This is a genomic window from Streptomyces luteolifulvus, from assembly GCF_008806595.1.
In the GTDB taxonomy this organism is placed as follows: domain Bacteria; phylum Actinomycetota; class Actinomycetes; order Streptomycetales; family Streptomycetaceae; genus Streptomyces; species Streptomyces luteolifulvus.
On the sequence record NZ_VZRB01000042.1, the window covers coordinates 1 to 56357 of the forward strand.

The following is a 56357-nucleotide window of genomic DNA, read 5'->3' on the forward strand; positions in this document are numbered from 1 at the left end:
CAACGGCAACTGGCACCTCACCCTCGCCACCGCATAAGCAAGAAGGGCTGTCCGGCCTACGGCCGGACAGCCCACGACAAGATCTTCAGCAGCCTTCTAGGCGCGGTCATAGGGTGCCGGACGTGGCCTCGGGCCGGCCCAGGGCCGCGTCCAGCGTCCGGTGCGGGGGCAGCAGCCTGGACAGGCCGGTGGCCCGCATGATGCGCAGGGTGAGCGGGTGGGTGCAGACCACGTGCAGCTGTCCGTCCTGGTCGAGCACCCGGCTGCGGGCGCGGAACAGCAGGCGCAGACCGGAGCAGTCGAAGAACTCGACGTGCCTGAGGTCGATGACGATGCGGCAGTCGGGGCGGGCCGTCACCCCGTCCAGAACGGGGACGATCTCGGCGGACGCGGCGATGTCGATCTCGCCGCGGAACTCCAGGACGGTGTGTCCCCGGTCCTGACGGACCCGCAGATGCCGGGTGAGCGGTGCAGGTTCCTGCTGCACGACGACATCGCCTCCAACCGAACTTCAGGGCTTGCGGAGAGCGCAAGTCCCGCCCCCGCCCTGCAAGTTACCCTCGACGGAGTGAATTTGAGCATGTTCGATTGACATATGTCTTCGAATTGCGGCCTGCAGGTTCACGACAGGCCGGTCCGGACCTTCTGACGGAGCGTCATGGAACGTCAGTCGACCGTCAGGACCAGCTTCCCGGTCGTCCGGCCGGTGTCGCCGAGCCTGTGTGCCTCGGCGGCATCGGCCAGCGGAAACGTCCCGGCGATCGTGGCGCGCAGCTTGCCCGCCTCGACCAGCTCCGCGATCGCCCGCATGCCGCTGTGCGAGGCGTCCACGAGCATCCGGACCGCACGCACACCGAGCCGGTCGGCCTCCTCGTGGAACTCGTCCGAACCGACCGGCAGGATCGACACGGTCACCCCGCCCGGCCGCAGCACACGCAGCGAGCGGACGGAAGTGTCCCCTCCGATCGTGTCCAGCACCACATCGACGTCCTTCACGGCCTCGGCGACGTCGGTCTCCCGGTAGTCGATCGCCTCGTCCACGCCGATCTCGCGCAGGAAGTCGTGCTTGCCCGCACTCGCCGTGCCGACCACATACGCTCCCCGCGCCTTCGCGATCTGCACGGCCACATGCCCGACCCCGCCCGCCGCGGCGTGGATCAGCACCCGCTGTCCGCGCCGCAGCTCCGCGTTCTCGACCAGTGCCTGCCACGCCGTCAGGGACACCAGCGGCAGCGCGCCCGCCTGCGTGTGGTCGATCCCGGCCGGCTTGCGTGTGAAGGCGCGGGCCGGGCCGGTGACGTACTCGGCGTGCGAGCCGTGGCCGAACGGGTACGGCAGCATGCCGAAGACCTCGTCCCCGGGCGTGAACCGCGCGACGCCGATCCCCACGGCCTCGACCACGCCGGAGACGTCCCAGCCCAGGACGAACGGCGGCTCGCCGAGGAACCCGCCCGTCTGCCGGTGCTTCCAGTCGGTCGGGTTGACGCCGGCCGCGCGCACCCGGACCAGCACCTCGTTCGGCCGCGGTGCCGGGCGCTCGATCCGCACTTCCCTGAGGACCCCGGGACCGCCGAGGACGTCCTGACTGATGGCTCGCATCGTGTTCACATCGCTCATGGTGCTCCAGCATTCCGGGGACGGCCCGCCGAGAAAAGTCCGCGTCCCTGCGGCAGCACCTGCATGGCGCGATCGGGGTGTCGCCGCAGGCGTACCGGCGAACGTTCCGGGCCACTGTCACGTCGTAGGAGCGCAACAGCGGCCGAGGAACAGGGGCGGGGATGCGCAGAGGGCTCGTGACGGCGACGGTGCTGGTGGCGACGGCGGCCATGGGGTGCGGGGCCGGGGAGGAGGATGTGATCGTCGACCACGGACCTGCGCCCACGCCCTACAGCGGGCCGCTGTACGTGCCCATGAAGGCGATGGACGGGGACAGTCAGGAAGCCGTGCTCAGCGAGTCGGGTGCCGCGGGGCGGGCGCTGGAGTGCGACGGGGAGATCCACTCGGGCGGCTTCGGCGCGGAGTGGGGCAGGGGAGAGGGCGGCTCCACCCCGGAGGAGGGCCTGAAGCTGTACTTCGCCATCGAGCAGCCGGACGGCCCCACCACCGGCTACCGCAGGGAACGCCGGGAGGACGACCGCGTCCTGTACTCCTTCGACGTGGACGGCAGGACCAAGGTCGCGATCGTCGTCGCCAAGGACCAGAAGAACCGGCCGGGTTGGGGGCCGGAGACCGGCGCGTCCTGCGACCCGGCCGAACGCCCGGCCGCTTTCACCGACTCCAAGGAGTACGAGATCTGGACCGGCCGGGACGGCAAGCGGGTGGCGACCACCACGCTGAGCAGCCACGCCGGTGCGGAGCACTGCGACTGGCAGAATGTGCACTTCCTGGGGATGGGCCGGGGCGCGCACCACAGGCAGTACGTCCGTGATCCCCAGGGGGTGCTCGAAAGTGAGCTGCTCACCGCCCCGTACGACGGGGATGTCCGTATGCCGGGCGGCGCGCACGACACCGGATACCGCTTCAAGGGCTGGCGGTTGTGGCTGACGGACGACCGGAAGACGGCCTACGTCCGCACCCCTGACGGCGTGGAGGCCTGGCCCCTGCTCAGGCAGAGCCTGGGCTGCAAGTGACGCCGGGTCACCGGCTGGCGTGCAGCGCGACCAGCAACTGCCAGACCTGGTCGGCGATCTCCTCGGCGGTGGCCTCCAGGAGCCCGTGCAACCAGTCGGCCAGAACTCCGGCGAAGGTCGCGGCGACCGCCGACGCGACGAGCGGGGCGTCCGCCGCTCCGGCCAGTTCCCGCTCCCGCAGGCTGTAGGCCCGCAGGTCACGGTGGAGCACCCGGCCGAGCGGGCCGCCGCCGCCCGGGCTCAGCAGCGCGCGGTACAGCCCCGCGTGCGGGGTCAGCGACCGGAAGAACTCCGGCAGCGCGGGCGGTGCGTGCAGCGGGTCGGGCCGGCCGCGCCAGGCGTGCAGCGCCTCCACGGCCTCGCGCACGACGTCCGCGCAGGCGTCGACCGCCAGTGCCTCAAGGTCGGCGTAGTGCACGTAGAAGGTGGCCCGGCCGACGCCGGCGCGGCGCACCAGTGCGGCGACACCGACCTCCTCCAGCGGCCGCTCGGCGCACTCGTCCAGGAGGGCCTGGCGCAGCTTCGCCCGGGTGCGCGCGGCCCGCGGGTCCTGGGTCCCGTCGCGGTTCACCGGGCGACGAGGACGGCGGCGAGGGCGAGCGCGCCGGGCAGGGCCTGTGCGAACACGATGCGGCGGTTCGCGGTGACGGCGCCGAAGACGCCCGCGACCACGACGCAGGACAGGAAGAACACCTGGGCGCGGAAGCCGGTGGGGTCGGCGGCGATCAGGCCCCAGACCAGGCCGGCCGCCAGAAACCCGTTGTAGAGGCCCTGGTTGGCGGCCAGCGGGGCGGTCGCCCGCGCCATTTCCCGGTCGAAGCCGTGCAGGGCCCGTCCGGGCTTCTTCTGCCACAGGAACATCTCCATCACCAGGAAGTAGGCGTGCAGCGACGCCACCGTCCCCACCAGCACATTCGCGACCGTTTCCATATCCGGCTCTCCCTCCATGTTGTAGACAGGTGTCCACTATAGCTGGACAGATGTCCATGAGATAGTCCATGGCCAGAGCATCACCGACTGTTCCCTTGATCCGTCCGGAGCGTGAACTCCCTGTGTGGGACTTGGGGCAGGATGCTGAACTGTTGGGCGACCCGGCGCCGCCCCCGCGCGCGCTGCGGCAGTCTCGGCGGCGACGTTGCAGGCAATTAAAGGTATTTATCGATGTGTGGGTTCCTGTCGGAGAGTGACGGAATCCTCACGTCCGGCAGGAGGGCGAGGTTGATCCATTGGGGTGGAAACCCGATAAGCTCCCTTCCGGCGCCGCGAGTTGACGCGACCGCGATCGGTCGTCGTCTCGCGGTGCGTACTCATGAGTGCGGTCCCTTGCACACCCCCATTGTTCGATCGTGTTGCTTCGAAGGATGCAGATGGAACTCGCCACTCCGCCCCCGGCGGCGCGGGCCCCTGTCGCCTGGTACAGCTGGTGGCTGATGCCACTGGCCTTAGGAGGCGGAACGGTTGCCGCGACGTTCATGAGCTCCGAACAGATAGCCGCGGCCGTCGCCGGCACCGCGGCGACGGCCGCCAGCGCCGTCTGTGTACGTTTCCTGATCCGCGCACAGAAGCAGCTGCGCCGGTCCGAGGGCGACTTCCGCACCTCGCAGGCCGAGCACTCGCTGCAGTGGCAGCAGCATGTTGCCGGTCTGGAACGGAAGTTCGTCGCCGAGCGGGCGGCCCTGGAGGCACAGCTCACCGACCAGTCCAGCGTCTACGAGGCCCGGCTGGCCGAGCAGAGCGCCGCCTACGACGCCCAACTGGCCGACCAGTCCCGCGCGTACGAGGAGCGGCTGGCCGACCAGTCCACCTCGTACGAGGCGCAGCTCACCGACCGGGCGGAGGTCTGGCAGGAGCAGCTGACGCATTCCCTGGCCGCGGTCTCCCGGCTCGCCGACGAGCAGCTGCCCGAGGCGCTGCGGCGGCTGCGCGACGGTGACGCCATCGACGACCTCCTGCCGAGCGTCGACCGGGCCTCGAAGGTGACCACCGAACTTCAGGCCGAACTGCGCAAGATCCTCAGGACGTCCCTGATCGGCGTGGAGGAGGAGTTCAACCGCTCGACCTCCGCCGAGCAGGCCGTCATCAGCATGGGCAACCGCATCCATGTGCTCACCAGCAAGCTGCGTGGCCGCCTGCACGAGATGCAGGGCGAGCACGGCCGGCTGCCGGCCGTCGCCCGGGGCCTGATGGAGCTCGACCAGGAGATCGGCCCCGCCGACTGTCTCGCCGCCAGCATCGGCGTGCTCGGCGGCTCGGACCGGCCGGGCCGGCAGTGGCAGGAGCCCCAGCGGCTGCTGAGCGTGATGCGCGGCGGCATCGGCCGGATCAAGGACTTCCACCGGATCGACGTACGCCATCTGCCCGAACTCGGCGTCGACGGCGGTCTGGTGGACCACCTCACGCTGATCTTCGCCCACCTCCTGGACAACGCGGCCCGCTACTCGCCGCCCACCGAGCCGGTGGTCGTCTCCGGCAAGGAGGTGCCGAACGGGGTCGGCATCGAGATCCAGGACTCGGGCAAGGGCCTGAGCGAGGAGAAGAAGCGCGAGGCGGAGCAGGCGCTCGCCGGAACCGGGGCCGGACCGGGCCTCGGCGGTATCTCGGAGGACGCCACCATCGGCCTCAGGGTCGTCGGCATCCTCGCCCGCCGCTACGGCATCCGCGTCACCTTCGCGGACTCGCCCTGGCTCGGCACCTCGGTGGTCGTCGTGGTCCCGCACAAGTACTTCAGTCCGGTCCCCGCGGCCGAACCGGTCGCCGCCGCGCCGGCGGTCCAGGCCGCGGCCGCCGCCCCGGCCGGCGTCGTCGAGGCGGTGGACGTGGCCGGGACGGCCGAAGCCGTGGACACCACGCCGGGCGGACTGCCCCGGCGTCGCAGCAAGCGGTCCGAGGCCGTGCAGCCCAAGCCGGCCGAGCACACCGAGCGGTCCGAGGAGCCGGCCGTGGTGGCCGTCCCGCCGGACGCGTCCTTCGCCGGCCTGGCCGCCTTCGCCACCGCAGGACGCGAGTCCGACGGCGGCGGAACGGGTGACGGCAGCGACCCGACCGCCGGACGCGAGTCCACCGAGCACCGCACTGAAGAGAGCGACTAGTCCACATGACGCAACAGGGAACCGACGTGAGCTGGGCGCTCCGCGATCTGGTGGAGAGCATCCCGGAGATCCGCTTCGCCCTCGTGGCCTCCAGTGACGGCAAGGCCATCACCTCCTTCGGCGCCGAAGACCCCGACGACGTGGACCGTTTCGCGGCCGTCGTGGCCGGTCTGCAGGCGCTGGCCCAGCCGGTCGCCGAGCAGTTCCCCAAGTACGCGGGGCAGCTGCGGCTGGCGATGATCGAGGTCGACGGCGGCCACCTCTTCGTCGTACGGGCGGGTGTGGAGACGTATCTCGGCGTGCTGGCCCGCGAGGGCCTCGACCAGGGACTGCTGGGGCACCAGATGAGGGACCTGGCCCGGCGGATGGGTGAGCTCCTCGGCACCACTCCGCGCCTGGAGGAGCACTCTGGATGAGTGCTCCCCGCCGGCCCACGGACCCGTCCGGTCTCGAGCGCTACTACGTCCTCACCGGAGGACGTAGCGGACCGGGCGGTCCGGCGTCGAGTCTCGACGTGGCGACCCTCATCGTCTCCCGCACCACCCCCGCCCCGGGGATGCAGCACGAGCACGAGGAGATCCTCCGGCGCTGCCGCGATCCGCTGTCGGTGGCCGAACTCGGCGCCCACCTCGGATTGCCCTTCAACATTCTCGCGGTGCTGCTTGCAGATCTGCTCGAGGCGGGCCGCGTCGAAGCCCGTGACCCCATCCCGGCGCACGGCGCCGGCCGCGGGCCCGACCTCGCGCTCCTTGAGGAGGTACTCAGTGGACTTCAAAGGCTTTGACCATCCCGGCCGGCCGGCCGCCGGGGGCACCCGCTCGGTGAAGGTGATGATCGCCGGCGGCTTCGGCACGGGAAAGACCACCATGGTCCGCTCGGTCAGCGACATCAAGCCGCTGACCACCGAGGAGACCCTCACCCAGGCCAGCGCCGACGTCGACCACCTCATCGGCGTCGCGGACAAGACGGAGACCACCGTCAGCCTGGACTTCGGCAAGATCGGCATCAACGACGAGCTGGTGCTCTACCTGTTCGGCACCCCGGGCCAGGAGCGGTTCTGGTTCCTGTGGAACGGCCTGTTCAAGGGCGCGCTCGGCGCGATCGTCCTGGTGGACACCCGTCGCCTCGCCTCCAGCTTCCGGGCGATCGAGGAGATGGAGCGGCAGGACGTCCCCTTCGTCATCGCCCTCAATGTCTTCCCCGACTCCAAGCACCACCCGGTCGAAGAGATCCGGGACGCTCTGGACATCCCCCCGCACACCCCGATCGTGGCCTGCGACGCCCGCGACCGGGCCTCCAGCCGTGACGTACTCATCGCCCTGATCCGTCACTTGAAGGAACGCTCCGCCATCGCACTGGAGCCCCGATGAACGACCAGACCCCACATGGTCCCGACGCCCCCCGCGGCTGCCCCGTCGACCACGGTTCGGCCGAACTGGCCCGACTGTACGGTCCCGAGGCGGCGACCGACCCGCTCGGCATCTACGAGCGGCTGCGCAAGGAGCACGGCTCCGTCGCGCCGGTGCTGCTGGAGGGCGGGATACCCGCCTGGCTGGTCCTGGGCTACCGGGACAGCCGGCGGGTGCTCGACAACCCCCGCCAGTTCACCCGGGACGCGCGGATCTGGCGGGACTGGCGGGAGGGCCGGATCGCGGAGACCTCTCCGCTGATCCCGATGCTCGGCTGGCGCCCCGACTGCGTGTCCCAGGACGGCGAGCCGCACCGCAGGCTGCGCGGCGCCGTCAGCGATGTGCTGCAGGCTGCTGTCGGCCGCGGTATCCGGCGCCACGCCACGCACTTCGCCAACAAGCAGATCGACGCTTTCGCGGACACCGGCCGCGCCGATCTGGTGGCGGACTACGCCGACTATGTGCCGATGCTCGTGATGTCCCGCATTCTGGGGCTTGCCGAGGCGGAGGGGCGCCGGCTGGTCGAGTCCTGCGCCCAGGTACTCAAGGGCGGCGAGGACGCCGTACTGCACGACGGCAGGATCAGGGAGATCTTCGGTGAACTCGCCGAGCGCAGGCGGTCCGAACCCGGCTCCGACCTCGCCACCGGCCTGCTGGAGCATCACGCGGCTCTCGACCACGACGAGGTCGTCCACCACCTGCGCGTGGTGCTGATCGCCGCGCACGTGACGACCAACCTGCTGGCCCGGGTGCTGCAGCTGGTGCTGACCGACGCCTCCCGGCTCTCCGGGCTGATCAGCGGTCAGCTGACCATCTCGGCGGTGGTGGAGGAGGTCATGTGGAACTCTCCGCCGCTGGCCGTCCTGCCGGGGCGCTTCGCCGCCAGCGATGTCGAACTGGGCGGGCACCGCATCGAGGAGGGCGACCTGCTCGTTCTCGGTCTCGCCCCGGGCAACCTCGACCCCGAGGTCCGGCCCGACCCGGGTGTCTCGGTGCACGGCAACCAGGCGCACCTGGCGTTCGGCGCGGGCCCGCACGAGTGCCCCGGGCAGAGCATCGGGCAGTCCATGATCGAGGTTGCGGTGGACGTCCTGCTGCACCGGCTGCCGGGCCTGCGGCTGGCCGTGCCGGCGGATGAGCTCACCACGACCGCCTCCACCTGGGATTCCCGGCTGGACAGGCTGCCGGTCGAATTCCCGGTGTGAGCACGCTGCTGCCCGGTCGGAAACCCGACCGGGCAGCTCCGCAGCCTTACCCGGCCGGCGGGTCGTCCACGGAGCCTCGTCCGGCCGGCTCTGCGGCGGCCGCCGGCCTTCCTTCGCCTCTACTGGGCTTCCGGACTGGATTGAGGCGTCAGCCGTCGAGCCAGTCGCCTGCGACGCCCGTGGGGCGGTATCCCATGGCGTTCCAGAGGAAATGCGGGTGGGCGCAGCCGAACAGGTAGGCGAGCAGTGTGGTGTCTTCCCTCCCGGTTTCCGGGTCGTGCAGGGTGTAGAAGTACTCACATCCGACTGCGCCGGCGTCTTCCTGGACCTGACGGGCGCGCGCCGGGGACGGCGCGGCGCCGGATGCCTCCACGGCGGCTATGTAGGTGCGGCGCAAGATCTCCCATGCGGTATCGGTGTTGCCCGACCAGGGGCCGTGCAGTGCTTCGAAGGCATGGAGCTCGGCGTCGAAGAGAGGCCATGTCTCGGGGTACTGGGCTCGGCAGCGTGCGGACAGCTCGGCGGTCCGGGTGCTCAGTTCTGGTGCGGTGGGCCGCGGGGTGATGGTGAGGGTGGTGCCGTGGGTGAGGATGCCGGCGCATGCGTTGGGCTGCAGGTCGCACAGCGGGCACTCCTGGGCCGGGGGGAGGTCCTGGGTGATGCCGTCGAACCACAGGGCGTGGCGGCCCGTGAGCCCCAACCAGGCGACCGTGCTGGTCATCAGCCAGGTGTTCCACATCGGGGGATGCGCTTCGGGCATGCAGCCGTACTTGACGAGGGCGATGGCGCAGGCGGCGTAGAGGGCCTTGGTGTGGGTGGGCATCTCGGCAAGCCAGAAGTTGCTGATCTCGCCGGTGAGGGAGTCGGCCCGTACGTCGGCCATGTCGTCGATGACGCGGCACAGCAGCAGGGAGGCGAGGTGTTCTTCCTGCCAGAGTTCGGTGTCGGGTGAGACGTGCCAGAACAGGCAGTCCAGCATCTGCAGGAGAGCGTAGGTGCTCTGGCTGAGTGGGTTGGTCTGGGGGAGCATGACGCTGCCCGCCTGGTGCTGTTGGAGCCAGTACTCGTCGGCGGATCGCTTATGGGCTGCGTAGAGTCCGCAGACCAGGGCCCGTGCGCTGTTGGTGCTGAAACTCTCGGCCAGGCGGCCTTCGACGAGCTCGGTGAGGCGCGTGGTGTCGATGGTGTCGATCACGCGTTTGTACTCGTGGAAGACGAGGATGTCGTCTTCGAAGCCCTGGCGGTGGCCAAGGTCTCGTTCAAGGTCGTTCATCTGCCGGACCAAGGACCATCCACCGGTGAGGACGCTGTCGAGTTCCCGGCGGTACGGCCAGGTCTTGACGGTGAGGGGACGGCCGGCGCTCTGCCGCCAACGGTAGTCATCCAGGGTGCGTGCGGGGGGCGTGGGCAGCCGACGGCACAGAGGGCAGGCGCAGACGGTTGGTTGCTCCTCTGTCTGCTCCTCCTCGCGCGGCGGGGTGAGTGCCCGGCTCCTCCAGGCCCCTTCCAGCATCGTGCAGGTCAGTCGGCAGACCTCAATATCGGTGCTGACTTGGGGGAAGGCCGCTTCGATCATGCGCAGGCCGGCGTCGAGGTGCCTCAACCTGGCGTAGCCCTCCTCGTCGGGCGGGAGGAACGCGCGCGACGCCAGTTCGAGGGCTCCCTCCACGTGCAGCGTGGTGCTGGATTGGGGGGATATGAGTGCGTCGAGCCGCTGTTGAGCGGCGTTCTGGCCGTTCTGGTACTGCTCCGTGCTCCCCTTGATGCGTTTCCCCATGAGGCGGGCCAGGGCGTTGCCCGCTTCCGCGGGCTGGAGCTGGGCGCTTGGCTGCGCCGGGATCAAGCTGTCGGCGGACGCCTTCGGAACTGCACCTACGGCTCGAGTTTTCACACCGGTCTCCCTGTCAAGCTGTGGTCCTGGCAACGGAATCGATCGACCGTGTTTGTCGGCCGGCCCGCCCCTGTCGAAGCACTTCTGCTGCAGGACGAGCACCTGCATCGCCGCCTCATCCGTGTTGATCAGGAAGCACTCGCGGCCCATGAGAGGGCAGGTCGAACCTGACGTCCTGAGGCATGCGCTTCCTTTCGGGAGACGGACCGCAGAGTCCCCCCGGCCCTGCGAACGGGCGGTCGTCACGACCGCCCGCGCACTCGAACTGGGCTTCGCAGAACGAAAGTTGAACCGGGAAGCGGTACGAGACTGCCCAGAGCGTAAATGATCTACACCGTGGTCCGGCCGTGATCTGGGTTACTGCTCAAGCCTCATGAGCTGCGTATACTCGCGCGCCCCCACGTACGTGAGCGCGACCTTCGTCCCCGCGATCTCCTGTGCCGGCCCGTCGAACGGATCGCGGTCCAGGACCACCAGATCCGCCAGTGCTCCCTCCCGTACCCGGCCGGTGTCGTCGAGATGGTTCACATGGGCCGAGCCCGCCGTGTAGGCGCAGATCGCCTCGGCGAGTCCGATTCTTACGGCGGGCAGGAACACCGGCGTGTCGCCGTCCGGTGTCATACGGTCGACCGCCACATGGATGCCCTGGAGCTGATCGGGGCTGCTGACCGGCCAGTCGCTGCCCGCGGCGAGCGTGGCCCCGGAGCGCAGCAGCGCCCCGAACGGGTACTGCCACGCCGCCCGTTCGGCGCCCAGGAAGGGGATCGTCAGCTCGTCCATCTGCGGTTCGTGCGCGGCCCACAGCGGCTGGATGTTCGCGATGGCACCCAACTGCGCGAAGCGTGGCACGTCGTCGGGGTGCACGACCTGAAGATGCGCCAGATGCGGCCGGGTGTCGCTGGGCCCGTTCGCGGTGCGCGCGGCCTCGACGGCGTCCAGGGCGTCGCGTACGGCACGGTCGCCCAGCGCGTGGAAATCGCACTGGAAGCCGAACGCGTCCAACTCGGCCACGTATCGGGGAAGATGGTCCGCGTCGATGAAGCTGGTGCCGCGGTTGGCGGTGGCGCAGCCGCACCCGTCGAGGTGGGGGTCGAGGAGCGCGGCCGTGCCCGTCTCCGCCACTCCCCGGGCCGCCCGGGAGACGGAGACCGCGGTGTGGCGGGCGACCTACGCCCGGCTGCCCGCCGGCACCCACCCGCACATCGCAGCGACGGCCCGCCATCTGGTCGCCGACATGCGGCACAGCTCCTACCCGGCGGCCCTGGAGCTGCTGCTGAGCGCCGCGGCGGCACGGCTGGCGGAGATCCGGGCACAGGACTGACCGCCGACTGAAACGGCGCGGCCGGGATATCCGACAGACACAGGGCGCGGTGCACGAACGCCCGCGCACCGGACCATCGGAGGAGACATGGCACTGGTGAAAGCGGGGGTCGTCGTGCTCGACTGCGCCGAACCCGAGAGGCTCGCGGTGTTCTACAAGGAGCTGCTGGAGGCCGAGGAGACGGACGCGACCGCCAACCGCGTGGAGATCAGGGGCGCCGACGGGACGCGGCTGGCGTTCCGCCGTGATGTGAACGCCACGCCGCCCAGCTGGCCGCGTCCCGAGAACGCCCTCCAGGCCCATCTGGACTTCGTGGTGGAGGATCTGGACGAGGCGGAGCGCAGGGTGGTCGGGCTCGGCGGGCGTCCACTGGCGACGAAGGACGCCCCCGGCCCCTTCGAGGAGCGCTGCTACTCCGACCCGGCGGGCCACTCCTTCACCCTGCGCCTCGTCCCGTCGACCGCACCCAAGCAGGGCTGAGTCAGTCCCGGCCGCCCTTCTCCGAGCTCGGCCAGACACCCGTGGAGCGCTCGATGGCCTTCGCGCCCGTACGGTCCGCCGCGCTGCGCATCACGGCGAAGATGGCGCCCTGGACCGCTGCGGCCAGCAGGATCTCGGCCCAGCCGCGGTCCTTGTCCAGCGCGTCGGGAGCGTCGTCCTCGTGTCGGATCGCCTTCCACGTCTTGCGGAAGGCGAGTCCCGCCAGGGCTCCGCTCGTCCAGCCGAGGACGAACCCGAGCGGCTTGTAAGCGAGGGGGAGTTTCTTCTTCTTGGCCACGTGAGTCTCCTTGTGCTGTGTGCGTCACCGGGGTCAGGGCCTGCCCTGCGGCCGTACCTCCTCCTCGGCGCGGACCGGCCCCGGCGGCGTCCCGTCGCCGAACGGGCGGCCGCCCAGCAGCTGACGGTGATGCGGTGTCAGCCAGCCGGACGGGTCCGGCCCGAGGGGCACGATGCCGGTCGGGTTGATGCCGGTGTGCACCTGGTAGTAGTGCCGCTTGATGTGGTCGAAGTCGACGGTGTCACCGAAGCCGGGCGTCTGGAAGAGATCGCGGGCATACGCCCACAGCACCTCGTTCTCCGTCAGTTTCCAGCGGTTGCACTTGAAGTGGCCGTGGTAGACGGCGTCGAAGCGGACCAGCGTGGTGAACAGCCGGATGTCCGCCTCGGTGATCGTGTCCCCGACGAGGTAGCGCTGCCGGGCCAGCCGCGGTGTCAGCAGATCGAGCCGCTGGAAGACGCCCGCGCACGCGGCCTCGTACTCCTCCTGGTCCGTGGCGAAGCCCGCCCGGTACACGCCGTTGTTGACGTCCTCGTAGACGTCCTCCATCACCTCGTCGATCTCGTCGCGCAGCGCCCGCGGATACAGGTCGGGCGCCCCCTGACGGTGCAGGGCCGTCCATTCGGTGGCCAGGTCGAGGGTGATCTGCTGGAAGTCGTTGGTGACCAGCTTCCCGCTGGGGACGTCCACGATCGCGGGCACGCTCACCCCGCCCGGGTAGTCGGTCTCCCGCCGGTCGTAGGCCTCGCTGAGGAAACGGATGCCGAGGACCGGGTCGCGGCCGTCCGCATCGAGGGTGAAGCGCCAGCTGCGGTCGTCCTGGATCGGGTCGGCGACGGCGAGGGACAGGGCGTTTTCCAGCCCGAGGAGCCGCCGGGACACCAGCGCCCGGCTCGCCCACGGGCAGGCACGGCTGACCACCAGACGGTAGCGGCCGGCCTCCACCGGCCATCCGTCCCGGCCGTCCGCGGTGATCCGGTCCGTGAAGTGGCTCTTGGACCGCGTGAACGTTTTCCTGCCGTACCCGCGGTTGCCGACGTCGCCGCCGCTCATGGTTCCTCCCTGTGCTCATGGGTACCGAAGCCCTGGGCTCATGGGCCCCTGAAGACCGCGTTCCCCGAAATCCGCGGACGGCACGGTGTGAGAAACGGGGACCGGGGCAGTCGGCGTAAGTGAGTGGCACAGGTACGGATCGGACGGCAGACCGGAAGACCCGCGTCACGGTGCTGGTGGCGCTTCTGGCCAACCTGGTGATCGCGGTCGCCAAGGTGATCGGGGGCCTGATCGCGGGATCGCCCGCGCTGCTGTCGGAGGCGGCGCACTCCGTGGCCGACAGCCTGAACGAAATCTTCCTTCTCGCGGCCCTGCGCCGAAGCCGCCGCCCCGCCGACGAGCGGCATCCCTTCGGCTACGGCAAGGAACGGTTCTTCTGGTCGTTCCTCGCCGCCGTCGGGATCTTCGTGATGGGCGGCTGCTTCTCCTTCTTCCAGGGCTTCGAGGCCCTCAGGAACGGCGCCGAGGAGAAGTTCAGCGGCTATGCGGCGGGTCTGATCGTGCTCGCCGTCGCCTTGGTGGCCGAGGGGGTCTCGCTGCTGCGGGCCATGCACCAGGTGCACCGGCAGGGCGGCACGGGAAATGTGCATGACCCGGCCCTGCGCACCGTAGTCGCCGAGGACGGCACGGCGGTCCTCGGCGTGAGCCTCGCCATGGTCGGCATGGCGCTGCACATGGCGACCGGGCAGGTGGTCTGGGAGGCCTCCGCCTCGCTGGCCATCGGCGGGCTGCTCGTGTTCGTGGCCTGCCGGCTGGGCCGCGACGCCCGCGACCAGCTGATCGGGGAGGCCATGGACCCGCGGACCACCGCGAGGATCCGCTCCCTGCTGGCGGCACAGCCCGAGATCGACAGCGTGGAGGCGCTGTACACGATGCGGACGGGGCTCGACTCGAGCCTGGTCGCCGCCAGGGTCGACCTGGTGCCCGGCCTGGACAGCGAGGAGGTCGAGGAGGTCGCCGTCCGCATCAAGAGGTCCGTCGCCCGTACGGTGCCCGAGGCGGGCGAGATCTTCCTCGATGTGACCGACCGCCCCGCGATGGAGGCGCGAGGGAGCCCCGCCGCGACGGGGGAGCGCGGCGGGGCCTGAGGCACGCGTTCCCGGCGGTCACCGGTTCATGCCTCACCGGACCAAGATTTTTCCGGCCGGGTCAGCTGCCTTCGGCGGGCTCCAGGACGAAGAGGGGGATCTCCCGCTCCGTCTTCTTCTGGTACTCGGCGTACGGCGGGTACGCCCGCACGGCCCGCTCCCACCACTCGGCCTTCTCCGCACCGGTGACCTCACGGGCCGTCATGTCCTGCTTGGAGGGTCCGTCCTGCAGCTCCACCTGGGGATGTGCCTTGACGTTGTGGTACCACACCGGGTTGCTGGGCGCCCCGCCCAGCGACGCGACCGCCGCATAGCGCCCCTCGTGCTCCACCCGCATCAGCGGAGTCTTGCGGATCTTGCCGCTCCTGACTCCGCGGGTGGTCAGCACGATGACGGGCAGACCGTAGCCCGGCAGGGTCGTTCCCTTCGTGCCGCCGGAGCTCTCGTACAACTCGACGTGCTCACGCACCCACTGTGTCGGACTGGGTTCGTACTGGCCCTCAAGAGGCATGGCTTCCGTCCCGTCGTCGGTCACGGCTGATTTGCACCGGGGTCAACACCGTTGCGCCCAGGATTCATCCGTACCGCGCAGGGATGGTCACGCGGGCCCCGTCAGCATCTGTACGGCCAGCGCCGTGATCACCCCGCTCGACGCCAACGCCGTCCACAGCCGCCCCCGATGACCCGTCAGGGCCCGGCCCAGCAGGGCGCCGCCCCCGGCGAGCAGCAGCTGCCAGCTCGCGGACGCGGCAAAGGCCGCCAGGACGAACACCCCCTGTTCCAGGGGCCGTACGGTGTCCTCGGCGCGCGTGCCGAGCACCAGGGCCGCGAAGTAGACGACCGTGGTGGGGTTGAGCAGGGTGATCCCGAGCAGGGACACAAAGGCCCGTGCGGGGCCCGGGGGAGGCGGGTCGGCCCGGGTGGTGAGCCGGTGGCCGCGGTACTGGCGTACGGCGGTGACGGCGCCCCGGGCCGCCAGCGCGAGCAGCACCAGGGCGGAGGCCCAGCGCAGCGGCACCAGCGCGGGCCGCAGTGCTTGGGCGAGGACGGAGCCGCCGAGCGTGGCCACGAGGGCGTAGAGCCCGTCGGCGGTCGCCACGCCGAGTGCCGCGCAGATGCCGGTGCGCAGGGAGGTCCGGGCGGTGAGGGAGACGAGGTAGGCCGCGACCGCGCCGACGGGCACGGCGATGCCGTAGCCCGCGAGCAGCCCCGCGACGAGCGCGGCGGTCACGACCGCGCGGACATCGGCCCCCGCGATCGGCCGGACCGCTGCTGACCTCGCACCCGACGAACGGCGGTGGCGGTCGGAGTCAGCAGGATCAGGGTGGTAGCCATGGCCTGATCCTGCGGCCGGCGGCCGGGCGACGACAACCGGTTTTCCGCGGCTCCGAGCAGGCGGTACGGCCGTCGCTCTCCGGCCAGATTCCCCGGTTCGCCGATCTGGCCGAACATGACGTCGCCGTATAGGTGCCCGGGGCATCTAATGAGGACCGGCACGACGCACTCATCGTTCTCCTGCGAGGTCTTCCATGACGGAAACGGAACCCGTCGCCTTCCCCCAGGACCGGACCTGCCCCTACCACCCGCCCCCCGCCTACGACCCGCTGCGGGCCGCCCGCCCGCTGACCCGGATCACGCTCTACGACGGCCGTCCGGCCTGGCTGGTCAGCGGACACGCCGTCGCCCGCGAGCTCCTGGCCGACCAGCGCCTGTCCACCGACCGCACCCGCGCCGGCTTCCCGACGCCCACCGAACGCTTCGCCGCGGTGAGCAACCGGACGGTCGCGCTGCTCGGCGTCGACGACCCCCGGCACCGTGTCCAGCGCCGGATGATGATCCCCGCCTTCACCCTCAAACGTGCCACCGAGCTGCGTCCCGAGATCCTGCGGATCGTGAACGAGCAGATCGACGCGATGATCGCGCACGGCCCGCCCGCGGACCTGGTGACCGCCTTCGCGCTGCCCGTGCCCTCGATGGTGATCTGCGCGTTGCTCGGCGTTCCCTACGCCGACCACGACTTCTTCGAGGGGCAGACACGGCGGCTGCTGCGCGGCCCGACGGCCGCCGACACACGGGACGCACGCGACCGACTGGACGCCTACTTCGAGGAGTTGATCGACCGCAAGCAGAAACAGCCGGAACCCGGTGGCGGCCTGCTGGACGAACTCGTCCACCAGCAGCTGCGCGAGGGCGAACTCGGCCGTGAGGAGCTGATCGCCCTGGCGACCATCCTGCTGGTCGCGGGGCACGAGACGACCGCCAACATGATCTCCCTCGGCACCTACACCCTGCTCCAGCACCCCGGGCGGCTGGCCGAGTTGCGCCGCGATCCCGCCTTGCTGCCCGCCGCGGTGGAGGAGCTGATGCGGCTGCTGTCGATCGCGGACGGGCTGCTGCGGATGGCCACCGAGGACATCGAAGTGGCCGGGGCGACGATCCGGGCCGGCGACGGAGTGGTCTTCGCGACCTCGGTGATCAACCGGGACGAGGACGCCTACCCCGAACCGGACACCCTGGACTGGCACCGGTCGGCCCGCCACCATGTGGCGTTCGGCTTCGGCATCCACCAGTGCCTCGGCCAGAACCTGGCCCGGGCCGAGCTGGAGATCGCCCTGAGCACCCTCTTCGACCGGCTGCCCACGCTCCGCCTCGCCGCCCCGGCCGACGAGATCCCGTTCAAGCCCGGCGACACGATCCAGGGGATGCTGGAACTCCCCGTGACCTGGTGAGAGGCCCGGCCGTGCGCATCGACATCGACAAGGACACCTGCATCGGCGCGGGCCAGTGCGCGCTGGCCGCCCCCGGCGTCTTCACCCAGGACGACGACGGCTTCAGCACGCTCCTGCCGGGCCGGGAGGACGGAGCCGGCGACCCGTTGGTGGGGGAGGCGGCCAGGTCCTGCCCGGTCGGCGCGATCACGGTGTCGGCTCCCGCGCGCTGATCAGCAGCTCGGCGGCGTCGCGTGCCTCGGTGGCCGGGTGTGTGTTCCCGTGACGTCTGCTCGGCGGGTTGGTGCGCGAGGGGGCCGCCCCGGGCGTCTTCGCCCAGGACGACGACAGCTTCAGTGCCCCTGCGCGCTGATCAGCAGCTCCGCCGCTTTCCTCGCCTCGGCCGCGGGGTGCGTGCTTCCGGTGATGCCCGCCGTGACCATCGCGCCCTCGGCCAGCAGGAACAGCTGCCCGGTGAGCGGGCCCGGCAGCCCGGCGTCGGACACGAGGGAGGCGAGGTAGCTGCGGAACGCCTCCTTGTGCGCCCGGACCTGGGTCGCCACCCCCTCGGAGGTGGCGCCCAGTTCGCCGTAGGAGTTGATCCAGGCACAGCCGCGGAAGCCGTCCTCGGCGAACCACTCCGCCAGCCAGTCGAAGACGGCCGGAATCCGCTGCCGGGGATCCTCGTGGCGTTCCACGGACGCGGTGAGCCGCTCGCGCCAGCGCACGTCGCGCCGCTCCAGATACGCCACGACGAGCTGCTCCTTCGCCGGAAAGAGCTGGTAGAGCCGCTTGAGCGAGACGCCGGACGCGCCGCGGATGTCGTCCATGCCGACGGACCGGATGCCCCGCCCGTAGAACAGCTCCTCCGCTGCGTCCAGTGCCTTCTCCCGGGCGACTGCGCTGTCCATGGACGACCCCTCCTTGACCCGAGAACCAACGTTCTCCTACGGTAGCAGCCAACAGGGAGAACGCTCGTTCTCCGTGTTGTTCCGCCGCTGTTCGTCCGGATCAGGAGGAGACGATGACCGACCGACCACCCCTGCCCCCCTTCACCCGCGAGAGCGCCCGGCAGAAGGTGCAGGCCGCCGAGGACGCCTGGAACACCCGCGATCCGCACAGGGTGTCGCTCGCCTACTCCGAGGACTCGGTCTGGCGCAACCGCGACACCTTCGTCACCGGCCGCGCCGCGATCGTCGAACTGCTCACCGCGAAGTGGGAGCGCGAACAGGAGTACGCGCTGCGCAAGGACCTGTGGGCCTTCGACGGCAACCGCATCGCGGTCCGCTTCCAGTACGAGTCCCGTGACGCCGACGGCCAGTGGTGGCGGTCGTACGGCAACGAACTGTGGGAGTTCGACGAGCACGGGCTGATGACCCGGCGCGAGGCGAGCATCAACGACGTACCCATCGAGGACAGCCAGCGCCGTATCCGCGGCCCGCGGGCCGAAGCCGAACGGGGGCGGTCCTTCCCGGTGGAATAGGGTTTGGGGGTGACCGAACCGGACGGGAAACCCTTCCTCTACGTCGTCGTCTGCGCGGCCGGAATCGCCGTGGACGTCAGCAAGTTGATCACCGCCGCCCAGGAGCGGGCCTGGGAGGTCGGCGTCATCGCCACACCGGTCGCCATGGGCGGGTTCTTCGACACCGCCGCGGTCGAGACACAGACCGGCCGGCCGATCCGGTCCGCCTGGCGCTCGCCCGGCGATCCGCGACCCTTCCCGCCGCCCGACGCCGTGGTGGTCGCGCCGGCCACCTTCAACACCGTCAACAAGTGGGCCGCGGGCCTCGCCGACACCCTCGCCGTGGCCACCCTGTGCGAGACGTACGGCCTCGGCGTCCCCGTCGTCGTCCTGCCGTGCGTGTCCGACGCGCTGGCCGCCCATCCCGCGTACCAGGACAGCCTCGTCCGACTGCGCGGCATGGGCGTCCGGTTCGGGGAGCCGTACTCCGGCGAGCCGGAGCCGGGCCGGGAGCGGCCCGAGTTCGGATGGGAACGGGCGCTGGACCTGCTGGAGCGGTGAGCCGCGCGGCTCACCGCTCCTTGCGGACGTAGCCGTCGCTGTCCGGCGTCGAGACCTGCAGGTCCCGGCGCACGATGCTCAGCCGGTCGCCGAAGCCCGCACGGGCCTTGCGCAGGCCCTCGTCCGTGTACTCGACGACGACCACCCGGTCGTCGAACGCCTTCGCGTACGCCCCGCACTCGTCGTAGGCGCCGCACTCCTCCACCACCGCGAAGTCGAGCCCCGCCCGCTTCCTGAGGCCGGCCAGCTCCAGGGTGTTCTTCTGGGCGATCGCGAGATGCCGGGCGTGCGCGTGCTGTGCGAGCAGGGTGATGAAGGCCGTCGCGTCGTTCGCGGTCAGCAGGTTCCGGGAGCGGGTGTAGCTGTCGTAGTTGTCCGGCTCGACCGCGTCGAAACCCTTCGCGGCGCAGCCGTCGATCCAGCGGTTGATCCGTGCCGCCACCCGTTCGCGCTTGGCCGGCGTGCCGATGTCGAGCAGCGGCTCGTCCCAGTCCTCGTCGACGACCACCGAGCCGTGCCGGTCGCGCAGCAGCAGGTCGGCGGGCCAGGAGGCGCGTGCGTCGGGCTGGGCCTGGAAGGCGTTGACGTAACAGATGCTGTAGAGGCCGGGCGCCGGATCGGCCGTACGGTCGCGGCTGACGATCCGCACTCCGGACGGCGGGGGATAGGCACCGCCGATCTGGTAGTCGAAACCGGCGTGGCGCGGCGGCAGACGCACACCGGCACGGGACGAGGCACCGGGGGAGGGCTCCGACCGTGTGTCCCGCGCCGCCGGGCCGCACGAGACGAGCCCCATCGCGACGGTGGCGGCGAGGACGGCCGTCCCGAGACCTCCGACGCGCATGACACCCTTGGCGGGCATGTCCGCTCCATCAATCGCGGGTACGACCCCGCCTCGGACCGTGTGCGACGGTCCTGGCGACTGGGGCCGGACTTGGACCTCGTCCGCTACCGGCTGGGCGCACCTCTGTGTGCCGCACTGCGGCACGCAGATGATCAAAACTCCGGTGCCCGTCCCCCGTCAAGTGCGCTCGGGAGCCCGAGTGCGTACGACACCGTACGCTCCCCTTCGTAGCCATCCCGAAGGCAGGAGCAGCAACGATGCAGTACGTGAAGCTCGGTTCGACGGGCCTGGACGTGTCGCGGATCTGTCTGGGTTGCATGACCTACGGCCTGCCCGACCGCGGCGTGCACGAGTGGACCCTCGACGAGGAGGCCTCGCGTCCGCTGATCCGGCAGGCGCTGGAGTCCGGGATCAACTTCTTCGACACGGCGAACGTCTACTCCGACGGCACCAGTGAGGAGATCGTCGGCAGGGCACTGCGCGACTTCGCCCACCGCGACGAGATCGTGCTCGCGACCAAGGTGCACGGACGGACGCGGCCCGGGCCCAACGGCGGCGGACTGTCGCGCAAGGCGATCATGTCCGAGATCGACCACAGCCTCCGCCGCCTCGGCACCGACTACGTCGACCTCTACCAGATCCACCGCTACGACCCCCACACGCCGGTCGAGGAGACGATGGAGGCCCTGCACGACCTCGTCAAGGCGGGCAAGGTGCGCTACATCGGGGCCAGTTCGATGTACGCCTGGCAGTTCTCCAAGGCCCAGTACATCGCCGAGCGGCACGGCTGGACCCGGTTCGTCTCCATGCAGAACCACTACAACCTCCTCTATCGCGAGGAGGAGCGCGAGATGCTGCCCCTGTGCGCGGACCAGGGCGTCGGCGTGCTGCCCTGGAGCCCGCTCGCCCGCGGCCGCCTCGCCCGGGACTGGGGAACGGTCACCGGGCGCAGCGCGAACGACGACTTCGGCAGCCGCCTCTACCAGGAGGGCGACCGGACCATCGTCGAGGCCGTCACCCGCATCGCGGAGGACCGCGGTGTCCCGCGTGCCCAGGTCGCCCTCGCCTGGCTGCTGCACCAGGACACGGTGGCCGCGCCGATCGTGGGCGCGGGCACGCCGCAGCACGTCGCGGACGCCGTGGCCGCGGTCGAACTGGAGCTCAGCGACAAGGAGATCGAGGAGATGGAACAGCCCTACGCCCCGCACCCCGTCGTCGGCCACCGCTGACCGGCCGGCCCGGTGCGGCCCGTGTGGCGCGGACTCTGCGCGCGGACTCTGCGCGCGGACTCTGCGCGCGGACTCTGTGCCGCACGGGCATACGGGAGGGGCGGCCCAAAGGCTGGGGCGTGAGTGACGTCGGGCGACCGGCCGTATGCGTGGTGTGGTGCCTCTTCAACTGTTTCGCCCCGCTGGTCAGAACCACATGAATAGGGCTCCCGAATACCGGGTCGATACGGCGGCATTCACCTCGCGAGCCCCTATTGACACCTCGTCGAATATCCTCGGCCCGCGCGCACTGCGGAAAACCGTGCGATCACTTGTTCCGCCTCGCTGACCTGTGCAAAGGTGTGCCCTGTCGGCGCACGGACATGGTTTCCCCGCGCTTCGAAAGAGCCGTCGAGCGACGGGCTCGCATACCCCTGGTATGGACTTTGTGCAGTGTGCCCTCGGGAGGAATGGCGCCGTGAACGACGCAGGCCTGTCGAATTCCCCGGCTGCCGGTCGCCCGTTCGACGCCACGGACGAGCAGCTGAGCGCCCAGCTCATGAAGCGGACGGGGACGGCACCTGCGGTGCATCCGGTCGGTGAACTCCTCGACCGTCACTGGGGAGCGGCCTTCGCCTACGCCCGGCTGTGCACCGACGGCCCCCGCCCCGCGGGCATCCTCACCACCGCGGCCTTCACCCGGCTCTTCGGCGAGTCGCTGCGGCACAACGGCCCGACGGCCGCGTGGCGGCCCCAACTGCTCGTCACCGTGCGGCGCATCGCCGCGGAATGGGACGGCGACCACCGGCGGGAACTGCTCCACCCGGACCTGCGCTCCCACAGCGGCGAGCGATGGGCGGCCCGTCTGCTGCCGCCGCCCGACCGGCGGCTGCTGTCCGGGGCGTTCCAGCGGCTGCCCCAGTCGGCGCGCTGCCTGCTGTGGCACAGCGAGGTCGAGGCCGAACCGCTCGCGGTACACGCCGTGCTGCTGGGCCTGGAGGTGGAGGACGCACGCGTCGAACTGGGGCGGGCCCGCGAGCGGCTGCGCGAGGAGTGTCTGCAGGTCCACCGAGAACTCGCCCCCGAGCAGGAGTGCGGGCGCTATCTGCGGATGCTGGACGTGACCTACCGGCGCGGCGGCGTCGCCATCGACCCGGACCTGCGCGCCCACCTCGACCGCTGCAGGCACTGCCGGGACACCGCCGACCAGCTGAACCAGTTCAACGGGTTCCTCGGCATCGCACTGGCCGAGGCGGTGCTCGGCTGGGGCGCGCGGGACTACGTGGAAGCCAGGGCGGCACGCCCCGACGCCGACGCAGTCGAGGCCGAGCAGGCACGGCCGGCCTTCGTGGGCGAGGCGTTCCCGACCGTGCCGGCCGGCCCGCGCCCCGGCTCCCGCCGGTCGGCGCAGAAGGCCGCCCGGCGCGCCGCCGCCCGCCGCCGCAACGTCGCCGCGGCCGCGCTCACCGTGAGCGGACTGATCGTGCTCCCGCTGGTCCTGTGGTCCGCGCTCGGCACCGAGAGCGGCACCGAGCAGCCCGGGGGCGGCCGGCCCTCCGACGCCCCCGGCTCCGGCGCGGGCCCCTCCACCGACGACCCGTCCTGGGCCGGCACCGACGACGCCAAGGAGGGCGACGTAGAGGGGCGCCTGCGCAACGTCGCCTCCGGGCTGTGCGTCGCCACCGTCGGCGACAAGGCCGTCAAGGGTGCGGGCACGCGGCTCGCCAAGTGCTCCTCGGCGCCGGGCCAGCAGTGGGTGTACGAGACGGACGGACTGCTGCGCAGCGTCGCGGACCCCGGTCTGTGCCTGGACTCCCACCTCGGCTACTCGGTGCGCCTCGCCCCGTGCACGGGCCCGTCCCAGGACTCCAGGTACGTCCGTTACGACTTCACGCTTCAGGGCGCCCTGGTGCCGCGCTGGGACCAGGACCTGACCCTGGCCCCCGCCGCCACCGACGGAGCCGGCGCGCTGGTCCTGAAGAACCGTGCCGCGGATCCGGCTCAGCGCTGGACGTTCGACATCTCGAAGGCCGACCCCCAGATGGCGGCCGTCAATTGGCACGCCACCTCGCCGACCCCCGTGGCCACGACCGCTCCCCAGGTCTCACAGGACCCGACGCCGACGCCCACCGCGACCCCGTCGACCCGGAAGTCCTCACCGACACCGACGAGTTCGTACCCGACGGACGACACCTGCTCCCCTTACGGCTACTTCTGCTCGGGGAACGGCCGGTCGGACTGGCCCTACGGCTCCGGCGGCCGGGGCGGCGGCCACCGCTGACCCGGTACCCCTGTGCCCTGGGGCCCGTGCCCTGGGGTCAGGCGCCGGTGCCGGCGGCGAACACCGTCAGGAACGACGAGGCGTTGCCCGCCACCGGCACCTGTCCGCCGGTCCACTTCACCTTGAGCGCGTCCCGCTCGTTGGGGGGCGTCACCAGCAGCGCTGCAGGGGTGGCGGCACGAGCACCGCTGACCTCAGGGTTGGAGTACGACAGCCCCGCCCACGCGCTGGTGCCGGGTGCCAGCGTGACGGTCGTGGGCGTTCCCTCGGACCGCTTCGGGTCCGGCCCCAACTGCTCGCCGGACGCGTCGAGGAAGGCAGCGCCCGGATAGCCGCGCACGGTGCACGTCCGGGCGGACGCGTTGGTCAGCACGATCGGGAAGTTCCACTGCCCGGCCCCCGGGTTGTTGCGGCCGACCGAGGCGCGCAGGTCGGAGGTGTGGCAGTGGGTGGGGCGCTCAGTGGCCGGTGCGGGCGTTGCCGGGCGCGTCGGTGTCGGCGGAGTGCTCGCAAAGTCGCCGCCGCTGCTGACGCCGCCGGCGCCGCTGCCGCTTTCGCTGCCGCAGCCGGTCAGCAGGCCGAGCACCGCTGCCGCGCCCGCGAGCAGGACCGCGGGGTGACGTCGGGCGTGAAGGTGGGGGTGACGTCGGGCGGGAAGGTGCTGGGACGTTTTCGCCATGGGGGACTGATGCCCCGTCGCGCGCGTCGGTTACCGGCGCCTGCGTGCCGTGGGGTCTGCCCCGGGCCCCTGGGGTCCGGCCCGGGCTCACTCCTCTTCGAGGAGACCGATCTCCGCCCAGATGGTCTTGCCGTCGGCGGTGTGCCGGCTGCCCCAGCGCTGGGTGAGCTGGGCGACCAGCAGCAGTCCGCGCCCGCCCTCGTCCCAGGTCTTGGCGCGGCGCAGATGCGGAGCCGTGTGGCTGGTGTCGGACACCTCGCAGATCAGGGTGGTCGCGTCATGGATGAGCCGCAGCCGGATGGGGTGCGCGCCGTACCGGATGGCGTTCGTGACCAGCTCGCTGACCACCAGCTCGGCGGTGAACGACGCCTCGCTCAGCCCCCAGGTGGCGAGCTGTTCGACGACCTGCTTGCGGATCGGGGCGACGAGTGCCGGGTCGGCCGGGATGTGCCAGGTCGCCACCTGTGACGGAGGCAGTCCCCGGGTACGGGCCAGCAGCAGCGCCACGTCGTCGGCCACCCCGCCCTGCGGGAGCAGGGCGTGCAGCACACGGTCGCAGGTCTCCTCCAACGAGTGGGAGGCGGCACCGAGGGCGTCGCAGAGCAGCGCGTGGCTGGCGTCGACGTCCCGGTCCCGGCTCTCGATCAGCCCGTCGGTGTACAGGGAGAGCAGGGTGCCCTCGGGCAGTTCGAGCTCGGCGGACTCGAAGGGCAGCCCGCCCAGGCCCAGCGGCGGCCCGCCGGGCAGATCGACCTGCTCCGGCCGCCCTCCCGGCCGGAGCATCACGGGCGGGGGATGCCCGGCCCGGGCCAGCGTGCACCGCCTGGACACCGGGTCGTACACGGCGTACAGACAAGTGGCGCCGACCTCGCCGGGCCTGCCCTCGTTGCCGGTCTCCACGGACAGCCGTACGACCAGGTCGTCGAGGTGGGTGAGCAGTTCGTCGGGGGCGAGGTCGATGTCGGCGAGGGTGCGCACGGCGGTGCGCAGCCGGCCCATGGTCGCCGAGGCCTGGACGCCGTGGCCGACGACGTCCCCGACGACCATCGCGACCCGCATCCCGGACAGGGGGATCACATCGAACCAGTCGCCGCCCACTCCGGCCTGCGCCGCCGGAAGATAGCGCGAGGCCGCCTCCACCGCGGCCGTGCGCGGCAGCGACCTGGGCAGCAGACTGCGCTGCAGGGCGAGGGCCGTCTCCCGCTCCCGGGAGTAGCGGCGGGCGTTGTCGATGCAGACGGCCGCCCGGGCCGTGACCTCCTCGGCCAGCAGCACGTCGTCCGGAGTGAAGGGGTCGGGGCGCCGGTACCGGGTGAGGACGGCCACCCCGAGGGTCAGTCCGCGGGCCTGGATCGGCACGGACATCGTGGAGTGGATGCCGTACTCCCCGACCCGTTCGGTGCGCGCCTTGTCCCAGGACAGCCAGTCGGCGAGGTCGTCGGTGGCCAATGACGCCACGATCGTGTGGCCCGCCAGCAGCGAGTCGGCCTGGGGCGACGAGGCGGGATAGACGTCCACGTGACCGGGCTCGACCACGGCCTCGTGGTGGCCGGGGGTGACGGACCGGTGGGCGGCCCGGCGGAGGCCGACCGGGGAGGTCAGGGGTCCGGTACGGGGCTCCCCGCCCGGTTCCGGAGGGTCCAGCAGATCGACGCTGACGAAGTCGGCGAGGGCGGGGACGCAGACGTCCGCGAGCTCCTGTGCCGTGGTGCCGACGTCGAGGGTGGTGCCGATGCGGACGCTCGCCTCGTTGACGATCTGGAGCCGCTCGCGCGCCCGGTACTGATCGGTGAAGTCATGGGCGGTGACGCACACGCCCCGCACCCGCCCCGCCGAGTCGGTGATCGGCGCCATACGGGCCAGCCAGGCGGCGGTACGGCCGTCGTCGCCGATCGGCAGATACGTCCGTACGTCATGGCCCCGGCCCGTGGTGAGCACTCTCCGCAGATGCCGTTCGATGTCCGTGCTCTGCGGCCGGCCGCTCAGCTCGGGCACCCGCAGCCCCCGCACTCGCTCCTCCGGCAGCCCGAGCAGCTCGGCCATGGCCTCGTTCATCCGGCGCAGCCGAAGCCGCTCGTCGTAGATGGCGAGGGCACAGGGGGACTGGACGAGCTGGGCCCTCTCCAGCGGGTCGTCGGGGGAGTGGGGGCCGTCGCCCTCCAGCGGAGTGACCAGGAACCAGTGGCCGGGGTTGCCGTCCTCGGGCGGTTTGCGGTGGGCGAGCAGCCATACGGACACCGTGCCACCGTCGGCGTGACGCAGGGTGAGGATGCCGTCCCAGCGGGGCCCCTCGGGAACGCCGTCCCCGTCCCATCCCTCGCCGGCCAGCAGGTGCGCGGCGGGACGGCCCACGACATCGGCGGCCGACCAGCCCAGCAGCCGCTCGGCCCCGGCGTTCCACTCGGCGAGAGTGCCGTCGTCCTCGATGACAGCCCGTGCCGTTGCGGCATCGTCGAACGGGTACACCGGGCTCATCGTCGCCACTCCCATGCGCGCACGCACCGTGAACAGGTGCGTCACTCCGGTGCCAGCCTAGTGCGTGGCACTGTGGCGCGGACGGTGAACCCCCGGGGCGCGGGGCCCGGCGCCGGACCCGGGGCCAAGGGGGAAATCGCCCTGCGCAGTGCCCACTTGGTGAGGCCCGAAGGCCGTGCGCACGACCAGGTGATCCGACTCCTCGGTACCGTCGAAGATCGCACTTGACCTGGGGATATTTACGAGTAAGTACCCGCGCGGTACCGTGAGGAACATGCCAGCTCTCAACGTGGAGTTCAGCGACCGCGAGCTAGAGGACCTGCGGCAGATCGCCAAGGAGCGCGGTACCTCGATGAAGGCCCTCGTACGTGAGGCGGCCGCGGCCGACATAGCCCGGCACCGGGCCCTTCAGGAGGGCGCTGAGGCGTTCCGCCGCTTCTTCTCGTCCCACGCCGACGAGTTCGCTGCCGCCTTCCCCGACGACGAACCGCCGGCCAAGGGCGAGGGGCGGGCCGCCTGACCGATGGCACCCGTCATCCATATCGACGTGCCCTGGCTGCTCCAGCGTCATGAGGAAGTCCTGCCGGACCAGCCCACGATCAACGACTTCTCGGCGCTGGTGGCCGCCGTCGCCCGGCACCGTGTCGACCCGCCCCGGCTCGGCGTGGACTCCGACCCGGCCTGGCGGGCCGCGGCCCTGCTGCACACGCTCACGCTGCTCAAGCCCCTGCCCTCCGCGAACGCCCGCTTCGCGTGCGCGACCGCCGTGGCCTACATGTTCGTCAGCGGCGCCGGTATCGACCCGCCCTACGGTGCGCTCGTCGACCTGGCCCGCGACCTGATCTCCGGCAAGTCGGACATCTACGGGGCCGCCGACCGGCTGCGTTCCTGGCAGATCTGAGATCCGCCGGGGCGGCTGCCGCCCCGCCCCCGGGGCCGCCGACCGAGGGCGGGATGATCGGGGTCGGCGGCCCGTTGCGCGCGGGAGAGCCGCCGTCCCGCGCGTGGCCTCCGAGAAGGGCCGGTTCCAGTGGACTACTGCCTGCCGCGCGCCGGGAGCGTGCGTGGCGCTCCGGCGCGTGCGTGTGTTTCACACGGGGCGCATGGAAAGTCGAAAGTCCATACGGGTGGCGTGAGTTGTCGCCGCACCTGACTTTCTTTCAATGGGGCTGATGTTGCTCAAGTGCCTTGTTGGCCGTCAGTCCCCTGTGCAAGGGTGAACTCACCCGTGCGGGGGGTAACAGCCGGGTCGCATTCGTCCCGTGGGGAACCGGGCCGAAGGGGCGTTGGTGAAATTCGTGCTCCCTGCGTATCCCATGCGTGTGGGAAAGGAATCCGTTCAGTGCCCACCCCCCACCCCCCTCACCCTCCTTACTCTCCGCAGGGAGGGGTTCCCGGAGAATCCGACGAGAACCTCGCCGCCCGGCTGAGAGGCCGCGCTGAGGGCGAGGCCGCTCATTCCGTCGCTCTGCTGATGGCCCGCCACTGGCAGCCGGTCCACGCCTACGCGGTCGTCTCCCTCACCGCCCCGGCGAGCCTTGCCTCCATGGTCACCGCGGCCGCCTTCCACCAGGTCCTCGCCCGCCTGGCGCTCGGGGAACCGGCCCTCGCGCTGCGTCCCCGTCTCCTGGTGGCCGTGCGGGACACGATCGCGGAGTGGTCCGCCCGGGAGCGAACAGCCGAGGTTCTGCCGGGTATGGAGAAACCGGCGCGCGGCCGCGGTGTGCGCTCGGCCGTGTCTCCGACGCCCGAAAATCGCAGGCTGGCCGAACGGTCATTTCAGTCGCTTCCCGGACTTGCCCGGTGTCTGCTCTGGCACACCGAGGTCGAGGTGGAACCGCTCGCCGTCCCCGCCGCCCTTGTGGGCATGCAGACCGACACCGCCTCGGTCACACTCGAACAAGCGCGTGAGAAATTCCGCGAAGGTTGTGTACATGCCCACCGGGAACTCGCACCGACCAAGGATTGCCGCTTCTACAACCGTCTCCTCGACATCCCCATTCGCCGGGGCGGGGCCCTGTTGCCCGATGTGCAACAGCATCTCGACAAGTGCCCCTACTGCCGATATGCCGCCGAACAACTGAGCCATTTCGAGGGCGGACTCGGCGAGCTGATCGCCGAGGCGGTGCTCGGCGAGAGCGCCGGCCCCTATCTCGACGCACGCCGAAACCGTCCCCAGGAGGGGCTGCGTACGCGCCACTCCGCACGCCACGGCCACGGCCGGGGACGCCGTCGCCTCGCGCCGAGGGGGCCCCTGCCCGGCCGTACGATCCCGCCGGCCCTGCGGTCCTCGCGGGCGCTGCTCACCGGGGCCGGCCTGGCCTCCGCCGGGCTGCTCGCGACCGTGCTCGTCGCCGGCCTGCTGTCACCCGGCGACGGCGCCGACCCGGCCGTCTCCACCAGCACGACCGGTGGCAGCGGCTCCCCGCTCCCGCCTGCCGTGTCCTCCGCACCGCCGGGCACCGCCCAACTCCCCACCGCGCCCGGGCGGACCAGGCTCCGCAACGCCGCCGCCGACCTGTGCCTCGACATCCGCGGCACGGTCGAGTCCGGCGCCGGAACCGAGCTCGCGGCCTGTTCGTCGGCCGCGACCCAGCAGTGGGCGTACGAGTCCGGCGGACTGCTGCGCAGCGCGGCCGACCCCGATCTGTGCCTGGACTCGTACCGCGACGCCGGCGTGGTGGTCCTCGGCGGATGCGCCTCCCCGAAGTCGAAGCGGGCGGACCAGGTGCGCTACGACCTCACCGTGCAGGCCGAGTTGCTGCCCCGCTGGCAGGACCAGCTCGCGCTCACCTCCACCAACCGTTCCCCAGGTGCTGACATCGTCGTCAAGGTCCGCGACGGCTCACGAGACCAGCGCTGGCTGACCGACTCCGTGCCGGCCAGCCCGAGCGCCCTGTCGGACGAGGAGACGGACACACCGCCCGCCCGCACGATCGACCTCACCGAACGGGCCGGGCGGACCTAGACGAAAGACCGGCATCATCACCCGGAGGATTCCTCGACGAGGTCGGTCGCGCTGACGGTGGCCGGGGTGGCGTGGCCGGACAGGGCGAGGGTGAGGTCGAGTTCGGCGAGCAGGCAGCGGATCACATGCTCGACGCCCGCTTGCCCGTCGAGGCCGAGGCCGTACACGTAGGGGCGTCCGACGAGCACCGCCCGCGCCCCCAGCGCGAGCGCCTTGAAGACGTCGTCCCCGGTGCGTACGCCGCTGTCGAACAGGACCGTCAGCCGGTCACCGACGGCCTCGGCCACCCGGGGGAGCGCGTCGGCCGCCGCGACCGCACCGGCCACCTGGCGGCCGCCATGGTTGGACACCACCACCCCGTCCATCCCGGCGTCGGCGGCGAGGCGGGCGTCGTCCGGGTGCAGGACGCCCTTCACCACGATCGGGCCGTCCCAGTTCTCCCGCAGGAACGCCAGGTCCGGCCAGGTCTTGGCGGGGTCGGCGAACATGCCGACGAAGTGCATCACGGCCGCGTCGGGATCCTCGTGCACGGGCTTGGCCAGGCCCGCCCGGAAGGCAGGATCGGAGAAGTAGTTGGCGGTCCCCACACCGTGCAGGAACGGCAGATACGCCTGGTCGAGGTCGCGCGGCCGCCAGGACAGCAGCGGTGTGTCCAGCGTGACGACCAAAACGGTGAACCCGGCCGCCCTCGCCCGGCCCAGGAAACTCCGGGCCACTTCGGGGTCCTTGGGCCAGTACAGCTGGAACCAGCGCTCGGCGTCCCCCATCGCCTCGGCGACCTGCTCCATGGGCGTACTGGACGCGGACGACAGGATGTACGGCACGCCCTGCGCCGCCGCGGCCCGTGCGGCGGCCGGCTCGGCGTCCGGATGCATGAGGGACAGCACGCCGACCGGCGCCAGCGCCAGCGGGGCGGGCAGGGCGCGGCCCAGCACCTCGACCGACAGATCGCGTGCGTGGACGTCCCGCAGCATGCGCGGCACGATCCGCCGGCGCTCCAGGGCGGCCCGGTTGGCGCGGGCCGTACCGCCGTCGCCCGCGCTGCCCGCCACATAGCCGACCGGGCCGGGTCCGAGCCGCTGCGCGGTCAGCTCTTCCAGCCGGGTCAGGTCGGTGGGCAGCCGGGGGACCGTGCCCGTCATCCCGTTCAGATAGATCTCGTACTGGAAGTCCGCCCAGTGCTTGCCCATGGGTGTGTCCGCCTCTCGTCGCTGAGAACGCGCTGCAGCCCGACCATACTGGCGAGTACGCGCGGGTCTCGGCAGCCCCGGGGACGGAGACCCGGGAATCAGGTTCTGGCGACCGACTCGTGGAGTGTCCGGGCCAGTTCACGCGGCTGGGAGAACATCGGCCAGTGGCCGGTGTCCATCGTGACCAGCTCCCACCGCTCGCCCTTGAGGAGCTGGGCCGCCGCCCCCGAGGGCTCGTCGCCGTCCAGAAGGCACTTGATGTACGTCGCCGGAAGCTCGCCGAGCCTGCGCGCCACGATCGCCGGTTCGGTCAGCGAGGCGCCGGGGTGCGGGGTGGACCCGTCGACGATCCGGGCGATCTGTTCGTCCGTCAGCCCCTGGCCGGCGTAGCCGTCCGCGGACAGCGGCGGCCAGAAGCCGTCGTTCTCGTCCATCGACCGTCTGACCTGGTCGCTCGGCCAGCCCGCGAGGAACGACTCACCGTCCACCGGTACGCCGGCGTCCACGAACACCACGCGGGTGAGCCGGTCGCCGATCCGCTCGGCGGCCTGTCCGACCGGGATGCCGGAGTAACTGTGGCCGACCAGGACGACGTCCCGCAGATCCAGCCGCTCGACCTCGTCGACGATGTCCTGCACATGCGTCTGCTGCCCGGCGGGCACCCCCTGCTTCTCGGCCAGGCCGGACAACGTGAGCGGATGGACGTCGTGCCCGGCCGTGCGCAGCTCGGCCGCCACCTCGTCCCATGCCCAAGCTCCCAGCCACGCCCCTGCCACGAGTACGAATCGAGTCATGCCCGCAACGTAGCGGAGGGGACTGACAGTCCGGGGTCGTCGTCATTCCTGCCCAGGGTTCTCCTCGTCCGACGGCGCCTGCTCCGTCTCGGTGTCGGGTCCCTGCGCCCGTACGCGCTGGACGTGTTCCAGTGAGTCCCGCAGTTCGGTGAGCCAGTCGTCGGTATGCCGCTGGACCAGGCGGACACACCAGGCGAGGGCGTCGCTGCGGCTGCGGGCGACCCCGCCCGCGATGAGGGTGTCGAGGACCTGGCGCTCGGGCTGGCGCAGCCGGGTCATGACGGGCGCGGCCACATGGGTGAACAGCGCGCGCTGCCCGCCGCACTCCACGCCCCAGGAGACCTTCCGGCCGAACCGGTGCTCGGCCTCGCGGGCCACCGCGATCCGGGCCTCCCGGGTGCGTTCCCGGAACTCCTGGACCCGGCCCTGCACCGCGGCCTCCCGCTCGGCGGCCGTGGCGTCCTCGGCCAGCCGGGGTTCGGGGATGCGGCCGATCACGGTGATCTCCTCGCGGTCGACCGTGACCTCGGTCAGGGACTCGAAGAGGTCGTCGGGCAGTCGGCCGGCGAACCAGCCGCGCAGCTTCTCTCGTTGCTCTGTAGTAATCATGTAATCACGATTACTCGGCTCGAACATGAACACAAGGGGTCGCAGAGGAGTCCGCTCATGGCAGAAGCGGAATGTTTCAGGACTATTAACGAGGAGGGGCGAATCAGCCATTTGGCCGGTTGGACCGATCAAGAACCGCCAGGTTTCGGGGTTGGAGCGTTCGGAGTCCGTAACTTCACGCCACTGATTCAATACGCAAGGTTACTGAAACCCACGGGGTCGATGTGTGTTTCGGCGGCGGACTCGGCAGACTCGCGGTCGCCGCTCCCGGGCACAACCCGGCCGGACGCGGCACACCTCGATCAGCGGAAGGATGCACACAATGCGGAACACCGCGCGCTGGGCAGCGACCCTCGGCCTCACGGCCGCCACCATCTGCGGACCCCTCACCGGGGCCACCCTCGCCGCCCCCGCCGCCGCACCGGCTTCGCTCTACGCCCCGTCGGCCCTGGTGCTCACCACGGGCCACGGCGAGAGCGCGGCCCTCACCACCCCCGAACGGGCGGTCACCCTGAGCTGCGCGCCCACGGCCTCCGGCACCCACCCTGCCCCGGCCCAGGCCTGCGCCGAACTGCGGCTTGCCGACGGGGACTTCAATGCCCTGGACGTCAGGGACGACGTGATGTGCACCAAGGAGTACAACCCCGTGGTCGTCACCGTGGACGGTGTCTGGCGGGGCCAGCGTGTCTCCTATGAGCGCACCTTCGCCAACGAGTGCGTGAAGACCTCCTTCGGAGTGAGCGTCTTCGCGTTCTGAGGAGCCGGGATCGCGTGGCCCCCGTGAACATGATGAGGCCGCAGATGGGGAGTGCGAGCCCATGTCACGGGTCCGTGCGATCTCGCACCGGGGGCCGGCGGGCGGAGTGGGGCCGCCCGCCGGTACCCCGGTTCACTGTTCAGCTCCTGGCCGTCGCACTCGTCGTCGCGATGCGCAGGGGCACCGGATCGCGAAGGCCGGGCTCCTCGTTGCGGCGGTTGATCTCCGCCCACCAGGAGGGACCGTCCTCGATATGGCGCAGCAGAACGCCCTCGCGGATCGCCCAGGGGCAGATCGTGACCGTTTCGAGGCCGGTCAGTTTCATCGCGGTGTGTCCGACCACCGCGCCGGCCAGGCTCTGCGCGGCACGTGGTGCGGAGATGCCGGGCAGCAGGGCCCGCTCGGTGGCGGGGAGGGCGGCCAGCCGGACGATCGCCTCACCCAGGTCCGAGCGGTGCAACCGCCGCTCCGTGAACGGGCCGTGCCGTCCGGGCGGGGCACCGCACAGCCGCCCCAGCTGCTGGAAGGTGCGTGAGGTGGCCACCGCCGTAAGGGGCCCCTCCCAGCGGATCCGCGCCGCCACATCGCGCAGCTGGTGGCGGACCTTGCGGCGCAGTGCTCGTATCACATCGGGCGGCGGCGGGTCCTGGCCCTCGAAGAACTCGTGGGTGAGCCGGCTCGCACCGAGCGGCAGTGAGGCCACGAAGTCCGGTAACCGGCCGCGTCCGAAGGCCACTTCGAGCGAGCCGCCACCGATGTCCAGCAGGGCGAGCGGTCCCGAGCGCCAGCCCATCCAGCGCCGGGCCCCGAGAAACGTGAGCTCGGCCTCGACCTCGCCCGGCACGGTGCACAGCATGACCCCGGTCCGGGTCCGGACGGTGCGCAGCACCTCCTGACGGTTCGGGGCGCTGCGCACGACGGCGGTCGCGAAGGCCAAGGGGCCGGCCGCTCCCCACCGGGCCGCGGTCCTGCTCGCCTCGTCGACCGCGTCCACGAGCCGTTCCACGGCCTGCTCGGGTACCGGTTCCCCGGGCCGCACCTCAGCCGACAGCCTCAGACGCCACTTGGCGGTGTGCACCGGCAGGGGCACACCGCCTTTCGCGTCCGCCACCACGAGTCTGACCGTGTTCGACCCCACGTCCACCACGCTGATTCGCATGGACCGGTGAGTACCCGCTCGCGGGACGTCCCAACAGGGACTCACTCCGGGTGCCACGGCGTGAGCCGCGGCCACCAGCCCGGCACCGCACGCCGGTAACGCTCGTACTCGGCGCCGAACCTGCGGGTCAGGACGGGCTCCTCGTACCACTTCGCGAACCCCGCCATGAGCAACCAGGCGCACCCGCCGTACACGAACAGGACCGGCCGGGCGAGCAGCAGGCCCTGGCCCGCGATCGCGGCCACCACCGCCAGATACATCGGGTTGCGCACATGCCGGTACAGGCCGCCCACCACAAGGTGTTCGGGGGGCGCCACCGGCGCCGGGGTGCCCAGACCCTCCACCACGAACCGTACGTAGGCGGTCAGCAGGACCGCCGCGCCGGCCGCCAGAGGCACCAGCCCCAGCAGCCGCAAGGGCAGCCACCAGTCACCGCCCCGCCACCCGGTCAGCCACCACGGCAGCATTACGACCACGGTGCCGGGAGCGAGCACGAGGAACAGCAGCGTGCCGAGGGCCGCCGACGACTTGCGCACACCGCCACCATGCAGGACCGTGCGACCCGGCACAAGAGTTGAACATGTTCAGAAAGGGTGTCGGCATGACGGGGCGTGATCGCCGAGCGATGGAATCGAGGGGAAAGCCGTGCCGACCCACTCGTCCGGCCTTGCCTCAGGACGGTATGCGGTGTTCGTCGCCTGTCTGCTCGCGCTCGCGGGATGCAACCCGCATATGTACGACGAAGTGCCCGCGCTGCATGACGCGAAGCCGGCAGAGGTATCGGGGTCATGGCTCGGCCACGACCGGACGCACGTCGTCCTCCGGCCTGACGGGAGGGCCGACATCCGTCTCCTGGACGGGCAGGAGTGGGACTTCGACGACAGGTGGCGCCTGTCGGGGACGGGAACCTGGAAGCTGACCGACCGGCGGACCGGGTGGAACGACGGTCAGCATGTCCGGCTGACCCTCATCTCACGCACCGGGGTGGCGGCTCGTGCGCCGGAGCCCGGCGAGCGTCTCGGCCCGCCTGCGGACGGATCTCAGGCACCCGACACCTACACATGGACGTTCGAGTTGGAGCGCGACGACAAGGAAACGCTCAGGCTCTACTTCATCTTCGGCGACCCGGACTCGCGCAGCACTTACACCTTGGAGAGAGAAGTGCCCTAGCAATGCGGGGATCGATGTGCTCCGTTGCTCGTTCGGGTGCACACCTTGTGCAGGTTTCGTCAGCCGTGCCCAGGATTGACCTTGCGATCCGTTCCCTGATGAAAGCGAAAGACCATGCCGACGTATGTCACGTTGCTGAATTGGACCGATCAAGGGATCCGGCAGTACAAGGACACCGCACAGCGTGCGGAGGCCTTCGCCGCAGCGGCGCAGAACCTCGGGGTGACGCTCTCGAACCTCTACTGGACCGTCGGTTCGTACGACCTCGTGGCCGTTGTCGAGGCGCCCGACGACGAAACCGCCACCGCGGCGCTCCTGCAACTCGGCGGGGCGGGCAACGTCCGGAGCACGACCTTGCGAGCCTTCGGCCGGGAGGAGATCGATCGCATCATCGCCAAGGCCGCCGGCTGATGGCTCCAGGCATGGGTGCGGATGTCAGGCAGGCCGAGCACGATCGCCGACGTCGTCGCCCGGCTCGCCCCGTACCGCGGGACTGATCCACCATGTCCGCCGACCTCACCGGTACCTGTCTGACCCTGGACGACGGCCGCCCCGCCGTCCGGTTCAGCCGTATCCACGACCATCCGATCGACCGTGTCTGGCGGTTCGTCACCGACCCCGGGGAACTGGTCCACTGGTTCCCGTCCCGCGCCGACGTCGACCTGCGCCCCGGCGGCTCGATCCGGTTCAGCGGCGACCCCGACATGCCGGAGTCGACCGGCCGGGTCCTCGCGGTGGACGCGCCCCGGCACCTGTCCTTCGCCTGGGGCGGCGACGAACTGCACTTCGATCTCGAAGCGGTCGACGAGCAGCGCACCCGCTTCACCCTCACCAACGTTCTCGAGGCCGAGAACACCGCCGCCCGCACCGCCGCCGGCTGGGAGGTGTGCCTCGCCGCACTCGACGCGTTGGCACGCGGCGAGCGCTTCGAGGGCCCGCACGCCGGAGCCGGGGCTCCCTGGCAGGAGTTCTACGACGGTTACGTCGCCGCCAGTGTCCCCTCCGGCGCGCCCGTCCCGGGCCTCGACGACGCCTGAGGTGTCACGCCAACTGGCGCCGCACCAGCTCGTGCAGCCGCCCGCCCGTGTCCGCGAGCAGCCGCGCGGGCGGGCCCTGCTGGGCGATCCTGCCGTTCTCCATCACGATGACGCGGTCGGCGTCCAGCACCGTCGAAAGGCGGTGCGCGATGACGATGCGCGTGGCGCTGAGCTTGCGGGTGCTCTCGATGACCGTGCGCTGGGTGTCGTTGTCCAGCGCGCTGGTCGCCTCGTCGAAGAAGAGGATGCGCGGGCGGCGGATCAACGCCTGGGCGATCATGAGACGTTGGCGCTGCCCGCCGGAGACCGCGCCGCTGCCCGACACGATCGTGTGCAGCCCCATCGGCATCCGCCGGATGTCCTCGGCGAGCCCCGCCATCTCCGCCGCCGCCATCGCCTCCTCCGGCGTGCAGGGTTCGGTGCCGCGGATGACGTCCAGGAGGGAGCCGGTGAACGGCTGCGCGTGCTGGAGCACCACCCCGCACTGCCGCCGCACCGCCGAATGGTCGAGGGCGGCCAGGTCCTGACCGTCGTACAGGACGCTGCCCGAGACCGGCCGGTCGAAGCCGATCAGCAGTCTGAGCAGGGTCGACTTCCCGCAGCCGCTGGGGCCGACGATCGCCACGAACTCGCCGGGCCCCACCTCGAACGAGACGTCGTCGAGGACCAGCGGACCGTCGTCCGCGTACCGGAACGACAGCCGGCGCGCCTCGACCGCCCCGGACAGCGGACCGGGCCGGGTGCTCCCGGTGCGCACCTCGGGCGTCGCCGCCAGCACCGGCTCGATCTCCTCGAACAGCGGCAGCGCGGCCACCGCCGACACGAAGGCGCCGGTCAGCTGGGTGACCGAGGTCAGGAGCATCGTGACCGAGGTGTTGAAGGTGAGGAACGCGGCCGCCGACATCGTCCCGCGCGCCGGGCCCGCGAGCAGCATGAACATCAGCAGGGTGCACACCGGGAGGTACACCGCGCCCAGGACCGTCGTCAGATTCTTGACGCGGCCCACCTTCTGCTGGAGCTCACGGCTGCGCGCGAACTGTGACGCCCACGCCGCGTAGGCGTAGTTCTCGGCCGCCGCCACTCGCAGCTTCGGCAGCCCGCGCAGCGTCTGGAACGCCTGGTTGTTCAGCTTGTTGCCGAGCACCACCAGACGTCGCTGCCCGCGCACCTGCCACAGCCCGAGGCCCAGGAACAGCGCGGCGATCACGACGAGCAGGCCGGTCGCCGCGAGCGCCATCGGCACGCTGTACCACAGCAGCAGCCCGAGGTTCATCGCTCCCACGGTCACCGACTGGGCGACCACCGGCCCGACTCCCGCCAGCAGCCGGCGGATCGAGCTGATGCCCATCGCCGCGCTCGCCAGCTCGCCCGTGGACCGCTGGGTGAAGAACGTCGTCGGCAGCCTCAACAGCCTGTCCCAGACGGTCGGCTGGAGCGTGGCCTCGATCCGGCCCTCCAGCCGCAGGATCGTCAGATTCTGCAGCAGCATGAACGCCGCCGCCACCACACTGCTGATCATCACGGCCAGACCGACCTGCGTGATCAGCCCCTGCTCGGCCTTCGGCACATACTCGCCGAGCACCTTGCCCGTGGCGATCGGCACCAGCGCGCCGATCGCCACCGTGACCAGACCGCTGATCAGAAGGTTCGTCAGATCACCGGCCATGCCCCGGGTGCTGAACCTCAGCAGCCCGAGCGGACCGAGCCGCCGCTCGGGAAGCGGGCGGTAGAACATCACCGCGCGCGGCTCGAACTCCTCCGCGTTGGCCTTCTCGACCGGCGTCTCACGTCCGGTCGCCGGGTGCACCGCCACATATCCGCCGCGCCGCCACAGCAGTGCCACCGGAGCCCCGGACAGGGCCCGGTGACCGACCAGGGGACCGATGTTCTCCCGCCACCAGCGGCCGTCCAGCCGTACGGTCCTGGTGCGGACGCGGGAGGCGAGGGCGACCCGCTCGACGGGGTCCAGGCGGTCGCTGCCGGCGCTGCTGTGCCCGGGCTCGGCGAGCGTGATCCCGGCTGCCCGGGCGACCAGCCTGCAGGCCGCGTAGGAGGCGTCCGCGTCGGCGGCCGTCGTGGGCCTGGCCGACTGCGTGCCGATGGACGCGAGCAGCGTCCGGTCGGCCTGGGCACGCACCGCCTCACCGGCCTTGATTCCGGCGGCCGTCCGGGTCTCGTGGGTGCGCTCGACCTGCTCGATCCAGCGGTCCAGCGTGGTCAGCAGCCGGTACTGCTGGTCGACCATGCTCTGCCAGACGGCCGGGTCCATCAGCAGGTCGGCCGCCGCCTCCGCGCCGTACAGCGAGCCGTACTGCACGCTGCCCGGCGGCACCTGCATCCAGAACACATCGTCGTCGGTGAGCGCGGCGGCGGCCTGCTCGGTGGCCATCGGGGCCTGGAAGAGGATCGACAGACTGCGGCCGACGCCGAGCGCGAGCGCGTACTCCAGGGGGCTCGTCGTGGGGGGTACGTACTGGGGGTTGCCGTACTCGTCGTACGACCAGCTCTGCGTGCCGGCGGGCTGGTACAGCTCGCGCAGCCCGATGCGGTGCACCACGCAGTCCCTGAGAGGGCGGGCGACAAGGGTGTGCTGGGGGCCCGCGACCGGACCGAGCAGCAGCGAGCCCGCCTCCAGCCGGCCGAGGTGGTGCCAGTGGCCCTGCTGCCCGGCGTCGACCGCGAACAGGTCCATGGCGCCCGCCGCGACCAGCCACAGTACCTGCGGGCCCTCCAGGTCGAGCCGGTTGAATCCGGAACAGTCGACGGGCGTGCCCGTCGACCCCAGCGCACCGAGCACGAGATCGCCTTCGCCGACGGTCGTCATCCGGCCGCTCACCGCTCCCTGACCAGCGCTGCGTACGCGCCCCCGTGGGCCATCAGTTCCTCGTGCCGGCCGCGCTCCACGATCGTGCCGTGCTGGAGTACGACGATCTCGTCGCTGTCGCGGACGGTGCTGAGCCGGTGCGCGATCACCACACAGGCGCAGCCGCGCCTGCGCAGATTGTCCATGACGGTCAGTTCGGTCTCGGCGTCCAGTGCGCTCGTCACCTCGTCCAGCACCAGGATGCTGGGCCCGCGCACCAACGCCCGGGCGATCTCCAGGCGTTGGCGCTGCCCACCGGAGAAGTTGCGGCCGTCCTGCTCCACCCGGCTGTGGATGCCGCCGGGGCGGCGCATGACCACGTCGTACAGCGCCGCGTCCCGCAGCGCGTCGACCACCGCGTCGTCCGGGATCGACGGATCCCACAGCGCCACGTTGTCGCGGACCGAGCCCTCGAAGAGGAACACGTCCTGGTCGACGAAGGAGACGGAGGCCGCGAGCGCGCCGCGCGGGATGTCCTCCAGCCGCCGGCCGTCGATGCGGATCACCCCGTCCCACGGGGCGTAGAGGCCCGAAATCAGCCGGGAGACCGTGGACTTGCCGCTGCCGGAGCCGCCGACCAGGGCGACCTGCTGCCCGGGCCCGACGGTCAGGCCGAAGCCCGTCAGCAGCGGCTTGTCGAGCGGGTTGTAGCCGAAGGTGATGTTCTCCAGCTCGACATGGCCGTGCAGCCGATGTGCGGAGGCGCCCGCGCCTGGCCGGCCGTGGAGCGGGTCGGCCCGGAAGTTCTCCACGTCCTTCAGCCGGGCCACGTCGGCGGCGAAGTCCTGGATACGGCCCGCCACGCCGTTGAGCCGGGTGATCGGGGCGGTGAAGCGGGTGACCAGCGCCTGGAAGGCGACCAGCAGGCCGACCGAGATGCCGCCCTCCACCGCCCGCAGCCCGCCGATCCAGAGGATGAGCGCGCTGTTGAGCGTCGCGAGCGTCGGCGCGACCACACCCAGCCAGGCGCCGGGCACGCCGAGCCGCTGCTGCTCCTCCAGCGTCGTGGCGTGCTGTCCGGCCCACTTGCGGAAGTAGCCGTCCTCACCGCCGGTCGCCTTCATCGTCTCGATCAACTGCAGCCCGGTGTATGCGGTGTTGGCCAGCCGGGCGCTGTCGGCGCGTAGCTTCGCCGTACGGGTCGCGCGCAGCCGTACGACGATCCGCAGGGCGATCACATTCAGCAGGGCCACGCCGATGCCGAGGCAGGTGAGCTGGGGGTCGTAGGTGAACAGCAGTGCCGCGTAGAGCACCACGACCACGGCGTCCACCCCGGCCGCCGCCAGGTCGCGGGCCAGTGTCTCGGCCACGGCGTCGTTCGACTGGAGGCGCTGGACCAGATCGGCCGGGCTGCGCTGGGAGAAGAACGTGACCGGCAGCCGCAGCAGATGGCGCAGGAAGCGCGCGCTGGACAGCGTGGAGGAGATGAGGCGGCCGTGCAGCAGGTTCGCCTGCTGCAGCCAGGTCAGCACGAGGGTGAGCAGGACGCACGCCCCCATCGACGCGAACAGGACACCGAGCAGGGAGGTCCGACCCCTGATCAGGAACATGTCGATATAGGTACGGCTCAGCGCGGGCACGGCCGCGCCGACCGCCACCAGCAGCAGACTGGCCAGCACCGCCGCGGGCATGGTGCCCGCGGTCCCGCGCAGCCGGGCCGGCATGGCACCGAGAATGCCCGGCCTGCGGCCGCCCTTCTCGAAGTCCTCGCCCGGCTCCATCACCAGCACGACGCCGGTGAAGCTGCCGTCGAAGTCCTCCATCGGCACAAAACGCCGGCCCTTGCCGGGGTCGTTGACATACACGCCGCGGCGGCCGAAGCGGCGGCCCATGCCGTCGTAGACGACGTAGTGGTTGAACTCCCAGAACAGCACGGCGGGCGTGCGGACCCCGGCGAGGGCCGCCGTGTCCATCTGCATGCCCTTGGCCGTCAGACCGTAACTGCGGGCTGCCTTCAGCAGATTGCCGGCGCGCGAGCCGTCCCGGGAGACACCGCAGGCGATACGCAGCTCCTCCAGCGGGACATGCCGGCCGTAGTGGCCGAGCACCATCGCGAGGGAGGCGGCGCCGCACTCGACGGCCTCCATCTGGAGCACGGTCGGTGTGCGGACGGTCTTCACCCGGCCCGTGGGCACCGGGCGCTTCGCCGGGGCGGCGCGGCGCCTGCCCCGGGTGTCCTGTGCGGCACTCACGGCAGCAGCCAATCGACGGGACGCCGGCCGGGCAGCCGGATCGAGCCCGTGGCCATGGTCATGGAGGTGAGGGTGAACGGCGGGCCGTCCGCGGACGACCACGCGTAGCCGCTCTTCGTGCCCGGCGACCTGTCCAGCTTCACCAGGACCGCCACCGGCCGGCCGTCCCGGGTGAACTGCTCGCCGAGCTGGCTGTCGCCGAGGAAGGCGGCGATCTGCCGCGCGGACTGCGCGGAGCGGTCCACCGAGGTCACATGGCCGTGCAGCACGCCGTACTCCTCGGCGGGCACCGACTGGACGGTCAGGTCCACGGCGGCGTCCGCCGGCACGGACGCCGCCTTCTCGGCGGGGACGTACACCGTCGCGTAGAGCGGGTCGGAGGCGTGGGCGACCTTCTCCACGGCGGCGACGTCCGCGCCGGTCCGGATGATCTGGCCGATGGTCGCCGCGAGCGCGGTGACCCGGCCGGCGGCGACCGTGCGGACCACGGTCTCGCCCTCGGCCGTACGGACCTTGAGCACGGGCGAGTTCGCGGGCAGCCGCCGGCCCTCCTCGGTGAGGACCTCGGTCACCTGGCCCGCCACGGGGCTCTGCAGGACGTAACTGCCCCTCCCGTGCGTGAGGATGGCGGGCGCGCCGATGGTGGAGGCGACGGAGCCGGTGACGGCCCAGACGGACCCGGCCGCCATGACGGCCACCGTTGCGCAGAGGACCAGCCAGCCCCGGGGCCGGGCGAAGCGCACCGGAAGGTCGAGCTCTTCGGGCGACTGGAGCTTGGCGAGGGCCTGTTGGCGGAACTGCACGGAACTTCCCTCACCTGTGGGGGAGATCTTCTACGGCGGCCAGGAGCCCCGGAGCCGAAATGCCCCGGGACTTCTGGCACACGGTGCGATCAGAGACCGGAGACCAGGCCCGCGACCGGGGCGGTGTTCAGGCCGGTGACACCCTCGACGGTGCCGACGGCCGTGTTGGCCAGGCCGGAAACCGGGGCCACGCCGTCCACCAGGCCGGTGACGGTGCCGACGGAGTTCAGGTGCAGACCGCCGGAGACGTTGTCGAGCTCGGCGTCGGAGATCTCGACGGTCTCAACCTGGGGGGTGGAGTTCATGACGGAACATCCCTTCACATGGATATCTCATAAGGGGGAGCGGCCCCCTCTGGGGACAGACGACGGCCGCGGCCGCAGGCGCCGGGCGCCACTTCCACAAGCCCTTCGCGGCCCCCGCGGTGCGATGGATCAAAGCACGCCGTGAGCGCGCCCTTCCAATCAACCAGCCCTCTCACCAGGGAACTTGAACCCCAGGAGTACCGATCCGTGCAGGCATGCGCACGCCTCGGCGTCGAGTTCTTCACATGCGGCACCGCATCGGCCCGTACCACCCCTTGCCGTGGCGACGGCGAATCCGGCACTCCGCACCAATGGAGTGACGGGCACCCGAGGCATGTGCAGATCCGTCGTCGCCGGTGACTTGGTTGAGCATTGAATGTGCAGATTCACTGAAGCCGGGATTCCGCTCCGTATTCGCCACGGACCGCAGCCGCCCGGTTGCCGACCGTGTCAGCCGAGCAGTGCGTACACGGTGCTCGCCCGCGCCGCGACATGACCTGACACCTCGTCGGTCATCGTGATGTCCGCGAACGCCATGCGCCGCCCGAGTTTGGTGATCACCGACTGGATCAGGACATCCGAATGGGTCACCGCGCGCTGGAAGGTCGTGGACTGCTGCACGGTCGTCATCGGCCCGTAGCCGCCCCGGGCGGCCGACACGGCGATCACGGTGGCGGTGTCGGCGGCGGCCATCAGAGCCTGCCCCGACAGTGCGCCGCCCTCCCGGGCCAGCGCCGCTGACCAGGGAAGTCGCAGCGTCGCGCGGTCGTCCTCCAGGGCCTCGACCGTCAGGCCCAGGGCGAGCACCCAGGGGGCGAAGTTGTCGGAGAGGATCTTGTCGGCTTCGGCGGTGGTCATCGTCATATGGGGGATTCTTCCCGGCGCCGGCCCGCCGGACCCGGCAATGGCCGATTCGGTGTTTCGCCAAGCGAGTTGGCCATCGGAATTGAACGCCCCACGTGACTCCTGCGTACCCATGGCCATCCAGGCGCCCCGAACAGCTGCCGAACGGCGGCCCAGACTCCGGTCCCCCCAGGAGGATGAGAAGTTTGAGTCACAAGCGAATTCCGAAGCGCAAGGCCGCGATTGCGGCGGGCAGTGTGGCGGCGCTCGGAGCGGCCGCTCTGTTGCTCCCGAACGCCAACGCCTCCCAGGACGGCGCGTCGGACGCTGCCGCCGCCCCCAAGACCATGAAGGCGGGGGACGCCTCGGACCTCGCCGCGCAGCTCCAGCAACTGCTCGGCGACGCCTTCGCGGGCTCCTACTACGACGCCGACAGCCAGCAGCTCGTCGTCAATGTCATACCGGGCGACAAGAACAATGTGATCGTCCAGGCGAAGAAGGCGGGCGCGAAGGTCCGCGAGGTCGAGAACAGCCTCGCCGAACTCGCCTCGGGTGCGCAGACCCTGAAGGCGAAGGCGACCATCCCCGGCACGGCCTGGGCGGTCGACCCGAAGACGAACAAGATCCTGGTCACCGCCGACAGCACGGTCACCGGCGCCAAGTGGGACCGGCTCGAGTCGACCGTCGACACTCTCGGTTCCGGCATGGCGACCATCAAGAAGTCCGCCGGTACCTTCAAGACCTTCGTCTCGGGCGGTGACGCCATCTTCGCCGGCGGCGCGCGCTGCTCCCTCGGCTTCAATGTCACCGCGGGCGACGGCTCTCCCGCGTTCCTCACCGCCGGCCACTGCGGTGTGGCCGCCGAGCAGTGGTCGGACGCGCAGGACGGCCAGCCGATCGCCACCGTCGACCAGGCCACCTTCCCCGGCGAGGGCGACTTCGCGCTCGTCAAGTACGACGACCCGGCCACCCAGGCGCCGAGCGAGGTCAACGTCGGCAACGGCCAGACCGTCCAGATCGCCCAGGCCGCGGAGGCCACGGTCGGCGCGCAGGTCTTCCGGATGGGCAGCACCACCGGCCTGAACGACGGTCAGGTCCTCGGGCTCGACGCCACGGTGAACTACCCGGAGGGCACCGTCACCGGTCTCATCCAGACCGACGTGTGCGCCGAGCCCGGCGACAGCGGCGGCTCGCTGTTCACCCAGGACGGCAGCGCCATCGGTCTGACCTCGGGCGGCAGCGGCGACTGCACGTCCGGCGGCGAGACCTTCTTCCAGCCGGTCACCACCGCCCTGGAGGCGGTCGGCGCCACACTCGGCGATGGCGGCGCGGGCGACCAGGCCGGCGGTGGCGCTGGCGACCAGGCCGGTGGCGGTGCAGGCGACCAGGCGGGCGGCGAGCAGGGCGGCGGCCAGGGAGTCGGCGGCGAGCAGGCGGGCGGCGAGCAGGCCGGCGGTCAGGAAGTAGGCGGCGGCCAGGAAGCAGGCGGCGGCCAGGAAGTCGGCGGCGACGCAGTCGGCGGTGAACAGGCCGGCGAGGAAGCCGGAGCGGGCGACGGCGGGCAGGCGCAGACGCACTGACCCGACGGTACGACTGGTTCGGCCTTGGTCCGAACCCCGGTCAGGTCCGGCCCTCCGGCGGGAGGTCCGGACCTCGGCGTGTCGGGGGCGGTGGCCGGCGTCAGTCGTCCGGCTGAGCCCGCAGCAGCAGAAGTGCCACGTCGTCGAGGCGCTCCCGCGTGGCCACGCTGTGCCGGACGAGATGGTCGGCCAGCTCGTCCAGCGGCAGCTGCCCGGCCTCGCTGAGCAACTCCCCGAGGTCGGCGAGGGCGTCCTCGATGTCGGTCCCCGGCGCCTCGATCAGCCCGTCGGTGTAGAGGGCGAGCACAGAGCCGGGGGCGAGGTCGACGTCCGTCGTCGGATACGGCGCCGAACCGTCGATGCCGAGCAGCGGCCCGCCGGCCAGGTCGAGCACCCGGACCTTGCCGTCCGGGCGTCTCAGCAACGGCGGCGGATGACCCGCCCGGGCCATCACGGCCTTCCCGCGCGCCGGATCGAGCCGCAGATACAGACAGCTGGCGAACCGGTCCGAACCGAGGTCGATGAGCAGCCGGTTGGTGCTGCGCATGACGTCCCCGGGCGCCTGGCCGACGGTCGTGTACGCGCGGACGGCGGTACGGATCTGCCCCATCAGCCCCGCCGCGGTCACGTTGTGGCCCTGCACGTCCCCGATCACCGCGGCGGCCGCCACGCCGTGGGTGGGCACCAGGTCGTAGAAGTCACCGCCGATGTCCATCCCCTGTGTCGCCGGGAGATAGCGGGCGGCCGCGTCGATGCCGGACAGCCGGGGCAGCGAATGCGGCAGCAGGGCCTCCTGCAGACCGTGCGCCACCTGGTGCTTTGCGTCGTAGAGCAGTGCCCGCTCCAGCGCCTGGGCGATCAGCCCGCCGAGGCTGGTCAGCACCGCCCGTTCGTCCGCGGGGAAGGCATGCGGCTCGGCGTAGGCGAGCACACAGGTGCCCACCGGACGGCCCGAGGCGATCAGCGGGAGATAGGCCCAGGCGGCGAAGCCGTCCGGGGTCGTCTGCTGGAGCGGATACAGACGCTCCAACTGCTGCCGGGATTCGAAGAACGCGGGCACCCCGGTCGTCAGGACCTGTGCGCCCGGGGTCTGTTCGGCCAGCGGCTGTCCGTCGAACTGCTCCACGGTGTGCGCGTCCGGATAGCCGCGGTGCCCCAGCACATGCAGCCGGCCCGCCCGTGACCCGAGGACGACGAGCGCCTGGCTGCCGACGGCCGGGACGATCTCGTCCGCGACCAGCTGCACCACGTCCTGCACGGTCACCGCCTCGGTGAGCGCGCCGGCCAGCCCCAGCACCTGGGTGATGGTGACCAGCCGGGGACGGAAGTCGCCAGGCTGTGGCTCCGCCCGGTTCATCTCCGCCACGGCCCGGGCCCTGCTGATGCGCACACTGAGCCCGGTGGTGCTCGGATACAGACGGAACGACAGCCACTCGCCGGGCGGGCGCAGCGCCACGAACGACGTGGTGTGCTGGCTGATCAGCGCGGCCCGGTAGCGGTCCTCGTAGGCGGGGTCGTTGAGCCAGGGGACCGACGCCCACAACTGGGTGCCGAGCAGCTTGCTGACCGGGACGCCGATCAGCTCGGCCGCCGCCGCGTTGGCGAAGCTGATCCGGCCGTGCAGATCGAGCGAGCACAGCCCGTACGGCAGCCGCGCCACCATCCGAGCCGCCTCCACCGTGCCGAGCGTGCCGGCCGCGCCGCCCAGCGGCGACCCGCCGACGAGATCGGGCTCGGGCGGCAGCGGACGGCTCTCCTCCAGCGTCCGCTCCAGCCGCTTCGCGAGCCGGCCGCAGGCCGCGGTGAGATGGTCGCGCTCACGGTCCGACAGCTCCGGGGGATGGGAACCCGGCCAGGTCACGAAGATCGCGCCGTACGCCGTGGTCTCGGTCGCGACCGGCAGCGCGGCCAGCGCGAAGGGATACGGCAGCACGACCGCGATCCGCGGATAGCGGGCCGCCATGTCCTCCTCGCCGCCGACCCAGATCAGCCGCCGCTCGCGCACCGCCTCGGCCACCGGGATCGGCGCGCTCAGCCCCACCCGCTCCCAGGGCGCCGCGAAAGCACGGGGCAGACCGGCCATCACGGCCATCTCCAGCACGGGCTCGCCGGCCGCCAGCAGGTACACCGCCCCCGAGTGCGCGTGGACCTCGTCCATCATCGAGGCCAGCGCCAGGGACAGCAGCGGCCGGCCGACCCGCGTCCGGGCGGCTGCCGGGGCCTGGGCGGACGTCTGTCCGCCGGACGTATGCCCGTCGGACACGCCGACCACCTCCTCGTACGGCCGCGCGACGGGTTCCAAGCATCAAATCTCCCTCTTGGCGGCTCCTCGCGCACGGCGAGAGCGGCGGAGCGTACGGAACCGGCTCGGGAGGGGTACCGGAGGGGGGCCACCATGAGGTGCTCCGGGTACCCGCGCGCCCCCCGGCTCATGCCTCCGACAGCCGAGGCGCGCGGCGGCGTGAAGGCATGTTCGGCGCGTTTCGGTCCCGGGCCCCGCCCGCACCCCGCGGAACGGTCACAGGGGCTGCGCGGGTGCCCCATAAGCGCTGTAATGGCGGACGTGGTCAGTGAGGGCGCAGCGGGTCGCGGAACGAGGACGCTGCGTGCCGAAGTCGCCCTCGCGGCGCTCAGGGACGGTCCGGACACGCCCGATCGGCTGCGCCGGGTGCTGGAACAGGCGCTCGTCTTCGCCGGGGCGACGCTCGCCGCCGTGTACACGCCGGGCGGGGAAGCGGACGTGCTGTGCCTCGTCGAGTCGGCCGGGGTGCCGAGGACGGTGTACGGGCTGCGCGACAGCTATCCGAGCGCCGGCCGCTCCCCGCTGGCCGACGCGCAGCGCGCCGGGCGGCCGATGTGGCTCGGCCCCGAGGACCTCGCGGCCTGCGCGGAGTCCCGGCGCACGCCCTCCCGGGACTTCTTCCTGGCCCTGCTGCCCGCCCAGGGGGACGGCGGCCGGGCCTGTCTGGTCGCCGTGAGCGAGGGCGCCCACGGCTTCGACGACGACGAGCGCAAGTGCCTGGAACTGATTGCCGACGCGGTCGTCGCCCCCGCCCCGGCCCCGCGGGCGGAGGGCGAGGAGCCTGCCTCCGACGCCTTCAGCCTCGCCATGGACACCGGCCGCGTCGAGGTCGGGGACGACATCCTGGAGCTGTTCGGCCTCACCCGGGCCGGGTTCGACGGCAAGGTCGAGACCCTGCTGGGCCTGACCGTCCCCGAGGACCTGCCGGCGCTGATGTCCGTGGTCGAGGCCGACCACATGTCCATCGGCGACCGTGAGCTGGAGTTCCGTGTCCTTCAGCCGTCCGGCCCACCGAAGTGGCTCCGGCTGCGCGGACGCCTGCTGCCCGGCGGCGAGGGCCACCCGGCGCGGCTCGTGGGCAGCGTCGCCGACGCCTCCACGCTGCGCTCCGACGTCACCGACGTGGCCCGTGTCCAGCGCCTGGCCGCCGCCCTGGCCACCGCGGGCACCGTCCGGGACGTCAGCCAGGCCGTCGTCTCGGCCCTGCGGCAGCCGCTGCAGGCCGACCGGATCGCGCTCGCCGAGCTGGAGAACGAGCGGCTCGTGGTCACCGTCCTCGACCCGCCCGAGCCGGAGGCCTGGCCCGAGCTGTGGCGCCTGGAGTGGCGCAGCGAGTGGCCCGACGCGCCGGTGCGCGCGATGCCCACCCTGGCCGCCGCCCTGCGGGAGGGGCGCGCGGCGATCTGGCCCGCCGGTACGCCCCTGGAACCGGCCCTCGCCGAGGTGGGCCCCGGCGGCCTCGCCGTGCTGCCGCTGCCCGCCGCGGGCCGCATGGCGGGCGCCTGTCTGATCGGCTGGGACGCCCCGCACGACTTCCACCCCGACGAACGCGCCCTGCTGACCGCCTCCGCAGGCCTCGCCGGGCAGGCCCTGATGCGCGCCCACGCGTTCGACGCGGAGCACGAGCTCGTCGGAATGCTCCAGCGCCAGCTGCTGCCCCGCCGACTGCCGAAGCTGCCCGGCGCGGTCGCCGTCGCCCGCTATCTGCCGAGCTCGGCCGGGCTGGAGCTGGGCGGCGACTGGTACGACGTGATCCCGCTGCCAGACAACCACGTCGCCCTGGTCATCGGTGATGTGCAGGGCCACAGCGCCGGCGCCGCCACCCTCATGGGCCAGATGCGCACGGCACTGCGTGCCTACGCCGTCGAGGGACACCCGCCGGACGTGGTGGTCTCGCACGCCAACCGTCTCCTGCTGGACATGGAGAGCGACCTCTTCGCCACCTGCTGCTACGTCGACATCGATCTGGAGGAGGGCTCCGCCTGGTACGTACGGGCCGGGCACCTGCCGCCGGTGCTGCGTCACCCGGACGGCGTCACGGACATCCCCGAGACCGACGGCGGTCCGCCGCTCGGCGTGTCGATGCAGGCCGACTTCCCGATGAGCTCCCTCCGGTTCCAGCCCGGCACGGTCCTCGCGCTGACCACGGACGGCCTGGTCGAGTCCGCCGACGCCGACATCGACGAGGGCATGGACCGCTTCGCCGACGAACTGGCCGGCTCCGACCCCGCCCACCTCGGGCTCGTCGCCGACGCCCTGCTCGGCAACGCCCGCCGCAGCGACGACGTCGCCCTGCTGCTCATGCGCTACGACGGCATGGCCGCACGTCCGCTGCGCGAGAGCTGGACGGTGTGGCGGGTCCCCGAGGCGGTCCGGCACGCCCGCCGCTTCACCCGGCGCACCCTGCGCACCTGGGGCGTGCCGGCCGACGATATGGACGCCGTCCTGCTCGTCGTCTCCGAACTCGTCACCAACGCCCTCGTGCACACCGACGGCCGTGTCCGCCTCGACCTCACCCTCATCAACAACCGGATGCGCGTCTCCGTCGCCGACTCCTCGCCCCGCACCCCCGTCAAGCCGACCAACCTGGGATGGGAGGCCACCGGCGGCCGCGGCATCCTCCTCGTCGAGGCCATGTCGGTGGCGTGGGGCACGCTGCCCGTCAGCGGCGGCAAGCAGGTGTGGTGCGAGATCGCGCTGGATGCATGAGGGACGGTGGGTCACGAACTGCGGTCCTGTTACAGGTGAGTTCGGCGGTGAAGCGCGCTCTCCCCGTGGCGGCGCCGGGCGCGCGTTTACCCGGGACACATACGGGGACCCGGTGCACAGCACGTGAAAGAAGGAAGATGAAGCGCCGTGACCTCGCAGAGCAGTGTGAAAACCGTCGCCCGCCTGCCCGAGACGGGCTGGTCGAGGGCCCGTCGCCTGCGGGGCGAGTGCGCCCTGCGGACCTGTCTCCCGGCCGTCGAGGACGAGCGGGTCCCTCTTACGACTGAATCGGGTCCCGAGCGGAACATCGTCCGAGGTGAGGACTGACCAGCCACGGGGCCGCCGCCCCACCGGTCGTGAGGACATCCCCCGAGGACAACGAGGACAACGCAGAACGCGTGAAACCCGCCGTTCACCAGATGACGGGCTAAGGTTGCGCAGATGAAGGCTCTCGTGCTGTCAGGTGGCGCAGGTACACGGTTGAGGCCGATCACGCACACCTCGGCCAAGCAACTCGTACCCGTGGCCAACAAGCCCGTTCTTTTCTACGGCCTGGAATCCATCGCCGCGGCCGGCATCACCGAAGTCGGTGTGATCGTGGGCGACACCGCCGCCGAGATCGAGGAGGCGGTGGGCGACGGATCGGCGTTCGGCCTGAAGGTCACCTACATCCCCCAGGAACGGCCCCTCGGCCTCGCCCACGCCGTGCTCATCGCACGGGACTGGCTCGGCGACGACGACTTCGTGATGTACCTGGGCGACAACTTCATCGTCGGCGGCATCTCCGGCCTCGTCGACGAGTTCCGCAGAAACCGGCCCGACGCCCAGATCCTGCTGACCCGGGTGCAGGACCCCCGCTCCTTCGGTGTCGCCGAACTCGACGAGGGCGGGCAGGTCGTCTCCCTGGAGGAGAAACCGGAACATCCCAAGAGCGACCTCGCCCTGGTCGGCGTGTATCTGTTCACGCCCGTGATCCACGAGGCGGTGCGGGCCATCAGGCCTTCCTGGCGCGGCGAGTTGGAGATCACCCACGCCATCCAGCAGCTGATCGACATCGGTGCCGACGTCCGCTCCACAGTCATCAAGGGCTACTGGAAGGACACCGGGAACGTCGTCGACATGCTGGAGGTGAACCGGACCGTCCTGGAGACGCTGGAGGCACGCCTCGACGGCGAGGTCGACGAGGCCTCCGAGGCCATCGGACGGGTGGTGGTGGAGCAGGGCGCGCGCATCATGAACTCGCGCATCGTCGGCCCCGCCGTCATCGGCGCCGGAACCGTGGTCAGCGACTCCTACGTCGGCCCCTTCACCTCCATCGCGGAGAACTGCCGGATCACCGACAGTGAGCTGGAGTTCTCCATCGTGCTGCGGGACTCCTCGATCCTCGGGGTGGGCAGGATCGAGTCCTCACTGATCGGCAGGCACGTAGAAGTCACCCCGGCGCCGAGTGTGCCCAGTGCCCACCGCCTCGTTCTCGGAGACCACAGCAAGGTGCAGATCCATTCATGAATCTCCTCGTCACCGGCGCCGCCGGGTTCATCGGCTCGCGTTACGTCCGGATGCTCCTCGACTCCCGCGCACCGGACGCCCCGCACATCACCGTGCTGGACAAGCTGACCTACGCCGGCACCCTGGACAACCTCGAACTCGGCCATCCCCGGCTGGAGTTCGTACAGGGCGACATCTGCGACGCCGAACTGGTCGACAAGCTGACCTCCGAGGCGGACCAGGTCGTGCACTTCGCCGCGGAGTCCCATGTCGACCGCTCCATCATGGGCGCCGCCGACTTCGTCCGCACCAATGTCGTGGGCACCCAGACGCTGCTGGACTCGGCGCTGCGCAACGGCGTCGGCGCGTTCGTGCACGTCTCCACCGACGAGGTCTACGGCTCCATCGACGAGGGATCGTGGCCGGAGGAACACCCGCTGGCGCCCAACTCCCCGTACTCCGCCTCCAAGGCCTCCTCCGACCTGCTCGCCCTGGCCTACCATCGCACCCACGGCCTGGACGTCCGCGTCACCCGATGCTCGAACAACTACGGCCCGCACCAGTTCCCGGAGAAGGTCGTCCCGCTGTTCATCACCAACCTCCTGGACGGGAGGAAGGTCCCGCTGTACGGCAAGGGCCTCAACGTCCGTGACTGGCTGCACGTCGAGGACCACTGCCAGGGAGTCGACCTCGTGCGCACCAAGGGGCGTCCCGGCGAGGTGTACAACATCGGCGGCGGCACCGAGCTGAGCAACAAGGAGCTCACCGGCCTGCTCCTCGACGCCTGCGGAGCGGACTGGGACATGGTGGAGTACGTCGAGGACCGCAAGGGTCACGACCTGCGCTACTCCGTCGACTGGAGCAAGGCCCGCACCGAGCTCGGCTACCGCCCGCGCCACGAGTTGCGGTCGGGCCTCGCCGACACCGTCGCCTGGTACCGGGACAACCGTGACTGGTGGGAGCCGCTCAAGCGGCGCGTCGGCGGGGAGCACGTATGAGGTGGCTGGTCACCGGCGCGGGCGGGATGCTCGGCCGCGACGTGGTCGAGGAACTGCGCGGGCGCGGCGAGCAGGTGGCCGCCCTGGACCACGCCGCCCTCGACATCACCAGCCCGGAGAGTGCCGCGCGCGCGTTCGCCGAGCACCGCCCCGACGTGGTGGTCAACTGCGCCGCGTACACCGCCGTCGACGACGCCGAGCAGGACGAGGCGCGGGCGCTGAGGATCAACGGCGAGGGCCCGCGGCTGCTCGCCCGCGCCTGCCGCGAACACGGCGCGCGTCTCGTCCATGTCTCCACCGACTACGTCTTCGACGGCGAGGCCCGCAGCACGCCGTACCCGGAGGACCATCCCACGGCCCCGCGCACCGCGTACGGCCGTACCAAACTCGCCGGCGAGCAAGCGGTGCTGGAGGAACTGCCCGCCGCGAGCGCCGTCGTGCGCACGGCCTGGCTCTACGGTGTCCACGGCCGTAGTTTCGTCCGTACGATGCTCGAGCTCGAGGCACGCCGGGACACCCTCGACGTCGTCGACGACCAGCGCGGACAGCCGACGTGGAGCGTCGACGTCGCGGAACGGATCGCGGATCTCGGCGCGCTGCTCTGCCGCGAGGGCGCCCCGCACGGTATCTTCCACGCCACCAGTTCGGGCGAGGCCACCTGGTGCGAACTGGCCCGCGAGGTGTTCCGGCTCGTCGGCGCCGACCCGGACCGGGTCCGCCCCACCAGCAGCGCGGCCTTCCCCCGGCCCGCGCCGCGTCCCGCCTACAGCGCCCTCGGGCACGACCGGTGGGGGGAGACCGGACTGGCTCCGCCACGGGACTGGCGGCAAGCCCTGCACGAAGCACTGCCACACATCCGCAAGGAGAATGCCCAGTGAAACGCCATGAGTTCCTGCGGGGGCTCCACAAGGCCAGCGCGAACCGCAACTACCTGGAGATCGGCGTCAACGACGGCCGCAGCCTGACCTTGTCCCGGGTGCCCAGTATCGCGATCGACCCCGCGTTCAAGGTGGTCACGGAGATCCGCTGCGACGTCCATCTGGCGAAGGCCACCAGTGACGACTTCTTCGCCCGCAGCAATCCGCTGGGCCATCTCAAGGGCGGCCGCCACCCCCTGCGCAATCTGCGCCGGGGCCGCAGCCCGCTCGGCCACTGGCGCCGCACCACCCTCGACCTGTCGTTCATCGACGGCATGCACCTGTTCGAGTACGCGCTGCGCGACTTCATCAACATCGAGAAGCACTCGGACTGGGCCAGCGTGATCGTCTTCGACGACATGCTGCCGCGGAACGTGGACGAGGCGGCCCGTGACCGGCACACCGGTGCCTGGACCGGCGACGTCTACAAGCTGATCGAGATCCTGCACCGCTACCGGCCGGACCTGGAGACGATCCTGGTCGACACCCACCCCACCGGCCAACTGGTGGTCTTCGGCGCGGACCCGACCAACACGGTCCTCAAGGACAAGTACGACGAGATCATCGCGGAGTACGAGGTCCCCGATCCGCAGAAGGTGCCGGAGACGGTTCTGGAGCGGGCGTCGGCGATCCAGCCGGAGACGCTGCTGGGCGCCGGCTTCTGGGCTCCGCTGGTGCGCTCCCGCAACCGCGGGACCAAGCGGTCCCGCGGCTGGGAGCCCCTGCGCCGGAGCCTCAAGCAGCTGAGCGACGTCAGCCGCTGAGGCCGCGCAGCCGCTCGTAGTGGGCGGAGCAGTCCGGGTAGCTGGGAAGCAGCCCGCACCGCTCCGCCTCGGCCAGTGAGGGGGCCTCGGCGTCCTTCGGGGACAGCAGCGGCTCGATGCCCTCGGGCCACGGAAGCGCGAGCTGCGGGTCGAGCGGGTTCACCCCGTGCTCGCGCTTCGGCGCATAGCCGGTCGAGCACAGGTACACCACCGTCGCGTCGTCGGTGAGCGCCATGAAGGCGTGCCCGAGACCCTCCGCGAGGAACACGGCGTGCTGGGTGTCGTCGTCGAGCCGCACGGCCTCCCACTGCCCGAAGGTGGGCGATCCGACGCGCAGATCGACCACCACATCGAGGACGGCACCGCGCACACAGGTGACGTATTTGGCCTGGCCGGGGGGCACATCGGAGAAGTGCACCCCGCGCAGGACGCCCCGGCGCGAGACCGAGCAGTTGGCCTGCGCCAGATCCAGGTCGTAGCCGGTGGCCTCGCGGAACTCCTCCCCGCGGTACCACTCGTGGAAGGTGCCCCGCTCGTCCGGGAAGACCTTGGGCTCCAGCACCCAGGAGCCCTCAATTCCCAGTGATCGCACTCCGTCACGCCCTTCGCGTCTTGAGACCGGTTGCCGTTTTCCAGAGGATCCCGCCGAGCGTGCGCCGCGCCTTGCGCGCGAGCCGGCGCAGCAGCCCCGCCTGGGGACCACGCGTCACCTGCACCCCGCCGGCCCTGCCGCGCAGGACGAACGGCAGCACCAGGAAGCGCGGCTCGTGCGCGCCGGGAACCGCGTTCAGCGCGACCCGCCAGGTCGCTCCCCGCAGGTCACGGGAGGGCAGCTCGGCCTCCAGCAGGGCCCCGGTGCCGTCGGGGGCGGGGGAGAGCGTGGCGGGCACCTCCAGGATCGTCTGCGCGGTGAGCCGCACCATCACCTTGGTGTCGCCGGGGAGGTGCAGCGGCAGCGGTGCGCGCAGCCGGCCGTCGGACACCGTGACGTCTTCCGGGGTCAGGCCGCTCAGACCGAGGCGCTTGCTCGCGCGGTCGACGTCCAGGGCGAGGTTGCCCTGCGGGTGCGTCCAGTACGGCAGCACCACGCGGCCGCCGACGACTCCCGCGGGCGCGGCCGTCCTGCCCGCCCGGGGCACCGGCCCCAGCCGGCACTCCTTGGTCCAGCCGCCCAGCTTGACGCGGACGAACGCGTCCCACAGTCCGCCACCCAGCGGCGCGCCGCCGGCCGCGGTGCCGGCGTCCACGGAGGCGGTCGCGTGCAGCACCAGCCGGACCCGCCCGTCGTCCCCGACCGGCATGGTCTCCCGGGTGAACTCCACGGGCTGGAAGTACTGCGCGGCGCTGGAGCGCTCCCGCAGCATCAGGTCCACCGTGGCCTTGTCGAACTTGGCGACGGTGTCGGCGGCGACCCAGGCGATCGCCGCGTCGACGTCCTTGGGCGCGCCGTTCAGCGGTGTGGAGACACCGTCGGCGGGGAACGTCATGGGCTTCTTGCCGGACACGAACTCGGCGGACAGACCGATCCGCAGCGTGCCGTCCTGCCAGCGCACGTCGAGCGGAGCCGCGGTGGGCCTGATGGCGGCCTCCCACTCGGCGAAGCCCACGAGATCGTCGAACCGGTCGGCGGCGATCAGCGCGCCGACGACCTGCTGGGTCGGCTGGAGTCCGGCCGCGACACCGGGGCCGAACCGCTCCACGACGACATCGCGGATCTCCTCGAACATCTGCCGGCGGTAGCCGTCGTCGGGCAGGGCGAGGAACCGCTTGCCGCGCATCCGCTCGATCATCTCGTTGCGCAGCCAGCGCCGGAAGAGACGGTCGCGCAGCGGCCCCGGCTGGGTGTACCGCTCGACGACGTCGAGGGCCTCGCGCAGGTTCTTGAAGTAGCCGACCGGGTCGAAGCGCTGGAAGCCCGCGTTGCCGGCGTCGTCACGCTTGACGTGGTAGTAGCACACATAGTCGCTGAGCACCGAGATGCCGTCCGCGCGCAGATACGCCTCGGTGACGAAGACGTGGTCCTCCAGACGCCGCCGGCCCTCGGGAAAACGCAGCTCGATCTTGTCGAGGAACTCCCGGCGGAACATCTTGTGCGGGGTGAGGCTGTCGATGAGCGGGGCGTTCTCGACGGTGGCGTGCGGGTGGTTGCGGCGGAAGAGCTCCACGGGCACGGGCCGGCCCCGGCCGGCCATCTTGCCCACGACCACATCGGCACCATTGGCCACGG

53 protein-coding genes and 2 pseudogenes (1 of these 55 running past the window's edge) are annotated in these 56357 nt (G+C 71.3%); 28 read left to right on the forward strand and 27 right to left on the reverse strand.

The window, feature by feature from the left end; all coding sequences use genetic code 11:
- Positions 1–106 precede the first annotated feature (106 nt).
- Positions 107–487, reverse strand: coding sequence for an anti-sigma factor antagonist (locus tag F7R91_RS36055; protein ID WP_150957089.1), 381 nt, complete (start codon positions 485–487; stop codon positions 107–109).
- A 179-nt stretch (positions 488–666) separates the two neighbouring features.
- Positions 667–1617 carry an NADP-dependent oxidoreductase gene (locus F7R91_RS36060; RefSeq protein ID WP_150957092.1) on the reverse strand — a complete coding sequence of 317 codons (951 nt, stop codon included), beginning with the start codon at positions 1615–1617 and terminating at the stop codon, positions 667–669.
- 161 nt (positions 1618–1778) lie between these two features.
- On the opposite strand from F7R91_RS36060, the gene F7R91_RS36065 reads away from it, so the two are divergent.
- Positions 1779–2630: a hypothetical protein gene (locus F7R91_RS36065; RefSeq protein WP_150957096.1), complete on the forward strand. Its 852-nt coding sequence runs from the start codon at positions 1779–1781 to the stop codon at positions 2628–2630.
- Positions 2631–2637: 7 nt separating this feature from the next.
- Here F7R91_RS36065 and F7R91_RS36070 read toward each other — a convergent pair whose 3' ends face one another.
- Both F7R91_RS36070 and F7R91_RS36075 read right to left on the reverse strand, forming a co-directional pair.
- On the reverse strand, positions 2638–3201 hold the full coding sequence (locus F7R91_RS36070) for a TetR/AcrR family transcriptional regulator (RefSeq protein WP_150957098.1): 564 nt from the start codon (positions 3199–3201) through the stop codon (positions 2638–2640).
- Positions 3198–3560, reverse strand: coding sequence for a DUF1304 domain-containing protein (locus F7R91_RS36075; protein WP_150957101.1), 363 nt, complete (start codon positions 3558–3560; stop codon positions 3198–3200). The genes F7R91_RS36070 and F7R91_RS36075 overlap by 4 nt, the downstream gene beginning before the upstream one ends.
- A gap of 437 nt (positions 3561–3997) precedes the next feature.
- Between F7R91_RS36075 and F7R91_RS36080 the strand changes: the two genes are divergently transcribed.
- From F7R91_RS36080 to F7R91_RS36100, 5 genes are read left to right on the forward strand one after another with little or no spacing between them, the layout of a single operon-like run.
- A complete protein-coding gene (locus F7R91_RS36080) occupies positions 3998–5719 on the forward strand; it encodes an ATP-binding protein (RefSeq protein ID WP_150957104.1) in 1722 nt (573 codons plus the stop codon).
- A 5-nt stretch (positions 5720–5724) separates the two neighbouring features.
- Complete coding sequence (locus F7R91_RS36085) at positions 5725–6135, forward strand: roadblock/LC7 domain-containing protein (RefSeq protein WP_030043913.1); 411 nt, start codon at positions 5725–5727, stop codon at positions 6133–6135.
- Positions 6132–6503, forward strand: a complete 372-nt coding sequence (locus F7R91_RS36090) for a DUF742 domain-containing protein (protein WP_150957108.1) — start codon at positions 6132–6134, stop codon at positions 6501–6503. Before F7R91_RS36085 ends, F7R91_RS36090 begins: the two co-directional genes overlap by 4 nt.
- The gene (locus tag F7R91_RS36095; protein WP_150957111.1) at positions 6484–7089 is read left to right on the forward strand and encodes a GTP-binding protein; all 606 of its coding nucleotides are present in this window, start codon (positions 6484–6486) and stop codon (positions 7087–7089) included. The genes F7R91_RS36090 and F7R91_RS36095 overlap by 20 nt, the downstream gene beginning before the upstream one ends.
- Positions 7086–8333, forward strand: a complete 1248-nt coding sequence (locus tag F7R91_RS36100) for a cytochrome P450 (RefSeq protein ID WP_150957114.1) — start codon at positions 7086–7088, stop codon at positions 8331–8333. Before F7R91_RS36095 ends, F7R91_RS36100 begins: the two co-directional genes overlap by 4 nt.
- Positions 8334–8481: 148 nt before the next feature.
- On the opposite strand, the gene F7R91_RS36105 is transcribed toward F7R91_RS36100, so the two are convergent.
- Together F7R91_RS36105 and F7R91_RS36110 are read right to left on the reverse strand one after the other, a co-directional pair.
- Positions 8482–10224 carry a hypothetical protein gene (locus tag F7R91_RS36105; protein ID WP_225320990.1) on the reverse strand — a complete coding sequence of 581 codons (1743 nt, stop codon included), beginning with the start codon at positions 10222–10224 and terminating at the stop codon, positions 8482–8484.
- 364 nt (positions 10225–10588) lie between these two features.
- Positions 10589–11385, reverse strand: a pseudogene (locus tag F7R91_RS36110) (amidohydrolase); the annotation flags it as partial.
- Between F7R91_RS36110 and F7R91_RS36115 the strand changes: the two are divergent.
- Both F7R91_RS36115 and F7R91_RS36120 read left to right on the forward strand, forming a co-directional pair.
- A pseudogene (locus F7R91_RS36115) lies at positions 11339–11545 on the forward strand (TetR/AcrR family transcriptional regulator); the annotation flags it as partial. The pseudogenes F7R91_RS36110 and F7R91_RS36115 sit on opposite strands and share 47 nt — an antisense overlap.
- A gap of 87 nt (positions 11546–11632) precedes the next feature.
- On the forward strand, positions 11633–12025 hold the full coding sequence (locus F7R91_RS36120) for a VOC family protein (RefSeq protein ID WP_150957117.1): 393 nt from the start codon (positions 11633–11635) through the stop codon (positions 12023–12025).
- Position 12026: 1 nt separating this feature from the next.
- Here F7R91_RS36120 and F7R91_RS36125 read toward each other — a convergent pair whose 3' ends face one another.
- Together F7R91_RS36125 and F7R91_RS36130 are read right to left on the reverse strand one after the other, a co-directional pair.
- Positions 12027–12323: a DUF4235 domain-containing protein gene (locus F7R91_RS36125; RefSeq protein WP_150957120.1), complete on the reverse strand. Its 297-nt coding sequence runs from the start codon at positions 12321–12323 to the stop codon at positions 12027–12029.
- Between the two features lie 33 nt (positions 12324–12356).
- Complete coding sequence (locus tag F7R91_RS36130; protein ID WP_150957123.1) at positions 12357–13376, reverse strand: glutathione S-transferase family protein; 1020 nt, start codon at positions 13374–13376, stop codon at positions 12357–12359.
- Between the two features lie 119 nt (positions 13377–13495).
- Between F7R91_RS36130 and F7R91_RS36135 the strand changes: the two genes are divergently transcribed.
- Positions 13496–14464: a cation diffusion facilitator family transporter gene (locus tag F7R91_RS36135; RefSeq protein ID WP_150957127.1), complete on the forward strand. Its 969-nt coding sequence runs from the start codon at positions 13496–13498 to the stop codon at positions 14462–14464.
- 61 nt (positions 14465–14525) lie between these two features.
- Here F7R91_RS36135 and F7R91_RS36140 read toward each other — a convergent pair whose 3' ends face one another.
- Both F7R91_RS36140 and F7R91_RS36145 read right to left on the reverse strand, forming a co-directional pair.
- Complete coding sequence (locus tag F7R91_RS36140; protein ID WP_150957265.1) at positions 14526–14975, reverse strand: nitroreductase family deazaflavin-dependent oxidoreductase; 450 nt, start codon at positions 14973–14975, stop codon at positions 14526–14528.
- 87 nt (positions 14976–15062) lie between these two features.
- Positions 15063–15695, reverse strand: coding sequence for a LysE family transporter (locus F7R91_RS36145; protein WP_150957130.1), 633 nt, complete (start codon positions 15693–15695; stop codon positions 15063–15065).
- Positions 15696–15993: 298 nt separating this feature from the next.
- Here F7R91_RS36145 and F7R91_RS36150 point away from each other — a divergent pair, with 298 nt between their 5' ends.
- On the forward strand, positions 15994–17193 hold the full coding sequence (locus F7R91_RS36150; protein ID WP_150957133.1) for a cytochrome P450: 1200 nt from the start codon (positions 15994–15996) through the stop codon (positions 17191–17193).
- Between the two features lie 11 nt (positions 17194–17204).
- A complete protein-coding gene (locus F7R91_RS36155; RefSeq protein ID WP_150957136.1) occupies positions 17205–17405 on the forward strand; it encodes a ferredoxin in 201 nt (66 codons plus the stop codon).
- Between the two features lie 120 nt (positions 17406–17525).
- Here the strand turns inward: F7R91_RS36155 and F7R91_RS36160 are convergent, their stop codons facing one another.
- Complete coding sequence (locus F7R91_RS36160; protein ID WP_150957139.1) at positions 17526–18083, reverse strand: TetR/AcrR family transcriptional regulator; 558 nt, start codon at positions 18081–18083, stop codon at positions 17526–17528.
- 113 nt (positions 18084–18196) lie between these two features.
- Between F7R91_RS36160 and F7R91_RS36165 the strand changes: the two genes are divergently transcribed.
- Together F7R91_RS36165 and F7R91_RS36170 are read left to right on the forward strand one after the other, a co-directional pair.
- Positions 18197–18655: a nuclear transport factor 2 family protein gene (locus F7R91_RS36165; protein ID WP_150957142.1), complete on the forward strand. Its 459-nt coding sequence runs from the start codon at positions 18197–18199 to the stop codon at positions 18653–18655.
- 9 nt (positions 18656–18664) lie between these two features.
- Complete coding sequence (locus F7R91_RS36170; RefSeq protein ID WP_150957145.1) at positions 18665–19195, forward strand: flavoprotein; 531 nt, start codon at positions 18665–18667, stop codon at positions 19193–19195.
- 10 nt (positions 19196–19205) lie between these two features.
- On the opposite strand, the gene F7R91_RS36175 is transcribed toward F7R91_RS36170, so the two are convergent.
- Positions 19206–19991 (reverse strand): endo alpha-1,4 polygalactosaminidase, encoded by a 786-nt coding sequence (locus tag F7R91_RS36175; protein WP_408056095.1) that lies wholly within the window; start codon positions 19989–19991, stop codon positions 19206–19208.
- Positions 19992–20296: 305 nt separating this feature from the next.
- On the opposite strand from F7R91_RS36175, the gene F7R91_RS36180 reads away from it, so the two are divergent.
- Entirely contained in the window at positions 20297–21268 is a 972-nt protein-coding gene (locus tag F7R91_RS36180) for an aldo/keto reductase (protein WP_150957150.1), read from the forward strand.
- Positions 21269–21725: 457 nt separating this feature from the next.
- On the forward strand, positions 21726–23528 hold the full coding sequence (locus F7R91_RS36185; protein ID WP_225320991.1) for a ricin-type beta-trefoil lectin domain protein: 1803 nt from the start codon (positions 21726–21728) through the stop codon (positions 23526–23528).
- A 37-nt stretch (positions 23529–23565) separates the two neighbouring features.
- Here F7R91_RS36185 and F7R91_RS36190 read toward each other — a convergent pair whose 3' ends face one another.
- Both F7R91_RS36190 and F7R91_RS36195 read right to left on the reverse strand, forming a co-directional pair.
- Positions 23566–24207: a DUF4232 domain-containing protein gene (locus F7R91_RS36190; RefSeq protein ID WP_150957156.1), complete on the reverse strand. Its 642-nt coding sequence runs from the start codon at positions 24205–24207 to the stop codon at positions 23566–23568.
- 87 nt (positions 24208–24294) lie between these two features.
- Positions 24295–26682, reverse strand: a complete 2388-nt coding sequence (locus F7R91_RS36195; RefSeq protein ID WP_150957268.1) for a SpoIIE family protein phosphatase — start codon at positions 26680–26682, stop codon at positions 24295–24297.
- 274 nt (positions 26683–26956) lie between these two features.
- Between F7R91_RS36195 and F7R91_RS36200 the strand changes: the two genes are divergently transcribed.
- The 3 genes from F7R91_RS36200 (at position 26957) to F7R91_RS36210 (ending at position 29650) form a co-directional block, all read left to right on the forward strand.
- Positions 26957–27202: a hypothetical protein gene (locus tag F7R91_RS36200; RefSeq protein WP_015655829.1), complete on the forward strand. Its 246-nt coding sequence runs from the start codon at positions 26957–26959 to the stop codon at positions 27200–27202.
- A gap of 3 nt (positions 27203–27205) precedes the next feature.
- Positions 27206–27583, forward strand: a complete 378-nt coding sequence (locus tag F7R91_RS36205; protein WP_150957159.1) for a toxin Doc — start codon at positions 27206–27208, stop codon at positions 27581–27583.
- Positions 27584–28024: 441 nt separating this feature from the next.
- Positions 28025–29650 carry an RICIN domain-containing protein gene (locus F7R91_RS36210; RefSeq protein ID WP_150957162.1) on the forward strand — a complete coding sequence of 542 codons (1626 nt, stop codon included), beginning with the start codon at positions 28025–28027 and terminating at the stop codon, positions 29648–29650.
- A gap of 17 nt (positions 29651–29667) precedes the next feature.
- Here F7R91_RS36210 and F7R91_RS36215 read toward each other — a convergent pair whose 3' ends face one another.
- The 3 genes from F7R91_RS36215 to F7R91_RS36225 form a co-directional block, all read right to left on the reverse strand.
- On the reverse strand, positions 29668–30840 hold the full coding sequence (locus tag F7R91_RS36215) for a lactate 2-monooxygenase (RefSeq protein ID WP_150957164.1): 1173 nt from the start codon (positions 30838–30840) through the stop codon (positions 29668–29670).
- Positions 30841–30938: 98 nt separating this feature from the next.
- Complete coding sequence (locus tag F7R91_RS36220) at positions 30939–31634, reverse strand: alpha/beta fold hydrolase (protein ID WP_150957167.1); 696 nt, start codon at positions 31632–31634, stop codon at positions 30939–30941.
- A gap of 42 nt (positions 31635–31676) precedes the next feature.
- On the reverse strand, positions 31677–32243 hold the full coding sequence (locus F7R91_RS36225) for a hypothetical protein (RefSeq protein ID WP_150957170.1): 567 nt from the start codon (positions 32241–32243) through the stop codon (positions 31677–31679).
- Positions 32244–32565: 322 nt separating this feature from the next.
- Between F7R91_RS36225 and F7R91_RS36230 the strand changes: the two genes are divergently transcribed.
- Complete coding sequence (locus F7R91_RS36230) at positions 32566–33000, forward strand: protease inhibitor (RefSeq protein ID WP_150957173.1); 435 nt, start codon at positions 32566–32568, stop codon at positions 32998–33000.
- Positions 33001–33139: 139 nt separating this feature from the next.
- Here F7R91_RS36230 and F7R91_RS36235 read toward each other — a convergent pair whose 3' ends face one another.
- Positions 33140–34159 (reverse strand): Ppx/GppA phosphatase family protein, encoded by a 1020-nt coding sequence (locus F7R91_RS36235; RefSeq protein ID WP_150957176.1) that lies wholly within the window; start codon positions 34157–34159, stop codon positions 33140–33142.
- A gap of 41 nt (positions 34160–34200) precedes the next feature.
- On the reverse strand, positions 34201–34695 hold the full coding sequence (locus tag F7R91_RS36240; protein ID WP_150957179.1) for a methyltransferase family protein: 495 nt from the start codon (positions 34693–34695) through the stop codon (positions 34201–34203).
- A 109-nt stretch (positions 34696–34804) separates the two neighbouring features.
- Between F7R91_RS36240 and F7R91_RS36245 the strand changes: the two genes are divergently transcribed.
- From F7R91_RS36245 to F7R91_RS36255, 3 genes are all read left to right on the forward strand, one after another.
- Entirely contained in the window at positions 34805–35329 is a 525-nt protein-coding gene (locus F7R91_RS36245) for a hypothetical protein (protein ID WP_150957182.1), read from the forward strand.
- 114 nt (positions 35330–35443) lie between these two features.
- Positions 35444–35740 carry a GYD domain-containing protein gene (locus tag F7R91_RS36250; RefSeq protein ID WP_150957185.1) on the forward strand — a complete coding sequence of 99 codons (297 nt, stop codon included), beginning with the start codon at positions 35444–35446 and terminating at the stop codon, positions 35738–35740.
- A gap of 92 nt (positions 35741–35832) precedes the next feature.
- Positions 35833–36366 carry an SRPBCC family protein gene (locus tag F7R91_RS36255; protein WP_150957188.1) on the forward strand — a complete coding sequence of 178 codons (534 nt, stop codon included), beginning with the start codon at positions 35833–35835 and terminating at the stop codon, positions 36364–36366.
- A gap of 4 nt (positions 36367–36370) precedes the next feature.
- Here the strand turns inward: F7R91_RS36255 and F7R91_RS36260 are convergent, their stop codons facing one another.
- From F7R91_RS36260 to F7R91_RS36280, 5 genes are all read right to left on the reverse strand, one after another.
- The gene (locus tag F7R91_RS36260) at positions 36371–39190 is read right to left on the reverse strand and encodes an NHLP bacteriocin export ABC transporter permease/ATPase subunit (RefSeq protein WP_150957191.1); all 2820 of its coding nucleotides are present in this window, start codon (positions 39188–39190) and stop codon (positions 36371–36373) included.
- An 8-nt stretch (positions 39191–39198) separates the two neighbouring features.
- Positions 39199–41421, reverse strand: coding sequence for an NHLP family bacteriocin export ABC transporter peptidase/permease/ATPase subunit (locus F7R91_RS36265; protein WP_150957193.1), 2223 nt, complete (start codon positions 41419–41421; stop codon positions 39199–39201).
- A complete protein-coding gene (locus F7R91_RS36270) occupies positions 41418–42224 on the reverse strand; it encodes an HlyD family efflux transporter periplasmic adaptor subunit (protein ID WP_150957195.1) in 807 nt (268 codons plus the stop codon). The genes F7R91_RS36265 and F7R91_RS36270 overlap by 4 nt, the downstream gene beginning before the upstream one ends.
- 89 nt (positions 42225–42313) lie before the next feature.
- Positions 42314–42529 (reverse strand): type A2 lantipeptide, encoded by a 216-nt coding sequence (locus F7R91_RS36275; RefSeq protein WP_150957198.1) that lies wholly within the window; start codon positions 42527–42529, stop codon positions 42314–42316.
- Positions 42530–42979: 450 nt separating this feature from the next.
- Positions 42980–43393 carry a PaaI family thioesterase gene (locus tag F7R91_RS36280; RefSeq protein ID WP_150957201.1) on the reverse strand — a complete coding sequence of 138 codons (414 nt, stop codon included), beginning with the start codon at positions 43391–43393 and terminating at the stop codon, positions 42980–42982.
- A 185-nt stretch (positions 43394–43578) separates the two neighbouring features.
- On the opposite strand from F7R91_RS36280, the gene F7R91_RS36285 reads away from it, so the two are divergent.
- Positions 43579–44952: a S1 family peptidase gene (locus tag F7R91_RS36285; RefSeq protein ID WP_150957204.1), complete on the forward strand. Its 1374-nt coding sequence runs from the start codon at positions 43579–43581 to the stop codon at positions 44950–44952.
- 100 nt (positions 44953–45052) lie between these two features.
- Here F7R91_RS36285 and F7R91_RS36290 read toward each other — a convergent pair whose 3' ends face one another.
- Positions 45053–47224 (reverse strand): SpoIIE family protein phosphatase, encoded by a 2172-nt coding sequence (locus F7R91_RS36290; protein WP_150957271.1) that lies wholly within the window; start codon positions 47222–47224, stop codon positions 45053–45055.
- A 291-nt stretch (positions 47225–47515) separates the two neighbouring features.
- On the opposite strand from F7R91_RS36290, the gene F7R91_RS36295 reads away from it, so the two are divergent.
- From F7R91_RS36295 to F7R91_RS36320, 5 genes are all read left to right on the forward strand, one after another.
- The gene (locus F7R91_RS36295) at positions 47516–49963 is read left to right on the forward strand and encodes a SpoIIE family protein phosphatase (RefSeq protein WP_150957274.1); all 2448 of its coding nucleotides are present in this window, start codon (positions 47516–47518) and stop codon (positions 49961–49963) included.
- 441 nt (positions 49964–50404) lie between these two features.
- Positions 50405–51472: a glucose-1-phosphate thymidylyltransferase gene (locus F7R91_RS36305; RefSeq protein ID WP_150957210.1), complete on the forward strand. Its 1068-nt coding sequence runs from the start codon at positions 50405–50407 to the stop codon at positions 51470–51472.
- On the forward strand, positions 51469–52449 hold the full coding sequence (gene rfbB, locus F7R91_RS36310; protein ID WP_150957212.1) for a dTDP-glucose 4,6-dehydratase: 981 nt from the start codon (positions 51469–51471) through the stop codon (positions 52447–52449). Before F7R91_RS36305 ends, rfbB begins: the two co-directional genes overlap by 4 nt.
- Complete coding sequence (gene rfbD, locus F7R91_RS36315) at positions 52446–53327, forward strand: dTDP-4-dehydrorhamnose reductase (protein ID WP_150957215.1); 882 nt, start codon at positions 52446–52448, stop codon at positions 53325–53327. Before rfbB ends, rfbD begins: the two co-directional genes overlap by 4 nt.
- Positions 53324–54130 carry a class I SAM-dependent methyltransferase gene (locus F7R91_RS36320; RefSeq protein ID WP_150957217.1) on the forward strand — a complete coding sequence of 269 codons (807 nt, stop codon included), beginning with the start codon at positions 53324–53326 and terminating at the stop codon, positions 54128–54130. Before rfbD ends, F7R91_RS36320 begins: the two co-directional genes overlap by 4 nt.
- Here the strand turns inward: F7R91_RS36320 and rfbC are convergent.
- Together rfbC and F7R91_RS36330 are read right to left on the reverse strand one after the other, a co-directional pair.
- Complete coding sequence (gene rfbC / locus F7R91_RS36325; RefSeq protein ID WP_150957220.1) at positions 54120–54722, reverse strand: dTDP-4-dehydrorhamnose 3,5-epimerase; 603 nt, start codon at positions 54720–54722, stop codon at positions 54120–54122. The two genes, F7R91_RS36320 and rfbC, sit on opposite strands and share 11 nt — an antisense overlap.
- Positions 54723–54726: 4 nt before the next feature.
- On the reverse strand, positions 54727–56357 hold the 3' portion of the coding sequence (locus F7R91_RS36330) for a glycosyltransferase family 2 protein (RefSeq protein ID WP_150957223.1). It continues 328 nt past the right edge of the window; the window shows 1631 of its 1959 coding nt (coding positions 329–1959); the start codon falls outside the window, past its right edge — the gene reads right to left on this strand; it ends in the stop codon at positions 54727–54729.

Bases quoted from the DNA above. Each gene is read 5' to 3' on its own strand.
- F7R91_RS36205 (WP_150957159.1), top strand. From the start codon at position 27,206: ATGGCACCCGTCATCCATATCGACGTGCCCTGGCTGCTCCAGCGTCAT.
- F7R91_RS36215 (WP_150957164.1), bottom strand. From the start codon at position 30,840: ATGGGCAAGCACTGGGCGGACTTCCAGTACGAGATCTATCTGAACGGG.
- F7R91_RS36085 (WP_030043913.1), top strand. From the start codon at position 5,725: ATGACGCAACAGGGAACCGACGTGAGCTGGGCGCTCCGCGATCTGGTG.
- F7R91_RS36160 (WP_150957139.1), bottom strand. From the start codon at position 18,083: ATGGACAGCGCAGTCGCCCGGGAGAAGGCACTGGACGCAGCGGAGGAG.
- F7R91_RS36225 (WP_150957170.1), bottom strand. From the start codon at position 32,243: ATGATTACTACAGAGCAACGAGAGAAGCTGCGCGGCTGGTTCGCCGGC.
- F7R91_RS36230 (WP_150957173.1), top strand. From the start codon at position 32,566: ATGCGGAACACCGCGCGCTGGGCAGCGACCCTCGGCCTCACGGCCGCC.
- F7R91_RS36305 (WP_150957210.1), top strand. From the start codon at position 50,405: ATGAAGGCTCTCGTGCTGTCAGGTGGCGCAGGTACACGGTTGAGGCCG.
- F7R91_RS36075 (WP_150957101.1), bottom strand. From the start codon at position 3,560: ATGGAAACGGTCGCGAATGTGCTGGTGGGGACGGTGGCGTCGCTGCAC.
- F7R91_RS36175 (WP_408056095.1), bottom strand. From the start codon at position 19,991: ATGGGGCTCGTCTCGTGCGGCCCGGCGGCGCGGGACACACGGTCGGAG.
- rfbD (WP_150957215.1), top strand. From the start codon at position 52,446: ATGAGGTGGCTGGTCACCGGCGCGGGCGGGATGCTCGGCCGCGACGTG.
- F7R91_RS36220 (WP_150957167.1), bottom strand. From the start codon at position 31,634: ATGACTCGATTCGTACTCGTGGCAGGGGCGTGGCTGGGAGCTTGGGCA.
- F7R91_RS36090 (WP_150957108.1), top strand. From the start codon at position 6,132: ATGAGTGCTCCCCGCCGGCCCACGGACCCGTCCGGTCTCGAGCGCTAC.
- F7R91_RS36130 (WP_150957123.1), bottom strand. From the start codon at position 13,376: ATGAGCGGCGGCGACGTCGGCAACCGCGGGTACGGCAGGAAAACGTTC.
- F7R91_RS36080 (WP_150957104.1), top strand. From the start codon at position 3,998: ATGGAACTCGCCACTCCGCCCCCGGCGGCGCGGGCCCCTGTCGCCTGG.
- F7R91_RS36195 (WP_150957268.1), bottom strand. From the start codon at position 26,682: ATGAGCCCGGTGTACCCGTTCGACGATGCCGCAACGGCACGGGCTGTC.
- F7R91_RS36100 (WP_150957114.1), top strand. From the start codon at position 7,086: ATGAACGACCAGACCCCACATGGTCCCGACGCCCCCCGCGGCTGCCCC.
- rfbB (WP_150957212.1), top strand. From the start codon at position 51,469: ATGAATCTCCTCGTCACCGGCGCCGCCGGGTTCATCGGCTCGCGTTAC.
- F7R91_RS36200 (WP_015655829.1), top strand. From the start codon at position 26,957: ATGCCAGCTCTCAACGTGGAGTTCAGCGACCGCGAGCTAGAGGACCTG.
- F7R91_RS36190 (WP_150957156.1), bottom strand. From the start codon at position 24,207: ATGGCGAAAACGTCCCAGCACCTTCCCGCCCGACGTCACCCCCACCTT.
- F7R91_RS36120 (WP_150957117.1), top strand. From the start codon at position 11,633: ATGGCACTGGTGAAAGCGGGGGTCGTCGTGCTCGACTGCGCCGAACCC.
- F7R91_RS36065 (WP_150957096.1), top strand. From the start codon at position 1,779: ATGCGCAGAGGGCTCGTGACGGCGACGGTGCTGGTGGCGACGGCGGCC.
- F7R91_RS36275 (WP_150957198.1), bottom strand. From the start codon at position 42,529: ATGAACTCCACCCCCCAGGTTGAGACCGTCGAGATCTCCGACGCCGAG.
- F7R91_RS36140 (WP_150957265.1), bottom strand. From the start codon at position 14,975: ATGCCTCTTGAGGGCCAGTACGAACCCAGTCCGACACAGTGGGTGCGT.
- F7R91_RS36150 (WP_150957133.1), top strand. From the start codon at position 15,994: ATGACGGAAACGGAACCCGTCGCCTTCCCCCAGGACCGGACCTGCCCC.
- F7R91_RS36250 (WP_150957185.1), top strand. From the start codon at position 35,444: ATGCCGACGTATGTCACGTTGCTGAATTGGACCGATCAAGGGATCCGG.
- F7R91_RS36165 (WP_150957142.1), top strand. From the start codon at position 18,197: ATGACCGACCGACCACCCCTGCCCCCCTTCACCCGCGAGAGCGCCCGG.
- F7R91_RS36260 (WP_150957191.1), bottom strand. From the start codon at position 39,190: ATGACGACCGTCGGCGAAGGCGATCTCGTGCTCGGTGCGCTGGGGTCG.
- F7R91_RS36280 (WP_150957201.1), bottom strand. From the start codon at position 43,393: ATGACGATGACCACCGCCGAAGCCGACAAGATCCTCTCCGACAACTTC.
- F7R91_RS36235 (WP_150957176.1), bottom strand. From the start codon at position 34,159: ATGCGAATCAGCGTGGTGGACGTGGGGTCGAACACGGTCAGACTCGTG.
- F7R91_RS36255 (WP_150957188.1), top strand. From the start codon at position 35,833: ATGTCCGCCGACCTCACCGGTACCTGTCTGACCCTGGACGACGGCCGC.
- F7R91_RS36060 (WP_150957092.1), bottom strand. From the start codon at position 1,617: ATGAGCGATGTGAACACGATGCGAGCCATCAGTCAGGACGTCCTCGGC.
- F7R91_RS36180 (WP_150957150.1), top strand. From the start codon at position 20,297: ATGCAGTACGTGAAGCTCGGTTCGACGGGCCTGGACGTGTCGCGGATC.